Consider the following 57,671-nt stretch of genomic DNA (forward strand, 5'->3'; position numbering starts at 1 on the left):
CGTGACGTTCACCGGCTCGGCGGGCCAGTCGCTCGGCGCGTTCATCCCGCGCGGCGTCACGCTGGAGATGATCGGCGACGCCAACGACTACGTCGGCAAGGGCCTGTCCGGCGGCCGGATCGTCGTGCGACCGCACCCGGACGCGCCGTTCGCGGCCGAGCAGCAGGTCATCGCGGGCAACGTGATCGGCTACGGCGCCACGTCCGGCGAGATCTTCCTGCGCGGACGGGTCGGCGAGCGGTTCTGCGTGCGCAACTCGGGCGCGCTGGCCGTGGCCGAGGGCGTCGGCGACCACGCGTTCGAGTACATGACCGGTGGCCGGGCCGTGGTGCTCGGGCCGACCGGCCGCAACCTCGCCGCGGGCATGTCCGGCGGCATCGCGTACGTGCTGGAGCTCGACCCGGCGGCGGTCAACACCGCCATGGTCGAGTTGCAGCGGCCCGGCGCGGAAGACCTGCGCTGGCTGCGCGAAGTGGTGGAACGCCACCACCAGCTCACCGGTTCGGCGGTGGCCGCGTCGCTGCTCGGCGACTGGCCCCGGCGCTCCGCGTCGTTCACCAAGGTCATGCCCGGTGACTACCAGCGCGTGCTCGAAGCGATGAGGCTCGCCCGCGCGGAAGGCAGGGACGTCGACCAGGCGATCATGGAGGCCTCCCGTGGCTGACCCGTACGGTTTCCTCAAGCACTCCCGCTCCGAGCCCAAGAAGCGGCCCGCCGCCGAGCGGCTCAGCGACTGGGACGAGGTGTACCTCGACGTGCCCGCCGAGCAGCGGGACGCGGAAGTGCGCACGCAGGCGACGCGGTGCATGGACTGCGGCATCCCGTTCTGCCACTCCGGGTCGGCCGGGTGCCCGCTGGGCAACCTGATCCCCGAGTGGAACGACCTGGTGCGCCGGGGCGACTGGGAGTCGGCCTCGGACCGGCTGCACGCGACGAACAACTTCCCCGAGTTCACCGGCAGGCTGTGCCCCGCGCCGTGCGAGGCGGCGTGCGTGCTGTCGATCAGCCACGACGCGGGCGGCGCGGTCGCGATCAAGCGGGTCGAGCAGGCCATCGCCGACGTGTCGTGGGAGCAGGGGCTCGTGCGGCCGTCGCAGTCGCAGGTGTCGTCGGGCCGCCGGGTGGCGGTCGTCGGCTCCGGCCCGGCCGGGCTGGCGGCGGCGCAGCAGCTCACCCGGGCGGGCCACGAGGTCACCGTGTTCGAGCGGGACGACCGGCTCGGCGGGCTGCTCCGCTACGGCATCCCCGAGTTCAAGATGGAGAAGAAGGTCCTCGACCGGCGGCTCGCGCAGCTGCGCAAGGAGGGCACGAAGTTCGTCACCGGCTGCGAGGTCGGCGTCGACCTGACCGTCGAGGAGCTGCGGGCGAAGTTCGACGCGGTGGTGCTCGCGGTGGGCGCGCTGCGCGGCCGCGACGACACGACCACGCCGGGGCGTTCGTTGCAGGGCATCCACTTGGCGATGGAGCACCTCGTGCCCGCCAACCGCGCGTGCGAGGGCGACGGTCGGCCTGCGATCGACGCGGCCGGCAAGCACGTCGTGATCATCGGTGGCGGCGACACCGGCGCCGACTGCTACGGCACGGCGTCCCGGCAGGGCGCGGCTTCCGTGCTGCAGCTGGACCAGTACCCGATGCCACCGTCCACTCGGGACGATGGCAGGTCGCCGTGGCCGGTGTGGCCGTGGATCCTGCGCACCTACCCCGCGCACGAGGAGGCGGGGGAGCGGAAGTTCGCGGTCGCGGTGGAGAAGTTCGTCGGCGACTCCGACGGGCACGTGCGCCAGATCCAGCTGCGCAAGGTGCGGGTGGAGAAGGACGCCTCCGGCCGCCGCCAGGTCGTGCCGACGTCCGAGGAGGTCGAGGTGCTGCCGGCGGACCTGGTGCTGCTGGCCATCGGCTTCGAGGGCGTCGAGCACATGCCGTTGCTGGACGGGCTGGGCATCCAGCTCACCTCGCGCGGCACGATCTCGTGCGGCTCGGACTGGCAGACCCAAGCGCCCGGCGTGTTCGTCTGCGGTGACGCGCACCGGGGCGCTTCGCTGGTCGTGTGGGCGATCGCCGAGGGCCGTTCGGTGGCCAACGCGGTGGACCGCTACCTGACCGGCTCGTCCGACCTGCCGTCCCCGGTGATCCCCAACATGCTGCCGCTGGCCGTGGTGTGACCCCTTAGACCGCCGTTCGCTGGATACCCGGCCGCCCCGACAACGACGTCGGGGCGGCCTCTTGCGTCGCGGGCTCGACGGCACTACCGGGGTACCGTGACCGACGATCACTGCGGCCACTTCCTCCCCCCAGAAGCGCCCCCGCCGGTGCGGCGAGGCGCAACCTGGGCGCCATCCGGCTGTCCCGTCAGGAGGCCGTCCGGATGGCGGAGAACTGGCCCGACCGCCCGATCGAGGACATCCGGGCCCTGCGCGAGGTGCGGACCCTCGTCCGCCGGCTCGGGGACCTGGCCGACCGCATCCGCGACGATCACCTTCGGCACGAGGTGCAGGAGTGGCGGGCGATCGAGGGACAGTTGCCCTGACCCGCACGCGGCCCCGACCCGCAGATCGGGGGCCGCGTGCTGTCAGACGCCCGTCACCGCCCGCACCGAGCGGATGCGGCTGACGAGGAACTCGCGGTGCTCGCCGCGGGGCGCGCAGTTGGCCTTCAGGTTGCCCGCGGCGTGGTCGACCGGGGTGATCACGTGCTTCACCGTGCTCCGAGGGCCGTTCGCCACCGCGATCTCCACGGACGTCCGGCTCACCAGCGCGTCCGCCAGCAGCACGACCTCGGAGTCGGGCAGCACCAGCGACTGGTCGCGCAGCAGCCGCACGGTGCCGATCCGCTGCGACTCCACCGGCGGCAGCACGAACCGGTGCCTCGGCCGCTCCCGCTCCACCAGCGCCGCCGCCAGCTTCGCCACCTCGTGCCCGGTCAACGGCGCACGCCACCCGCCCGTCGCCGAACGCACGGGCGGCGGCTCGACACGACGTCGCGGCACCCGCTCCACCACCGCCATGCCGTCCACCGTGGCCGTCGTCGGCGCGTAACCGGCCGCCCGCAGCAACGCCAACGTCTCCGTCGCGGGCTTCGCCGACGCCAGCACCGTCGGCCCCAGCGGCTGCAACGACAGCTGCGCCAACGACGGGTGCGCGGCGATCTCGCTCAGCAGCACCGGGTCCTCGGTCCGCACGCAGCACGCCACCGGCGTCACCGTGATCCGTCCGTGCTGCCGCGCCACCTCACGCACCAGGTGCGCCAACGTCGGCGGCACGCCGTGCTCGGCCACCGACGCCAACCGGGCCAGCAACGCGTCCGGCTCGTGCCCCGCGTCCAACGCCCGCCGCACGCTCGCGCCGCTGAACCGCCACCCGCCCGCCGCGCCGTCCGCCGCCAGCTCCAGCACCGCGCTCAGCTCGCGCGACGGCAGCCCGGCCACCACGGCGGTCAGGTCCGGCCGCAGGTGCGCGGTGACCGCCTCGGGCGGCACGAACCGGCCCGCGACCTCGTCCACCCCGCCCGCCAGCACCGCCCGGCCCAGCGCGGTCGCCGCGCCCAACGCCACCAGCCCCACCGACTCGGCTTCCACCAACGCCGCCTCGGTCGCCGCACGCCCGTGCACGGCGGGCTTCGTCCACACCAGCTCGGCCACCACCTCGTGCCGGTGCTCGAACGCCTCGTCCTCGTCCAGCCGCGCGTACCGCTCCAGCAGGCCGTGCCTGGTCCGGTCGCCCGAGTCCGACGAGGACGACTCCGCCGACGCGGGCCGCTGCTTGCCCGGCGTCCACGTCAACCGCGGCCACGCCCGCGCCAGCGCGGTCAGCCGCTCCGCGGGCGACGCGGCACGCCACGCGTCCGCGCCGACGGTCGGCACCAGCCTGCCGTCGTCCACCGCGAGCAGCCGCGCCTCGACGGCCAGCCCCACCCACAACCTCGTCCGGCCCTCGTCCGACCGCAGCACGCCCGCGAGCCGCCGCAGCTCCCGCAACCCCAGCACCGCGCGGCACGTCACCTGCTCGACGTCGCACAGGTCGACCAGCCGCGTCACACCGTCCACAGTGGACGTCGCGGGCGTGATCGCGGCCCGGTCCGCGAAACCCCGGTTCTGCGGCGCACGGCGGGGCGTGCGCGGCGCGGGCGTGATGCGCCGCGGCGGCTCCTCCTCCAGCAGCCGCAACCCCGGCGAGCTCACCAACCGCCCGGCCGCCGGCCACACCAGCGCCCGCGCGCGCAACTGGCCCAACGCCCGCTTCAGCTCCGCCCGCGACGCCTTCCCGTTGCAGCGCAACCGTTCCGCCAGCGCCTCCACGCCCGCCTCGTCACCGAGCCGCAGCACGGTGTCCAGCACGTCCCGGCACGCCTGGTCGAGCCCGTCGACCGCCGCGCGCAGCGACGCCGTCGTGGTCAGCTCGTCCGCCAGCGCCCGCAGCGAGTGGGGCCTGCGGTCGGCGGCGTCCTTGCGCAGGGCCAAGATGTCCCGGAGCTCCACCGCGTCGAGCGCGCGCAGCCAGCCGGCCAGCGCAGTTTTCCTACCCACCCGGCGATTATGCACAGAACGTGACCGCTCGGTGATGCGTTGCGATAGAGCGTTCGAATGAGCCACGAATGGACGAACGTAAGCTGTGCGCCGTGGAATTCACCGGGTTCGGCGAACACGCCATCGACTTCTACGACGGACTCGTCGCCGACAACTCCAAGGCCTACTGGGACGACCACAAGGACGTCTACCAGCGCGATGTGCGCACGCCGATGGAGACGTTGCTCGCCGCGCTCGAGCCCGAGTTCGGCAAGGGAAAGGTCTTTCGGCCCTATCGGGACGTGCGGTTCAGCAAGGACAAGACGCCGTACAAAGACCACTGCGGCGGGGTGGTCGAACTCGGCCGCGGCGGCGGCGCGCACTACGTGCAGATCGGGACCGAAGGGCTGTTCGTGGCCGGTGGGTCGTTCGCCATGGCGTCCGACCAGCTCGCGCGCTACCGCGAGTCGGTCGCCGACGACGTGCGCGGACGTGCGCTGGAGAAGCTGCTCGCGAAGCTCGCCAAGGCAGGCTGGGAGCTGCGCGGGGACAAGCTCAAGCGCGCGCCGCGCGGCCTGGACCCGGAGCACCCCCGGGTCGAGCTGCTCAAGCACAAGCGCCTCTACGTGGCGAAGGTGTGGCCGCCCGACGACGTGCTGCACGAGCCGGGCTGCCTGGACCGGGTCCGCGAGGGCTGGCGCCAGGTCACACCGCTCGTGGACTGGTGCGCCGACCACATCGGGCTCACCGAGGTCGGCTTCCGGCGCTGACCGGGGTGTTCGCCCGGGAGGTCCACGACTTCGGCCGAGCGGTTCGGTCCGGCCGATCGACGGCCTCAGCCGGGTGCGGACGGCGGGTCGCCTCGCTGATCGACGTGGTGGCGGTCGTCGGGTCGTCGCGCACCGCTGATCCGGGGTCGGCGGTCGGCCGGCGATGCCCGCGAAGCGAGCACGTCGGCGGAGTTCTCCGGGTAGCCGAGGAGCCGGTACGCCGGGCCGCGTCCCCCGATTCCCGCCACGACGCCGGCAGCCCTTGCACGTGGACGACGTCGTCCGGCACCACGTCCGGCTCGCGGTCCACCGCGACCAGCGCGTCAACGTCACCGGCGGACGTCACCAGGCCGCGAGCTCGTCGGGTCACCTCAACCCCGGTCATCGCTGCGCAGGCGTCGCCCGCCAGGGGACCCCTGATCTTATTCTCCCAGAGGGGTACGACGTTTTCGGGCCGTCGACCGCGCGACCAGGGCGCCGAAGGCGATGCCGGCCACGTCCACAAGGGCGTCCAGGACGTCCCCGCCGCGGTTCAGCGCGGTGATGAGCCACTGCAACACTTCCGAGACCGCGGCGTAACCCAAGAGGACGATGACCAGTGGTCCGGACGGCAGCCGCGCGTACCTCCCGGCGCCCATGAGCAGGGCGAACAGCAGGAAGTGCACCACCTTGTCGGTGCCCGGGGGCGCTGTGGGCACACCTGACGCCGGGGTGAACAGCACGATGACGCTGAGCAACACCGCGACCACGAACGGAAGGATTCTGGGGCCCACGGACCAGATTCTGCCTGTTTCGCGGAGATTACTTCCCGGTACATCCTGATCGGTCCAGTGACAGGGACTACTCTGACTAGACGTGAGTCGACGCGCGAAGATCGTCTGTACGATGGGTCCTGCCACCGCGACCGAGGACAAGGTCAACGAGCTGGTGGCGGCCGGTATGGACGTTGCCCGGATGAACTTCAGCCACGGCAGCCATGCCGACCACAAGCAGGTCTACGACCTCGTCCGCAACGCGGCCGAAGCGTCGGGCCGCGCGGTCGGCATCCTGGCCGACCTCCAGGGACCGAAGATCCGCCTCGGCCGGTTCGCCCACGGTCCCGTCGAGTGGCGCACCGGTGACATCGTCCGGGTGACCGTCGAGGACGTCGAGGGCACCCACGACCGGGTCTCCACCACCTACAAGCAGCTGGCGCAGGACGCCAAGGCGGGCGACCGGCTGCTGGTGGACGACGGCAAGGTGGGCCTGACCGTCACCGAGGTCGACGGGCCGGACGTGGTCTGCGAGGTCACCGAGGGCGGCCCCGTCAGCAACAACAAGGGCCTCTCGCTGCCCGGCATGGACGTGTCCGTGCCCGCGCTGTCCGAGAAGGACATCGAGGACCTGGAGTTCGCCCTCAACCTGGGCGTGGACTTCATCGCCCTGTCGTTCGTGCGCTCGCCCGCGGACATCGACCTGGTCCACCAGGTGATGGACCGCGTGGGCCACGGCCGCAAGCCGGTGATCGCCAAGATCGAGAAGCCGGAGGCGGTCGACAACCTCGAAGCGATCGTGCTCGCCTTCGACGGCGTCATGGTCGCCCGCGGCGACCTGGGCGTCGAGCTGCCGCTGGAGCACGTGCCGCTGGTGCAGAAGCGGGCCATCCAGATCGCCCGCGAGAACGCCAAGCCGGTCATCGTGGCCACCCAGATGCTCGACTCGATGATCACGAACTCCCGGCCGACCCGCGCCGAGACCTCGGACGTCGCGAACGCCGTGCTCGACGGCGCCGACGCGCTGATGCTGTCCGGCGAGACCTCGGTCGGCCGCTACGCCATCGAGTCGGTCAAGACCATGAGCCGCATCATCGTGGCCGTCGAGACCGAGTCCACCGTGGTCCCGCCGCTGACGCACGTCCCGCGCACCAAGCGCGGCGTGATCTCGTACGCGGCGCGTGACATCGGCGAGCGGCTGAACGCGAAGGCGCTGGTCGCGTTCACCCAGTCCGGCGACACCGTGCGGCGGCTCGCCCGCCTGCACACCCCGCTGCCGCTGCTGGCGTTCACGCCGGAGCCCAGCGTGCGCAGTCAGCTTTCTCTCACCTGGGGCACCGAGACGTTCCTGGTGCCTAAGGTGGACTCGACGGACGAGATGGTCCGCCAGGTGGACCTGTCGATGATCGACATCGGTCGGTACCAGCCGGGCGACCTCGTCGTGGTCGTGGCAGGCTCGCCGCCTGGCACCATCGGCTCGACGAACCTCATCCGGGTGCACCGCCTGGGGGAGGACGACCACGCTTAGGAGATGACGTGACCGAGGCTGCCCGTGCCGCGGCGACCGCCGAGTTCTCGGACGTTCCACTGGACGCCGACGGCGTGCCCCACGGGCAGCCCGTGCTCGACCGACTCGTCGCGCTGCTCGACCTGGAGCGCGTCGAGGAGAACATCTTCCGCGGTGTGTCACCCGCCGAGTCGCCCGTCCGGGTGTTCGGCGGGCAGGTCGCGGGCCAAGCGCTGGTAGCCGCCGGCCGCACCGTGCCGCGTGAGCGCCGGGTGCACTCGCTGCACTCGTACTTCATCCGCGGTGGCGACCCGACCGTGCCGATCGTGTACGAGGTCGACCGGATCCGCGACGGGCGCTCGTTCACCACCCGGCGCGTGGTCGCGATCCAGCACGGCAAGGCGATCTTCGCCCTGTCTGCGTCGTTCCAGCTGGACGAGCCGGGTCTCGACCACCAGGAGCCCATGCCGGCGGTGCCGGCGCCGTCCTCGCTGCCCACGTACGCCGAGTCGGCGGCCGGGTACCTGGAGAAGGTCGGCATGGCGCGGCTGCCGAGGCCGATCGACATCCGGTACGTGACCGAGCCGCCGTGGCGGGCGCGGGAGGACGGGCCGGGCGAGGCGCGCAGCCAGGTGTGGATGAGGGCGGACGGCGAGCTGCCGGACGACGACCTGCTGCACGTGTGCGTGCTGGCGTACGCGTCGGACATGACGTTGCTCGACTCGGTGCTGGTCAGGCACGGCGTGTACTGGGGAACCGACAAGGTGCTGGGCGCGAGCCTGGACCACGCCATGTGGTTCCACCGCCGGTTCCGCGCCGACGAGTGGTTCCTCTACGACTGCGCTTCACCTTCCGCTTCGGGCGCTCGGGGCCTCGCGACGGGCCGTTTCTACAGCCAGGACGGCCACTTGGTGGCTACCGTGGTCCAGGAGGGTCTGCTTCGGGTCCTGTAATCGACCGGCTACGCTGCGCAGTCAACGGGAAGTCACGGGAAGTGGGTCGCGATGAGCACGATGCACTGGCCTGGCCACTGGCTCACGCTGGAGGAATGGGACGCGCTCCCCGAGGACGAGTTGCACCACGTCGAGCTGGTCGAGGGGGCCCTGCTCCTGTCGCCGAAGCCGGCACTCAAGCACCAATTGGCCGCGAAGCGGTTGGGTACGTGGCTCGATGAGCAACTGCCCCACGACGTGGTGGCGGTGCCCGAGATCGACGTCCTGATCAACCCGGTGGTCCCGATCACGGTGCGCGCACCCGACATGGTCGTCGTCCCGACCGAACGCGCATTGGAGTACCCGAAGCGCGTGGACCCCGACGACGTCCTCCTGGCCGTCGAGATCGTGTCACCGGGGACGAGGCGCATGGACCGCATGCTCAAGCCCGCCGAGTACGCCGATGCGGGTATCCCGCACTACTGGCTGCTCGAACTCGACGAGCCGATCACGCTCCTGGCGTTCGCCCTGGTCGACGGTGAGTACCGGCACGTCGCCGGAGGCACCGGGAAGGTCGAGGTCCCCGAGCCCTTCCCGGTCACCTTGGACCTCGACTCGCTGCTCAGCCGTTAGCCGCGAGAGCGTCCCAGAGCGCCCGCACGTGGTGTTCCTTGGTCGCTTCCGCGCCGATCGCCACGCGGACCGCGAAGCGGCCGTCGACCACGGTGTGGGTGATGAAAGCGTCGCCGGTGGCGTTGACGCGGTCCATCGCGGCACGGGTGGCGTCGTCGCCGGAGCGGTGCGCGAGGGTGACCAGGGACAGGGAGCGGGGGACGACGAGGTCCCAGTCGTCGGACGCGTCCACCCACGATTCGAGCAGGGCGGCCAGCTCCACGTGGCCGCGCAGGTGGTCGCGGATGCCCTCCAGGCCGTACCACCGCAGCACCGACCACAGCTTCAGGGCCCGGAAGCGGCGGCCCAGGGGGATCTGCCAGTCGCGGTAGTCCACGACGGCGCCCGACTCGGTGGCGGTGTTGCGCAGGTACTCCGGGAGGATCGTGAGGGCGTCCACCAGCACGTCCGGGTGCGCGGTCCAGAACAGGGACAGGTCGAACGCGGTCAGCATCCACTTGTGCGCGTTCGCGGTGAACGAGTCGGCGAGGTCCACACCGTCGAACAGGTGCCGGAACTCCGGGCACAACGCCGCCGGGCCCGCCCACGCCCCGTCCACGTGCAGCCAGATCCCGTGCTCGGCGCACAGGGCGGCGATATCGCGCACCGGGTCGACCGCGCCGGTGCCCGTGGTGCCGACGGTCGCGCACACCAGCACCGGGCGGCGGCCCGCGTCCACATCGGATCGGATGAGCGAGGCCAGGTCGTCCACCCGCATGGCCAGCCGGGAGTCCACCTCGACCGCCCGCACGGCCTGCTCGCCCAGTCCCGCCATCCGCGCCGCCCGCTCCAGCGACGAGTGCGTCTGCGACGACACGTACACGGTCTCGGACCCGTCCACGCCGGACTGCCGCCACTTCCCGCCCGACGCCCGGTGCAGCGCGGCGAGCATCGCGACCAGCGCCGCGGACGACGCGGTGTCCTGGATGACCCCACCGCCGACGAACGACGACGGCAGGCCGAGCGCCCCGACCAGCTCGTCCATCAGGTGCTGCTCGACCTCGGTCGCGGCGGGGGAGGTGGACCACAACATGCCCTGCACGCCCAGGCCGGACGACAGCAGGTCGCCGAGCACCGACGGCAGCGAGGCGTTCGACGGGAAGTAGGCGAAGAACCCGGGGTGCTGCCAGTGCGTCGTCGCCGGCAGCACGACCCGGTCCAGGTCCGCGAGCAGCCCGTCGAAACCCTCGCCGCGCTCGGGCAGCCCGGCCAACTGCCGCCGCACCCAGCCGGGCTCGACGGGCGAGGAGACGGGGAAGTCCTCGACGCGCGAGCGGTAGTCGGCGATCCAGTCGATCACCTCGTGGCCGATCCGGCGGAACTCGTCAGGGTCCATGCCCCGAAATCTATACGCGTCGCCTGCGGTGGGTGGGGCGTTGATCGTCAGGCGGTGTCAGGGCCCGTGTCTCGACCCGTTCCAGCACCACCGAGCTGGTCAGGTTCCGCACCTCCGTGCGCGAGGCGATCTTGTCCATCAGGAACGCCTGCAGGTGCGTGCTGTCGGCCACCGCGATGTGCACCAGGAAGTCCGCCTGGCCGCTGACGTGGAACAACGACCGCGTCTCCGGCTGCGCCATCACGAACCGCCGGAACGCCGCCACCACCGGCCTGGTGTGCGGCCGCACGTTGACCGACACGACGGCCTCCAGCGGCAGGCCGGTGGTCCGCGGGTCGACCACGGCGTGGAACCCGGTGATCACCCCGAGGTCGCGCAGCCGCCGCACGCGGTGCAGGCAGGTCGACGGCGCGATCCCGACCTGCTCGGCCAGGCTCCGGTTCGGCAGCGTCGCGTCGTTCTGCAACGCCTCCAGGATCAGCCAGTCGACCGAATCCAGTTCGGCTGTCTCGCTCACAACCGAACACTGTAACCGTCGAGTGGAATACGCCCGAACAGATCGCCCAGGATGCGGCCGTGCACATCGCCTGGACCTCCTTCCTGCTCGCCCTCGTCGTCATCACCGTCGTGCCCGGCCCGGACTTCGTGCTGGTCACCGGCAACGCCGTGCGCGGCGTGCGGTACGGCGCGCTGACGGCGGCCGGCGTGGTCACCGGGTTGCTCGTGCACGCCCTGCTGGCCACGGTGGGGCTGTCCGCGCTGGTCGCGGCGGCGCCGGCGGCGTTGCTGGCGGTCAAGGCGGTGGGCGCGCTGTACCTGGTGCACCTGGGCGTCGCCACGTTGCTGGCGGCGCGGCGCGGCGGGCCGATCAGGCGGGCGCCGAAGTCCGACCGGTCGCTGTTCCTGCGCGGCCTGCTGTGCGACCTGCTCAACCCGAAGGTGATGCTGACGTTCCTCAGCCTCGTGCCGCAGGCCATGGACCCGGCGTCGCCGCCGCTGCCGCAGGCCGCGCTGCTGTCGGCGGTCGCGGTGGGCGTGTTCGCGTGCTTCTGGGCCGTGGTGGTGCCGTTGGCGGGCCGGCTGGCGGCGCTGCTGTCGCGGCCGAAGGTGCGGCCGGTGTTCGAGCGGCTGTGCGGCACCGCCCTGATCGGCATGGCGGCTTCGGTGCTCGCCGCGTAATTCTCGTTATCGTGTCGCGGCCGAGGAGTCTCCGGTGAGGGTAAGCCCGACTCGGCCGAGAGGAACGGTATGCGCGCACCACGGGACGCCGCGGCGGTGACGGCCGCGCAGCGGGGGGAGCCGGGCGCGTTGGACGCGCTGGTGGCCGCCTACCTGCCGCTGGTCTACAACGTGGTGGGACGCGCCCTGTCGGGCCACCCGGACACCGACGACGTGGTGCAGGAGACCATGCTCCGCGCGGTCAACGGGCTGCCGAAGCTGCGCGAGCCCGAGGCGTTCCGGTCGTGGCTGCTGGCCATCGCGCTGAACCAGGTGCGCGACCACCACCGGACCGGGCCGCCGCGCGCCGACGCCGAGCCTGCCGACCTCGCCGACCCCGGCGCGGACTTCGCCGACCTGGCCATCACCCGGCTCCAGCTCACCGGCCAACGCCGCGAGGTCGTCGCGGCCACCCGGTGGATCGGCGACGACGAGCGCGAGCTGCTGTCGCTGTGGTGGATGGAGCAGGTCGGCCGGATCACCCGCGCCGAGCTCGCCGAGGCGCTCGACCTCACGCCGCAGCACGCGGCGGTGCGGGTGCAGCGGATGAAGGCGCAGCTCGACGGGGCGCGGGTGGTCGTCCGGGTGCTCGCCCTGCCGCGCTGCGGGGACCTGGCCGAGGTGATCGCGGACTGGGACGGGCAGCCGAACGCGTTGTGGCGCAAGCGGATCGTGCGGCACGCGCGGGAGTGCGGTCGCTGCGCCCGCGGGTTCGACGACCTGGCGGCGGTGGACGGCCTGCTCGCCAGGATCCCGCTCGTGCCGCTGCCCGCCGGGTTCGACCCGGCCGCCGCCGAGCCCGTGATCGCGGTGGTGAAGAAGGGCTTCTGGGCGAACGCGGCCACCAAACCGCTGATCGCGGCGGCGGCCGTCGCGGTGGTGGCGGGCGCGGTCGTGCTGCTGCCCGTCGACCGGGCGCCGACGCCCGTGGCCGCCCCGGTCGCCGTGACGACCAGCCGGGCGCCCTCGACCGTCCCGGCCACCACCACGACCACCACCACCACCACCACCACGACCACCACCACGACCACGTCGGCCGCACCGACCGAACCGGCGCCGGTCGTGCAGCCGGTCGCCAGGTCGGTCAAGAAGGGCGTCAGCACCTGGCACTTCGACGGCGTGACCGCGGCGTTGTCCGACGTCGGCGCGGGCTGGTTCTACAACTGGGCGCCGACCAGGGAGAACGTGCAGCCGCCACCGGGTGTCGAGTACGTGCCGATGATCTGGGGCGCGAAGACCGCGACGCCCGCGAACCTGGCCGCGGTGAAGGACCAGGGCACCACCCTGCTCGGCTTCAACGAGCCGGACCTCGCGGAGCAGTCGAACATGACCGTGGAGCAGGCGCTGGACCTGTGGCCGCAGCTCCAGGCGACGGGGATGCGCCTGGGCAGCCCGGCCGTCGCGCACAGCGGCGACGAAGCGGGCGGCTGGCTCGACCGGTTCCTGGCAGGCGCCCGGCAGCGCGGGCTGCGGGTCGACTTCATCACGCTGCACTGGTACGGCTCGGACTTCGGCCCGGCCGCCGTCGGCCACCTCAAGAGCTACCTGGACGCCGTGCACGCCCGTTACGGCCTGCCGGTCTGGCTCACCGAGTACTCGCTGATGGACTTCTCCGGCGGCGGCGTGCGCTACCCGGACGAGCGGGAGTTGGCCGACTTCGCCGGCGCGTCGTCCCGGATGCTCGAAGGCCTGCCCTGCTTGGAGCGCTACGCGTGGTTCGCGCTCCCCGCCGACAAACCGGGCACGGGGCTGTACGTGCCCGGAGGGACGCCGAACCGGGCCGGCGTGGCGTACCGCGCCACCGGTTAGGCGAGCGCCCGCCGCCGGTCGTGCGGCGCGGGCGCTCCGCGGTACCGGCCCGTCGCTGGTCGAGCAGCGGCGGGCCGGTACCCCTCAGTCAGTCGGCCGGCCGGTCGTCGAACAGCGGCTGCCACCGGCCGTCGAAGCCGCCGTTCGCGGCCAGGTGCCAGCCCGGCGGCAGCCACACGCCCACCTCGCGGCTCGCGCTGTCGTCGATCCCGCCCGAGTGCACGAAGTACTCGTGCTGCCGCCAGTACGCGCCGTGCGACGCCGGGTCGCCGCTCACCGCGCCACGGCTACGGCCCGAGCTGTCCAGCCCGGTGCCCGCGAACCCGCCGAAGTCGTCGGACCCGGACGGCGTGTCCTCGTCCAGCTCCGCCGAGTACGCGCCGAAGAACCACGCCTTCGACAGGTACCCCTCGCGCCCGTCGGTGAGGTCCGACGCGGCGTCGTCGCGGGACTGGTTGTAGAACCGCTGCACGCCCGTCCCGATGCCCAGCGCGGGCGTCTCGAACCGCACGTCCACCACGTCGGTGGCCAGCCAGTGCCGCTGCCACGCCGACCGCGACCAGTGCGTGGGCACGATGTCGGCCAGGTCCTGCAGCTCGTAGGTCAGCCGCTTGACCCGCGGCCACGCCACCTCGGTGCCGTTGTCCACCCGGCTGGCCTGCGTGGACGCGTTGGCCCAGGTCAGCGGCACCGCGCCGAACGCGGCCACCGCACCCGGCGCGCCCTCCGGCACGAACGCGTAGTGCACGTTGCGCCGGTCGTCGGCGCCCGAGATGCGCACCTCGGCGGTCCCGGCCGCCGCCATGCGACCCGACACGTGGGCCCACGTGTCGGTGACGAACCGCAGTTCGTGCGCGTGCGGCCCGGCGTCGGGCAGGTCGAAGTCGCTCTCGTCCGCCTGCCACAGCAACAGGTGCCTGCCGGTCGAGGTGTGCAGGAAGTTGACGTCCGGGTCGTAGGACCGCCGCATGACGTGGTCCTTGTGGTGCGTCACGGTGGCGTTGCCGAACGACTCGCCCGCGCCGCCCGGCGTGCCGGCCACCCCGCGCACCACGATCTCCACCCGTTCCCAGTCGTGGATCTCGTCGCCGTCCTTGTCGGCCGCGTTGTAGACGTGGTACAGCAGCACCAAGGACTTGCCGCCGTTCTCGGTGAACTCCAGCAGCGCGGTGTAGAGGGTGGGCCGGATCCGCCACCGCTCGTACCCCGCGGTCCCGGCGACGTACCGGGGGACGAGCTTCCAGTTCGCGCGGTTGGTGGCGAAGACGCCGTCCCGGTCGAAGTCGAAGTTCGCGAGCCAGTCCCGGCCCTGCTTGCCGTCGTTCTCGTCACCCCGCTTGAGGATGACGGGCGCGTAGTAGTTCAGGTACGCCTGCCGCTGCGCGGTGGTCAGCGTCCACGAGGCCTGGGCCGTCGGCGCGGTCAGGCAGGCCGCGACCACGGCCGCGACGAGCACGAGTAATCGGGTCATTCTCCCGACTCTCGCGCCGTCGCGGCCGGCTGTCAGCGGTGGCCCGCCCCGGTGGAGCGGGATCCCGCAGCGGTCGGAGACCGCGATCGGACGGCAGCGGTCAGGCGATGGTCCACTTCTGGTTGGCCGCGCCGGTGCAGGTCCAGATCTGGAGCCTGGTGGCGTCGGCGCTGGTGTTTCCGGTGACGTCGACGCACTTGCCGGTCGCCGGGTTCACCAGGTCGCGGCCCGAGGTGTGGGTCCACTGCTGGTTCGCGCCCCCCGCGCAGCTCCACAGCTGCAACTGCGCGCCGTCGGCCGTGCCGTGGTCCTTGATGTCCAGGCACTTGCCGAGCGCGCGCAGCGTGCCGTCACCGGGCCGCGACCACTGCTGCGCCGCCGTGCCGTTGCACGTGTAGAGCTGCACGGCCGCGCCGTCCGCGCTGCTCGCGCCCGCCACGTCGACGCACTTGCCGGCCAGGCCGGTGATCGCGCCGCCCGTGCCTCCGCCGTTGCCGGGCGTGCCCTGCCAGGTGAACGTCGCCGAGGTGCGGGCGGGCAGGGTGTAGGTGAACGACTGGTTGCCCCAGTTGACGCGGATCGACTGGGACGAGGTGCCGCCGTTGTGGGCGATCAGGGCCTTGGAGCCGTCCGGGTTGCGGTAGGCCACGTTCTGCACCGTGCCGTTCGCGGTCGAGTCGATCCGGTACGCGCCCGGCTTGACGAACTTCGTCAGGTGACCGGTCGTGTAGTACTCGACGGTGTAGTCGACCTGGCCTGCCCGCGACCCGCCCTCCTGCACGGTGATCAGGCCGGTGCACGTGCCGCAGCCGCCGTTGTGCGGTCCCATGTTCTGGTTGAGCGCGAGGCTCCACTTCACCAGGCTGGAGCTGTGGTTGCGGGCGTAGTTGACGATGTCGGCCATGTCCTCGTTGTGCTGGTTCGAGATCCACGTGCCGCCGGAGTGCTCGGTGCTGAACTGCTTGACGTTCGGGTACTGGTCGCGCACCTGCGTGCCGACCGCCGGGTCGCCGAAGTAGCCGTGCCACGCGATGCCGCCGAACAGCGGGTCGTTGCGCACGCCCGCGTCGTTCAGCACGCCGGAGCCGAAGTTGGCGTAGTCGCCGTAGTTCCAGTCGTGCACCAGCACCTTGGTGCTGATGCCCGCCGCGCGGAACGCCGGGTAGAGGTTGTTCTTGGTGAACTCGACCAGGCCCGCCGGGTTCCAGCTCATGCCGGGGTAGTTCATCGCGGTCGGGTTGGACGCCTGGCAGCAGTTCGGCTCGTTCTGCACGGACACGTAGTCGACCGGGATGCCCGCCGCCTGGTAGCTCTGGACGTACTTGACGAAGTACTGGGCGTACATGGGGGCGTACTCCCACTTGAGCCAGCCCATCTGGTCCATGCGGCCGTTGTCCTTCATCCAGCCCGGCGCGCTCCACGGCACGCCCTTGACCCGCAGTTGCGGGTTGAGCTGCTTGGCCTGCTGGGTCAGCAGCCGCACGTTCGTGTCGTAGCCGTTGGCGCCCCAGTCGTCGAGGTCGCAGCACGTGTCGTCGAGCGAGACGTGGCCCGGCCTGGACAGGTCCGACGCGCCGATCGGGTTGCGCACGAACGACAGGCCGATGCCGTCGACCGGGTGGAACAGCTTGCGCATCACCGCGTCCCGCGTCGCGGCGGAGACCGGACCGCCGCGCAGCAGGTAGGCGGTGGTGTCGGTGATCGACGCGCCGCCGCCCTCGAACTGCTGGTAGGTCGTGCCCTCGTTGACGGTGATGGTGTGGGTGGCGCTGCCGCCGTTCGAGCCGAACGCGATGGACGGCTGCTGGGCCAGGCCTCGGGCGACGACCCGGCCGCCGCTGTCGGAGGTGGTGGTCAGGTACACGTTGACGGTCTCGCCCGCTGCCGCGGCCGGCTGCGAGGCGGCGAGGGCGGCTGCGACGGTGATCACGGCTATGCCGGCGCTGACGAAAGCCCGACGGTGGGAAGAGGGCACCCCGGACTCCTTTCACGACGTTGTGGGCAGGGGTCGGCAGGCTGTAACAAAATGGAACATTTGTGGAAATTGTCCGCAGGTGAAAGGAAACAATGCTGCCGAACCCGTGTCAAGGTCGTGCGACACCCGCCGGTGGATACCGGTAAATACCGTGAAGGCGCCGGCCGTCAGGGGCGCGGCGCGGGCCCGGTGGACGCCCTGACCACGAGTTCCGTGGCCAGTTCGACGTGCAGCGCTTCCAGCTCGTGCCGGTCGAGCAACCGCATCAGCAGGGTCACGGCCAGCCGGCCCATTTCCTGCAACGGCTGCCGCACGGTGGTCAGCTCCGGACGCGTGGCACGACTGAGGTCGAGGTCGTCGAAGCCGGCGACGGACACGTCGCGCGGCACGTCGAGACCTCGCTCGCGGGCCGCCCGCAGCGCGCCGACGGCCATCTTGTCGTTGAACGCGACCAGCGCCGTCGGCCGGTCCGCGAGGCCGAGCAGGTCGCGGGCGACCAGGAAGCCGTTCTCCTCGGTCGGCTCGTCCACGTGCCGCAGCAGCTCCGCCGACGGCAGCACGCCGACGTCGGACAACGCCGCCGCGTACCCGGCGAGCCTGCCGTCGCCGGCCAGCCAGTCGCCGGGGCCGCCGATGATGCCGATCCGCCGGTGGCCCAGCTCCACCAGGTGCGCCATCAGCCGCCGCGCGCCCGAGAAGTGCGCCGCCGACACCGACGCTATGTCGCGCGGCAGCTCGGTGCGCGGGTCGACCACCACGAACGGGAACCGGCGGTCCCGCAGCCGGACCAGCTCCTCGGCCGGTTCCGGCGGCAGGATCAGGATCGCGCCGCCCACGTCCGCGCGCGCCGCCAGACCGGGCAGCGCGGTTTCCCGCTGCGCCGACACGCCCGCGCTGAGCAGGACCTGGCGGTGGTGCAGGGCCAACGTCTCGGCGACGCTGGAGACGATCAGCCCGAAGTAGTCGGTGAGCAGGTACGGGCAGCGCACGTAGACGGGGCCGGCCGGCTTCGCGCCCCGTGCCCGCGGCGCCTCCGCGCCCAACCCGGCCACGGCGCGCAGCACCAGTTCGCGGGTGTGCTCGGCGACGTTGGTCTGCCCGTTGAGCACGCGCGACACCGTGGCGATGGAGAGCCCGGTCGCCCGCGCCACATCACGCACCGTCGCCCTGGCCATCCACGTCCCCCTGTTCCACTGGCGTTTCACGATGTTACAGCGCGGTCGGCCGTGTTCGGCGCAGTGGGCATTGAGGGGTGTCACACAGGTGCGCGCGGGCGCGGATTTCGGCAGGCTGTGCAGATGACCACCTCCGAGGCACCCGCGCGGATCGCCGTCACCGGGCTCGCCGTCATGGGCAGCAACCTGGCGCGCAACCTCGCCCGGCACGGCTACCGCGTCGCCGTGCACAACCGCAGCTCCGCCCGCACCAAAGCGCTGATCGCCGACCACGGCCACGAGGGCGACTTCGTGCCCGCCGAGACGCTGGAGGAGCTCGTCGCGAGCCTCCAGACGCCCCGCCAGATCATCATCATGGTCAAGGCGGGCGGCCCCACCGACGCCGTCATCGACGAGCTCGTGCCCCTGCTGGAGCCCGGCGACATGGTGATCGACGGCGGCAACGCCCACTACGCCGACACCCGCCGCCGCGAGGCCGCGCTGAAGGAGGCAGGGCTGCACTTCGTCGGCGCGGGCATCTCCGGCGGCGAGGAAGGCGCGCTCAACGGCCCGTCGATCATGCCGGGCGGTTCGAAGGAGTCCTACCAGCACCTCGGGTCGGTGCTGGAGGACATCGCGGCCAAGGTCGACGGCGTGCCGTGCTGCGTGCACGTCGGGCCGGACGGCGCCGGGCACTTCGTGAAGATGGTGCACAACGGCATCGAGTACGCCGACATGCAGCTCATCGCCGAGGCCTACGACCTGCTGCACCGGGTCGGCGGCATGGCGCCCGGCGAGGTCGCCGAGGTGTTCCGCGGCTGGAACACCGGCGACCTGGAGTCCTACCTGGTGGAGATCACCGCCGAGGTGCTCGGCCACGTCGACGTCGAGACCGGCGCCGCCCTGGTGGACGTGATCGCGGACGAGGCCGAGCAGAAGGGCACCGGCCGCTGGACCGTGCAGGAGGCGCTGGAGCTGGGCGTGCCGGTGACCGGCATCGCGGAGGCGGTGTTCGCGCGGTCGCTGTCCGGGCGGGCGGGTCAGCGGCAGGCGGTGCGGTCGGCGTTCGGGCCCGCCGAGGTCGCGGGCGGCGCGGACGGCTCGCTGGTCGAGGACGTGCGGCAGGCGCTGTACGCGTCGAAGGTGGTGGCGTACGCGCAGGGCTTCGACCAGATGCGCGCGGCGAGCGCCGAGTACGGCTGGGACCTCGACCTGGGCGCGATGGCCACGATCTGGCGCGGCGGCTGCATCATCCGGGCCCGGTTCCTCGACCGCATCCGCGAGGCCTACGACAAGGCGCCGGAGCTGGCGTCCCTGCTCGTCGACGACTACTTCCGCGACGCGGTGAAGTCGGCCGAGGCGGCGTGGCGGCGCGTCGTGGTGAAGGCGGTGACCGCGGGCGTCCCCGCGCCCGGCTTCGTGTCCGCGCTGGCGTACTACGACGGGCTGCGGTCCGAGCGGCTGCCCGCGTCGCTGATCCAGGGCCTGCGCGACTTCTTCGGCGCGCACACCTACCGCCGCACCGACCGCGAGGGCAGCTTCCACACCCTCTGGTCGGGTGACAGGTCTCAAGTGGACGCTTGAGCCCACCGGACCGATCATGGCCGGGTGCGTGAACGCTTCCGCCGCCACCCCGTCACGGCCGGCTACCTGTCGGCCGTGGCGGTGCTCGCCCTGCTGACGCGGTTCGTGTTCGCCGACGGGATGTCGGCGCAGGTGCGGGAATCGCTGAGCACGAACGCGGCCAACCTCGACGACCACCCGGTCAACGCGTTGCTGGGCAGCGCGTTCGTGCTCGACCCCGCCGGCGACGGCCTGGTGGCCACCGGGCTGGCCCTGGTCTGCGTGGCGGTCTGCCTCGGCGTGCTGGAACGCGAGGCGGGGCCGTGGCGCGCGGCGGCGGTCGTCCTCGCGGGACACGTCGGCGCGACGCTCGTGACGGCGTTCGTCATCTCTTCGGGTGTCTACCCGACCGATCTCACCGACGTGGTCGACGTCGGTCCCGGTTACGTGGCGTGCGCCGCGGCCGGCGGCATCACCGTGTTGGGGCCGGTGGTGCTGCGCGTGCCGTGGCCGGCGCTGCTCGTCGCGTACCCGTTGGCGGGCGCGGAGTGGTCCGGAGCCGTGCCCGAGTTCGCCGCCGTGGGCCAGGTCGCGGCCGTCCTCATCGGACTGTGCGCCGGCACGGTCGCGGTCGGCCGCGCCTACGCCGCCGTCGGCCGGTAGGTCCGTCACCAGGGGTCACGCCCCGCTCGTGATCAACACGACCGGGTGGATCCGCTGTCAGACCTGGCACTTCCTCAGTCATCATGGTGTGGACGCGACCTGTGCGACGCGGGCTGTGCCGACACGTTCCCCTGTGCCGACACGGAGGTGCCACCGTGGCGAACCCTCACCACCGCGCCGGGGCCGAGTTCCGACTCGACGCCTTCTGGCCGCGCATGCTGCCGCCCTTAGCGCGGCGCTAGACCCCCTCTGCGATCGACGACACCCCGCGCACCGCGTGGGGCGACGACCCCTTGCGCTCGAAAGGACCCGACATGAACCGACCGCGCCCCAACAAGTCCCACGCGGGCGAGCACACCACGGCGGGCCCTCCGGGCGGTCTCGCCGGCGTGCTGCGGCACGACCTGCCTGCCTCCGTCGTGGTGTTCCTGGTCGCCGTGCCGCTCTCGCTCGGCGTCGCCGCCGCGATCGGCGCGCCCCTGATGGCCGGGCTGATCTCCGGCGTCGTCGGCGGCATCGTGGCCGGCTCGCTGTCCGGCGCGCCGTTGCAGATCAGCGGCGCCGCGACCGGCTTGGTGGTGATCACCGGCGGACTCGTCGCCGAGTACGGCTGGCCCGCCACCGCGGCCATCACGCTCGCCGCGGGCGCCGTGCAACTCCTGTTCGGCTTGGCCAAGCTCGGCCGGATGGCGCTGTCCCTCTCGCCCGCCGTGGTGCACGGGATGCTGGCGGGCATCGGCTTGAGCATCGCGATCGGGCAGCTGGCCGTCGTGCTCGGCGGCGCCACGGCCACCTCGGTCCTGGACAACGTCGCCAGGGTGGCCACGGTGGAGGTGCGGTGGTCGGCCGTCCTCGTCGGCGCGCTGGCGGTGGCCACGCTGGTGCTGTGGCCGCGGGTGCCGCGCGCCTCGGTCGTGCCCGCGCCGCTGGTGGCCGTGCTGGTCGCGACGCTCGCGACGGCCGGGTTCGACGTGGCCCGGGTCGACCTGCCCGGTGAGGTGCTCAGCCAGGTCGTGCTGCCGGAACTGCCGGCCGGCGGTTTCGGCGGGATCGCGTTCGCGGTGCTCACCGTGGCCGTGGTGGCCAGCATGGAGTCGCTGCTGTCCGCGGTCGCGGTCGACAAGCTGCACGCAGGTCCGCGCGCGGACCTCGACCGGGAGCTGATCGCGCAGGGCGCCGCCAACGTCGTCACGGGTGCGCTGGGCGGGCTGCCGATCGCCGGCGGCATCGCGCGCGGCTCGACCAACGTCGCCGCGGGCGCGCGGACCCGCGCGTCGACCGTGCTGCACGGTGTGTGGATCGCGTTGTTCGTGATCGCGCTGGGCTCGGTGCTGGAGCTGATCCCGCTGGCCGCGCTGGCCGGCGTGCTGCTGGTGGTGGGCCTCCGGCTGGTGAGCGTGCGCCGGATGCAGGCGTTGTGGCGGCACGGCGAGTTCTCCGCGTACGCGGTCACGGTGGTGGGCGTGCTCGTGCTCGGGCTGGTGGAGGGCGTGCTGCTGGGCGTCGCGGTGGCGGCGTTGCGGTCGCTGCACCGGCTGACCCGCGCCTCGGTGCGCGTCGAGCAGGAGCCCGACGGCTGGCGCGTGGTGATCCGCGGCTCGCTGGTGTTCCTCGGCGCCGGGCGGCTCGTGCGCGGGCTGCGCGCCATCCCACTGGGGCAACGCGTGGTGCTGGAGCTGCACATCGACTTCCTCGACCACGGCGCGTTCGAGGCGATCGACGACTGGCGCGTCGGCTACGAGCGGCTGGGCGGCCACGTCGAGGTGGACGAGGTGCACGACACGTGGTTCAGCAAGGCCGGGAAGGGCATCCCGGCGCTGCGCAAGACACCGCTGTCGCCGTTGCCGAGGTGGTTCGCGCCGTGGTCGCACTGGCAGCGCCACCGGCACGTCACCCTGCCCCGGCCGCGCGCCGACGTGGACCCGATGATCCGCGGCATGCGCGAGTTCGAGCGCACCACCGCGCCGTTGGTCCGCCCGTTCCTGGCGGAGCTGGCCGCGCGAGGCCAACGCCCGCGGCAGCTGTTCATCACGTGCGCCGACTCCCGCGTGGTGCCCAACCTGATCACCACGAGCGGGCCGGGCGACCTGTTCTGCGTGCGCAACATCGGCAACCTGGTGCCGCTGGACGGCGACGACTCCGTGGGCGCGGCGATCGAGTACGCGGTGGAGGTGCTGGCGGTCGAGACGATCGCGGTGTGCGGGCACTCGGACTGCGGCGCGATGAAGGCGGTGGTGCACGGCTCGACGCGGCCGGGCACGCAGCTGCACACGTGGCTGAAGGCGGTCGAGCCGAGCCTGATCCGGTTCCACGCGGCCGAGTCCGACCTGCCGGTGGTGGAACGGCTGTCGGTGGCGAACGTGGCGCAACAACTGGACAACCTCATGGCCTACCCGAGCGTGCGGGAAGCGGTGGCCACGCGCTCGCTGCGCCTGGTCGGCATGTACTTCGACATCTCCGCCGCCCGCGTCTACCTGGTCGACCCCGACCACGACGGCCTGGAACCGGTCTACGCCTGATCCCTCAACCCCCTCAACCCCATCCGACACAGCGATGCAACACGGGGTGGTCGGCCCCCACCGGACCGACCACCCCGCGCCGAGCCTCGACGGCGGACCGGCCTCGGTCGGGGGTGCGTGGCCGGTCCGGCGTCGGGCTCGGATCAGGTCGGGCGGCGCTGGTGGGGCTCGATTTGCGGGGGAGGCGCGTCGCCCGACCGAGCTGGGCTAGCCGACGCTGCGCAGGTGCTTGCGGTGGTTGCCGGACGGCTCGTCGCCGCCCACCGTCAGCGCCAGCTGCGCGCCGAGGTACGCCCGGCACGGCGAGGGCGGGCGGCGGCGGAAGCGGCGGGTGCGGCAGGTCGGGCAGCGGCCGTGCTCATCGGGCGTGTGCTCGTCGAGCAGCGCCTTGATCGCGGTCACCACCCTGGGCAGCTCGCAGCGGGCCAACTCGACCGCCGTCTCGTCGTCGCCGATCGCCGCGAGGCGGACCAGCGTGGCCAGGTGTTCTCGGAGGGACCGGTCGAGCTGGCTGAAGACGGTGGTGGACACCTTCAGCGCTCCTTCCCTGGGGGCGGTGTGCTGCACGCAGCCTGTTACCGCGTCCGGCCCTCTGCAAGTTGCAGTACACGAATGGATGACGTCACTTTGCTCCGTTCGCGCCCGCCCACAGACTGGACCGCGGCCCCCGGGTCGGGGCCGTCGACGAAAGGTGTCCGGATGCCACGGGGCAGCAGCCCGACGCTGCGCAAGCGACGGCTGGTCAGCGAGCTGCGGAGGCTGCGCGAGGCGGCCGACCTCACCATCGAGGACGTCGCCGAGCGGCTGGAGTGCTCGGCGTCCAAGATCAGCCGCATCGAGACCGGCCGCGTCGGCGTCACTCCGCGCGACGTCCGCGACATGCTCTCGGCCTACGGCGCCGACCGGGCCACGTCGGAAGAGCTCGTGCAGCTGGCCCGTGACGCGCGGCGCCGGGCGTGGTGGGACGAGTTCGGCGACATCGCGCCCGGCCGGTACGTCGGGTTCGAGGCCGACGCCGAGTGGGTGCGCACCTACCAGGGCCTCATGGTGCCCGGTCTGCTCCAGACCGAGGCGTACACCAGGGCGTTGATCCGGGCCGTGCTGCCGGACGCCGCGCCGGCCGAGGTGGACCGCCGGGTGGAGCTGCGCAAGGCGCGCCAGGCGCTGCTGCTGGAGGACGACCCGTTGTCCCTGCACGCGGTCGTGGACGAGGCAGCCTTGCGGAGGTTGGTAGGCGGCCCGGAGGTGATGGCCGAGCAGCTGGCGCGACTCAACGAGGTCGGAGAACTGTCGAATATCACTCTGCAGGTGGCCTCTTTCGAGGCGGGCGGTCACGCTGCGATGGACGGTCCGTTCGTCATCCTGTCGTTTCCCGAGCAGTCGGATCCGGCCGTGGTATACATCGAAAGCCCGAGGGGTGACGTCTATTGGGAACAGCCCTCGGACGTCGCCAGGTATTCCGACATGTTCGCACGGCTCAGCGCCGAATCGCTCGACCCGGCCGCCTCGTCCGCGCTGATCGGGCGGGTGGCGCGCGAGCTCGCCTGAATCCGAGGTGAACTGCCATGCAACGCCAGTGGCGCAAGAGCACGTGGTCGTCCGCGGGTGGTCCCGAGTGCGTGGAAATCGCGCTCGACCCGAACGGCGCCGGTGTGCGTGATTCGAAGAACCGAACCCGCGGCGAGTTGGGCTTCGGTTTCGCGCAGTGGTCCCGATTCGTGGGCAGCGCGAAGAACGGCGCATTCGACACCCGGTGACCCGCCGGCCCGTTCACCTCGGGGACGTGCCGTAAGGCGCGTCCCCGACTTTCGGCCACCTACCCGTACGACCTTGGTCTGGCGGCCGGTCAGACCCCGGTCCGATGCGCCCGCCGGCGTGGTTGCGGTGGACTCCCCCTAGCCTGCACGCCGAGTGCTCGTCATGATCCACAGGGGGATGAACCATGGCCTTGCTGACCGACGCCCTGGAAGGGCTCGCCGGTCTGCCGCAGCCCGCCGTGCTCGCGGTGACGGGCGCGTTGACGTTGGCGGAGTGCACGCTGGGCGTCGGCTTCATCGCGCCGGGCGAGAGCGCGCTGCTGCTGGCCGCCACGACGGTCACCAGCGTGCCCCGGTTCCTGGTCATGTGGCTGGTCGTGTCGGTGTGCGCGGTGGCGGGCGACAGCATCGGCTACTTCCTCGGCCGCCGGTACGGTGATCGGCTGCGGGACAGCAAGGTGGTGCGCAAGCTCGGCCAGGAGCACTGGGACAAGGCCGGCGCGCTGCTGCGCAGGCGTGGCGCGTGGGCGGTGTTCTTCGCCCGGTTCATGCCGGTGGTGCGGACCCTGGTGCCCGCGTCGGCGGGTGCGTCGAAGCTGGAGTACCGCCGGTTCCTGCCCGCGTCGATCGCCGGCGCGGTGAGCTGGTCGGCGCTGCACATCGGCATCGGCTCGGCCGCGGGGGCGTCGGCGAAGTACATCGAGTCGGTGTTCAACGGGGCGATGTGGGGCCTGATGGGCATCGCGGTCGTGGTCGGCGTCGTGGTGGTGCTGCGGAAGCGGCGCAAGGCGGCCAAGGCCGGCGCCGAGCCGCGTGAGCTGGAGGAGGTGGGCTGAGTCCTCACCGGGCCGGTGACCGGGCGACGCGTCCGTCGCCGGCTCGGCGGAAGCCCGCGGAGGGGTGTGCGGGCACCGCGGCGAGGAGGTGCTGGATCGTCCGGTGCCGGAAAGGCGGCGATCTCCCCGGGAGCCCCGACCACGGCGCCGCCGTCTGCCTGTGAGGGGGCGCCGGAGGTGGTGCGTCGCCAGGCAACCGAGCCGACGTCAGCGCGCAACGCCGAAGGGGCCGTGTCCGGGGGTTCGGTCCCGGGCACGGCCCCTTCGACTGGGGGGAGGGCAATGGAGATGGGCCATCCCCTACCGGATGACCCGTCTCCGGGTGGAGAAGGGGACGAGGGCGGGCCGGCGTTCCGCCGCCGCGGGCTGGATGCCCCTTGCACGCCGGCCTGCCCTCGTCGTTCAGGGAGAGCAGCGGATGTTCCGCTGTCTGGTCCAACCTCGCTCACCGGGGTTCGCCCTGTGTGGTTGATCGGACACGCTTAGCGTAAGAATGCGGCTACAGGACGACTGGAGCCGGACTGAAGTGATCTCCTAGGCTCGGTCTGGGTCTCAACGTGTCGGCGAAGGATCGGTCGGTGGCAGACGGCGGCGGCGAGCGCTTGCGGTTCGAGGTGCTCGGCCTGCTCCGGGCGGTGCGCGGTGGCGGGGAGGTCGACCTCGGCGCCGCCAAGCAGCGTGCCGTGCTGGCGGTGCTGCTGCTGGCCCGCAACGCGCCGGTCAGCCGCGACCAGATCATCGAGGCCGTCTGGGGCGACAACACGCCGACCAGCGCGGTCAACCTGGTGCAGACCTACGTGGCCGGGCTGCGCCGCGCGCTGGAGCCCAGCCGCGCCCGCCGTGCCCCGGCCGAGCTGCTGACCTCGGTCGGCGACGGCTACCTGCTCCGGGTGGACCCCCAGCAGGTCGACCTGGACGAGTTCGAGCGCGGCGTGGTGTCCGCGGCTCGGCTGCGCGCGTCCGGCGACCTGATCGCGGCGGCCACCGCCCTGGACGAGGCGCTCGGCCTGTGGCGCGGCGAGCCGCTCGGCGGTGTCGCGGGCCTGTTCGCCGAGGTCGAGCGCGGCCGGCTGGTCGAACGCCGGCTCGCGGTGCTGGAGGAGCGGGCCGAGCTGCTGCTGCAGATCGGCCGCGGCGCGGAGCTGGTGCCGTCCCTGACCACGTTGGTCGGCGAGCACCCCCTTCGGGAACGCGGGCACGGCCTGCTGATGCGCGCCCTGTGCCAGGCCGGGCGGCAGGCCGAGGCGCTGGCCGTCTACCGCGAGGCACGCCGGGTGCTGGTCGAGGAGCTCGGCGTCGAGCCGGGCCCGGAGCTGCGCAAGCTCCAGCAGACCGTGCTGGCGGGGGAGAACCCCGAGCCCGACCTCCCGACCCGGCCGATGGCGGTGCGGCCGGCCGCCGAGTCCTCGCCCGCCATCACGCCCGCGCAGCTGCCGCGCGTCTCGGCGTCCCTGATCGGCCGCGACGACGAGCTCAAGCGCCTGGACGGCCTGCTGGCCTCCTACCCGGAGGGCGGGCTGGTCCTCGTCGTCACGGGCCCCGCCGGCGTGGGCAAGACCGCGCTCGCCCTGCACTGGGCGCAACGCGTGCGCGAGGACTTCCCGGACGGCCAGCTGTACGTCGACCTGCACGGCTACGACCCGAACCAGGAGCCGCTGGGCGCGGGCGAGGTGCTGAGCCGGTTCCTGCGCACGCTGGGCGTGCCGTCGCCCGACATCCCGGTCACGGTCGAGGAGCGGTCGGCGCTGTTCCGCACGCTCATCGCGGACCGGCGCATGGTGGTGATGCTGGACAACGCGCGCGGCTCGACCGAGCTGCTGCCGCTGCTGCCAGGACCGCCGTCGTGCGTGCTGGTCACGTCCCGCCGGCGGTTGGTCGGGCTGGTCGCGCACGCCGAGGCGCGGTTGGTCGAGCTGGACATGCTGGACCCGGACGCGTCGGTGGCCGTGGTCAGCCGGGTCGCCGGCCGGGACGCCACGGAGGCAGCGGCGCTGCGCAGGTTGGCCGTGCTGTGCGACGGGCTGCCGCTGGCGCTGCGGATCGCCGCCGCCCGCCTCGCCGTCGCGCCGACGTTGCGCGTGGCCGAACTCGTCGCCGAGCTGGACGACGAGCACGGCAGGCTGGCCGCCCTCGGCCTGGAGGACGAGGACTCCACGGTGCGCGCGGCGCTGGACGCGTCACGCCGGGCGCTGCCGCCGCTGCCCGCGCGGTTGCTGGCGCTGCTCGGCCTGCACCCCGGCCCGGACGTCACGGCGTTCGTGGTGGCCGCCATGGCGCAGGTGCGGTTCGGCGACGCGCAGCGCGCGCTGGACGCGTTGACGGCGGCGAACCTGCTGTCGGTCAACGAACCCGGCCGTTACGGGGCGCACGACCTGGTGCGCGTCTACATGCGGACGCTGGCCGCCGAACTGCCCGCGCCCGTGCGGCACGAGGCGACCAGCCGGATGCTCGACTTCTACCTGCACTGCGCGGACCTGGCCGACGGGCGGCTGCCGGTGACGCGCGGCAGCAGCGTGCGGGTGGCGCCCGAGCACGTGCCGCTGGAGGTGCCGAAGCTGCACGGCTCGGCGGAGGCGAGCGCCTGGCTGGACGCCGAGCAGGGCAACATCGTCGCCGCCGCCGAGCTGGCCGCCGCGCCCGGCTCGGACCCGGGGTGGCTGGTGCACGCCTGGCAGCTGCCGTACACGCTGTCGCGGTTCCTCTGGCTGCGCGCGGACCGGACCACGTGGCTGCGCACCACGGAGGCCGCGCTGGAGGCGGCCACCACCCTCGGCGACCCCGAGGCGAGGTTCGTGATGCTGTTCAACCTGGGCATCGCGCTGGCCCAGTTCCAGCGGATGGACGAGTCGCTGGACCGGCATCGCGAGGCGTTGGAGGTGGCGCGGGCGTCCGGCGACGTGAACGCGCAGGCCAGAGCTCTGACGGCGGTCGCGGACATGCTCGCGTTCCTGGGTCGGGTCGACGAGTCGGAGGCCTCCTACCGGGAGGCGCTGGAGGTCAGCCGGGCGGCCGGGTCGCGGTGGGCGGAGGCGAACGCGCACCACAACCTCGGGCTGCTGCACCTGGCGTCACGCCGCTACGACGAGGCCAAGACGTGGCTGCGGGCGGCGGTGACGATGTACCGCGAGGTCGGCGAGCAGTGCGGTGAGTCGACCTGCCACACCGACCTCGCGACGGTGCTGCTGGAGTCGGGCGAGGGCGGCGAGGCCGTCACGTCGGCGCGCACGGCGCTGTCGGTCGCGTCGGCCGCGGCGAGCCCGTACCACCAGGCGATGGCGCACGACCGGCTGGCCACGGTGTTCGACCGGCAGGGCCTGCCCGGCGCGGTGGCGCACTGGCAGCGGGCGCTGGCGCTGTTCACCGAGCTCGGCGCCCCGGAGTCCGACCAGGTGCGGGAACGCCTGGCGCGCGCCCGCGCCACCACCTCCGTCTGACCGCGTCCGCGTCGACCGGGGCGTTCAGACCGGTTCGGCCAGGTCCTCCTCCGCGCGACGGGGCAGCGGTGCCCGCGGTCGGCTCGGGTGGTCCGTGATCGGCGCCCGGTCGGCCGGGGCGCTGTCCGGCACGGCCTGCTCGGGGAGCGGCTGGTGCTCGTACCACGTGTAGCCGAGGAGGCCGAGGGTGCTCCAGGTCCCCGGACCGGACGTGTAGAGGGCCAGGCCGTCGCCGAAACTGTAAGTGGTGAACCCCTTGGCGAGCGGTGGACCGTCCGGTCCGATGCCGAAGACGAGCGGGAGCGGGTAGATCTTCCGCGGGCCGTAGTACTCGAGGATGTCGACGAACTTCTGGACGTCCTGGGTGCAGCCGGTCTCCAGGTCGGTGCGGTCCGGGTTGCACTTCCACTCGGTCAGGATGAGCGGCGTGCCGGCGGTGACCATGTTCGGGTTGAACGCGAGGTCCACCCGCACCCGCCTTCCCCCCTTCGCGCCCGCGGGGTACTCGCGCTGGTAGTCGAACTGCCCGTGGCGGTAGCGCAGGTAGAGCAGGTAGGTGACGAGCGCCCAGTTCTCGTAGCCGCCACCCCCGGTGAGGCCGTTGGCGGTGACGAACTCCGGGTACTGGTAGTCGAACACGTCGGTGATGCTCAGCTCGAGGAGAGCCGGCGTGAGCGAGTAGGGCATCGGTGACCTCCGACGGTGACGGCGGCGAGGTGCGGCCCCGCGCGTGATCGGGTGAGGGCCAAGGTCCCACGCGCATCCGGCCCGGAGGCGGAACGCCCCTCGTCCGAGGGTGTGTCACTCGACGAGAGCGGGATCGGGGGATCGCGCCTCACGGTGGGTGGTCGGATCGGGTCACCCCCTGGTGGTCTGGACCTATTGACACAGAGGTCTAGACCTATTTACGGTTCAGTGGCTGCGTCGTGGCCGCCGCCTCGTGCAGGAGGTGCCGGTCGTGCCCAAGAGAACCAGGTTGTCGCCGCTCGTGGCGTTGTTCGCCGCGGTGGTCGGACTCGTCGTCGCCGTCGTGTCCCCGACACCGCCCAGTGCCGCCGCGGCGGGGGAGGAGTGCCGTCCCGACGGCCTCTACCAGACCCCCGGCGTCGCCGTGCCCTACTGCTCCGTCTACGACACCGAAGGTCGGGAGTCGTTGGGAGCCGCCCACTCCCGCCGCGTCATCGGCTACTTCACCAGTTGGCGCACGGGCCGCAACGGCACGCCCGCCTACCTCGCGTCCGACATCCCGTGGACCAAGGTCACGCACCTCAACTACGCGTTCGCGCACGTCGACGCGCAGAACCGGGTCTCGGTCGGCCCCGACGGCCCGGACAACGCCTCCACCGGCATGACCTGGCCGGGTGTCGAGCTCGACCCGTCCCTGCCGTACAAGGGCCACTTCAACCTGCTCGCCAAGCACAAGAAGCAGCACCCGAACGTGAAGACGCTGATCTCGGTCGGCGGCTGGGCGGAGACCGGCGGCTTCCTCGACCCGGACGGCACGCGCAACGCCTCCGGCGGGTTCTACAAGCTCGGCGCGCAGCCCCAGTCCACTGTGGACGCGTTCGCCGACTCGGCCGTCGACTTCATCCGGAAGTACGGGTTCAACGGCGTCGACATCGACTACGAGTACGCCACCTCGAACAACCACGCGGGCAACCCGGACGACTTCTGGATCTCCAACGCCAACCGGGGCACGCTGTGGGCCGGCTACGAGAAGATCATGAAGACGCTGCGGGAGAAGCTGGACCGCGCCTCGGCGCAGGACGGCAAGCACTACCTGCTCACCGCCGCCGTGCCCGCGTCCGGCTGGCTGCTGCGCGGCCAGGAGGCCTACCAGGTCACCCGCTACCTCGACTACCTGAACGTGATGAGCTACGACCTGCACGGGTCGTGGAACCACTTCGTCGGCCCGAACGCCGCGCTCTACGACGACGGCAAGGACGGCGAGCTGGCCGCCGGCGGCGTCTACACCGCGCCGCAGTACGAGGGCATGGGCTACCTGAACACCGACTGGGCCTACCACTACTACCGCGGCGCGATGCAGGCCGGTCGGATCAACATCGGCGTCCCGTTCTACAGCCGCGGCTGGCAGGGCGTCACCGGCGGCACGAACGGGCTGTGGGGCCGGGCGGCGTTGCCGGACCAGGCCAAGTGCCCACCCGGCACGGGCTCCGACGTCGGCTCGACCACGCCGTGCGGCAACGGCGCGGTCGGCATCGACAACCTGTGGCACGACTCCACCGCGGGCGGCGCGGAGGTGCCGTCCGGCGTGAACCCCATGTGGCACGCCAAGAACCTCGAGAACGAGATCACGCCGGACTACCTGGCCCAGCACGGCTTGGACCCGGCCAACGACCCGACCGACCGGATCTCCGGCTCCTACCACCGGTTCTACGACAGCACGCTCACCTCGCCGTGGCTGTGGAACGCGGACAAGAAGGTCTTCCTGTCCACTGAGGACGAGCAGTCCATCGCGGCCAAGGCGAAGTACGTGGCGGACAAGGGCATCGGCGGCATCATGATCTGGGAGCTGGCGGGCGACTACCGCTTCGACAGCGCCAAGGGGCAGTACACGGTCGGCGACACCCTGCTCACCAAGATCAACGAGGGGTTGCGCGGCGCGGCGCCGTACGGCGCGCGGAAGGCCGCCGGCGCCACGCCGGGCCAGGTGCTGGACGTGAGCGCCACCGTCTCCGGGTTCGCGCTCGGCGACAGCAACTACCCGATCACGCCCAAGCTGACGCTGTCCAACCGCTCGACCACCACCCTCCCGGGCGGCACGAAGATCGAGTTCGACTACGGCACCAGCGCGCCGGGCAGCATGGCCGACCAGTCCGGCTTCGGGCTGCGGGTCACCGCCAAGGGGCACTCCGGCAGCAACGTCGGCGGCCTGAAGGGCGACTTCCAGCACGTCGAGCTGACGTTGCCCACCTGGCAGCCGCTCGCGCCCGGCGCGTCGGTGGACGTCGCGCTGAGCTACCAGCTGCCGATCGCGTCGCCGTCGAACGTCAAGCTCACGTTCGGCGGCCGGTCCTACGCCATCGCCTCCGACCACCCGCGCGCAGGCGGCCCGGACCCGACCAGCACGACCACCACCACCACCACGACCGACCAGCCCAGCTGCACCGTGCCCGCTTGGGACCGCGCCAAGGTCTACAACGGCGGCAACGAGGTCTCCCACCGGGGCAAGCGCTGGCAGGCCAAGTGGTGGACGCAGGGCGAGGAGCCGGGCACCACCGGCGAGTGGGGCGTCTGGCGCGACCAAGGCGCCTGCTGAGGGGTGTCCGACCTGGTCTGACGCGCCGCTGAGGCATCCCTTACCCGCCGTCTGTCACCCCTTACGGCGGCGGGTAAGGGGACCAACGCCGCAACCCACGTGAACGCCCGATGCCCGCACCCGCGCCTCAGGACGACTCTTCGTGTCACCAGAGAGAAGCGAAACGACACGAGGAGCGAGTCATGGAGTGGACGCCCGAGTCCTTGAAGGCGGAGATCGACTACCGGCAGGCCGCACTGCGCGCGGACGCGGCGGACTACCGCGTCGGCCGGCAGACCCACCCGGCGAAGCGGTCGTGGTGGCGGCGGCTCGGCCACGATGCCGGCCCGGACGTGCCAGGCACCGGAAATGGCCACCGCGACGCCGCCTGAGGTGTGACAGCATGCCTGGTGTGGCACGCATCGGTTCCGGAATCCCCTTGGTGGCGCGTAGCCGGGAGATGACCAGGCTGCGCGCGGCCCTCGACGACGCCGCGCGCGGCGAGGCGGGTGCGATCCTCCTCGCCGGCGACGCGGGCGTCGGCAAGACCCGGCTGGTGGACGAGCTGGCCGCCACGGCGGGCGACGCGCTCGTGCTCAACGGCCGCTGCCTCGACGTCGGCGAGACCGGTCTGCCGTACCTCCCCTTCACCGAGGCGTTGGGGCAGGTGCGGCAGGCCGGTCTGCTCGACGTCGCGGCCCGGCCCGCGCTCGGCCTGCTGCTGCCGGAGCTCGCGCTGCCCGTCGGCCACGACGGCGGCACGTCGGTGTCCGGCCTGCCGTCGCACCTGGTCGGGCGCCGTCCCGAGCAGGACGTCGGCCAGCTCCAGCTGTTCGACGCGGTGCACGGCCTGCTCGGCGAGCTGGCCGAGGAGCGGCCCGTGCTGCTCGTGCTCGAGGACCTGCACTGGGCCGACGCCTCCACCCGCTACCTGCTGTCGTTCCTGTTCTCCCGGTTGCGCGCGCAGCGGCTGCTCATCGTCGGCACCTACCGGTCCGACGACCTGCACCGCAGCCACCCGCTCCGCCCCCTGCTCAACGAGCTGGTGCGGCTGCCCGCCGTGCAGCGGCTCGACCTGACCCCGTTGAGCGCGATCGACGCGCGCTCGTTCGTCGCCGCGCTGGCCGACGACCTGCCCGACGACGTGGTGCTCGAGGTCGCCGAGCGCTCGGACGGCAACCCGTTCTTCGCCGAGGAGCTGATCGCGGTCGCCTGCTGCGGTGACCGCGAGGTGCCGTGGACGCTGGCCGAGGTGCTCCTGGCCCGCATCGAGGGCCTGTCGCCGGACGCGCAGCGCCTGGTGCGCGTGGCGTCGGTCGGCGGCCGGTCCGTGCGCCACGACCTGCTGCGCGACGTGGCCGGGATGGACGAGGTCGGCCTGGACGGCGTGCTGCGCGAGGCCGTGCAGCACCACGTGCTGGTGGTCGACGGCGCCGAGGTGTACACGTTCCGGCACGCCCTGCTGCGCGAGGCCGTCTACCACGACCTGCTGCCCGGCGAACGCGTGCGGCTGCACTCCGCCTACGCGGACCGGCTCGCGTCGTCCGACGACCGCGGCGCCGCCGCGGCGCTGGCCCACCACAGCCTGGAGGCCCACGACCTGCCCCGCGCGCTGCGGGCGTCGGTCGACGCGGGGCAGGAGGCGCGGGCCGCCGGCGCGCCTGCCGAGTCGCTGAGGCACCTGGAGCAGGCGCTGAAGCTGTGGCACGCGGTGCCCGCCGACCAGCGGCCACCGGGCCTGACCGAGCTGTCGCTGCTGCGCAGCGCGTCGTGGGCGGCGGGCACGGCCGGCCAGCCCGAGCGGGCCATCGCGTTCGCCCGCACCGGCACCACCGTCATCGACGAGTCGGACCCCGAGGAGGCCGCCGTCATGTGGCGGCGCTTCGCGCAGGCGTTGCAGGTGCTCGACGGCACCGAGGACGAGAAGTACCACGCGGTGGAGGAGGCGTGGCGGCTGGTCCGGGACCGGCCCGCGAGCCCGGCCCGCGCGTGGGTGCTGGCGGTGTGGGCCGCGAGCCTGCGGCACGACCGCAAGTACGTCGAGGCACGTCAGCGCGCCGAGATGGCGGTGGCGGACGGCCGCACGGCGTGCGCGGAGTCGGCCGTGGCGGACGCGTTGACCACGTTGGGCCTGCTCGACGAGCCCGAGGGCCAGGTGTCGCGGGCGCACGAGCACCTGACGGCCGCGGTGGAGTGCGCGATGCGGGCGGACGCGGTCAGCACCGAGCTGCGGGCCCGGTACTTCCTCGGCCTGCACCACTACGACCTCGGCGAGCTGGACGAGGCCGGGCGGGTGTTCGACGAGGGCGTGGCGCGGGCCAAGGCGACCGGCCTCACGTGGAGCTCGTTCGGCCTGGAGCTGCGCATCCTCCAGGTGCTGACCAGGTACTACCGCGGCGAGTGGGACGGCGCGGCGACCGCGGCCGAACCACCCGGCCTGCGGGTCTCCAGCACGGTGTCGGCGCGGCTGGCCGCGGCGGGCACGCACGTGGCGGTCAGCCGGGGCGAGTTCGAGCAGGCCGAGCGGATGATCCGGGAGCTGCGCCAGGACTGGCACCGCGACCTGCAGATCGCGCTGATCACCGGTGGCACGGGTGCGGAGCTGGCGTTGTGGCGCGGCCGGCCGGAGCTGGCCGTGGACCGGGTCGCCGACGCGATCAGCTGGTCGCGCAAGGAGGGCGAGTGGATGCTGGCCGGGATCCGGCTGGCCGCCCTGGGCGTGGCGGGGCACGTGGAGATCGCCGCGCGGGCACGGCGGCGCAAGGAGCACGCGGCCGAGGAGCAGGCCGTGCTGGCCGGCCGGGAGCTGGCCGAGTACGCGCGCACGACGGCCGAGCTGGGCAGCCCCCGCTCGGGCGAGCTCGGCCCGGAGGGGCGGGCGTGGCTGGTGCGGGCCGCGGCCGAGGAGTCGCGGTTGACCGGCGCGGGCGACCCGGACCTGTGGCGCGGCGCGGTCGACGGCTTCGGCTTCGGGTCGGTGTTCGAGCAGGCCGTGTGCCGGTGGCGGTTGGCCGAGGCGCTGCTGGGCGCGGACCGGCGCGACGAGGCCGCGGCCCAGTTGCGGCTGGCCAGCGCGGTGGCCGACGAGCTGGGCGCGGCGCCGCTGCGCGAGGCGCTCGACCTGGTCGCCCGGCGGGCCCGGGTGGCGTTGCGCGACGTCGACCCGCGCGACCGGGTCGACCCGTTCACGCCGCGTGAGCGGTCCGTGCTGGAGCTGGTGGCGCTCGGCCGCACCAACCGCCAGGTCGGCGAGGAGCTCTACATCTCGGAGAAGACGGTCAGCGTGCACCTGAGCCGGATCATGTCCAAGCTCGGCGCGAGCAGGCGGGCCGAGGCGGTGGCCAACGCGTTCGACCGCGGCCTGCTCGACCTGCCCGGACCACCCGGCGGGCAGGAGCCGTCAGACCTCGGGACTAGTGCCCGTCATCCCGCCGGTTGACCTCCGGTTCCGCCGCCGAGGTGACGCCTGCCGACCCGTCCGGCCCCTAGCTTTCTCGACATCAGCCAGACCCGAGGAATTGAGGGAGCATGTCCGCACTGGTGTCCGACGTCGGAACCCGCACCGCTGTAGCCGCCGCGAACCTGGTGAAGGTGTACGGCAAGGGCGACACCGCCGTGCGGGCGCTCGACGGTGTCAGCGTCGAGTTCGCGGCGGGCAGGTTCACCGCCATCATGGGGCCGTCCGGGTCCGGCAAGTCCACGCTTATGCACTGCCTGGCAGGCCTTGACAACGTCGACGGCGGCAGCGTCGCGATCGGCGGCACGGAGATCACCTCTCTGGGCGACAAGGAGCTGACCAGGCTGCGCCGCGACCGGGTCGGGTTCGTCTTCCAGGCGTTCAACCTGCTGCCCACGCTCACCGCCGAGGCCAACATCCTGCTCGGCCTCGAACTGGCGGGCCGCAAGCCCGACCGCGAGTGGTTCGACACCATCGTGGACGTGCTCGGCCTGCGCGACCGGCTCAAGCACAAGCCGACCGAGCTGTCCGGCGGCCAGCAGCAGCGCGTGGCCTGCGCCCGTGCCCTGGTCGCCCGGCCCGACGTGGTGTTCGCCGACGAGCCGACCGGCAACCTCGACTCGCGCTCCGGCGCCGAGGTGCTCGACTTCCTGCGCATGTCCGTGCGCAAGCTCGGCCAGACCGTGATCATGGTGACGCACGACCCGGTCGCCGCGTCCTACGCCGACCGCGTGGTGCTGATGGCCGACGGCCACCTCGCCGGCGAGATCGACAACCCGACCGCAGACTCCGTGCTGTCCGCCCTCAAGCACCTGGGTGCGTGAGCAGATGCTGCGCACGATCATCGCGGGCCTCAAGGCCCGCACCGCGCGACTCGTGCTGTCCTCGGTGGCGATCGCCCTCGGCGTCGCCTTCGTGACCGGCACGCTGGTGCTCGGCGACGCCATGAACGCGAGCCTGCGCGACGAGTTCGCCAAGGACGCGCGCAACGTCGACGTCTCCGTCACCGTGGACGGCAGCGCGTCGTCCGGCGACTCGTCCACCGAGGTCCCGGGCATCACCGCGGAGACGTTGGCGAAGATCCGGCAGGCGCCGGGCGTCGCGGGCGCCGACCCGCGCGACTTCCAGCAGGTGCCGCTGGTCGCGGCCAACGGCAAGGCGAAGCCCGCGTGGGCCGTTCCGCTGGCGAGCAACGAGAAGCTGCGCGAGTTCGACCTGGTCGACGGTCGTTACCCGACCGAGGCCGACGAGATCGCGGTCGACCAGCGCACCGCCACCACCGCCAAGCTGACGATCGGGCAGCCGGTCGTGTTGCTGGGCAAGGAGGACGCGCGGCACAGCTACACGCTCGTCGGCACGTACCAGCAGGGCACGAACCAGCTGTCGCTGGCGGGCTACGACCACGTCGGGCTGACGCCGGACGCGTTCCAGGCGCTGGAGCCGGAACGTCCGCCGTACCAGGTGGTCGCCACCGCCGCGGCCGGTTTCACGCAGCAGCAGGTGGTGGACAACGTCCGCAAGGCCATCGGTGGCACCGGGTTCAAGGTCCAGAGCGGCGAGGAGCTGACGAAGGAGACGCTGGAACGGGTCGAGTCCCGGTCGGGCGAGTTCACCACGCTGCTGCTGGCGTTCGCGATCATCGCGCTCGTCGTGGCGGCCATGGTCATCTACAACACGTTCACCATCCTGGTTGCCCAGCGCACCCGCGAGCTCGCGCTGATGCGCTGCGTGGGCGCGAGTCGGGGCCAGGTGTTCCGGGGCGTGCTGGCCGAGGCGCTGGCGATGGGCCTGACGGCGTCGGTGATCGGCCTGCTCGGCGGCATCGGCGTGTCCGCCCTGCTGCAACGGGTGATGTTCTCGTTCAGCGGCGGCGAGGGCACGGTGCTGCTGCCCGTGACGCTGACGACCGTGCTCGCCGCGTTCGCGGTCGGCACGCTGGTGACCGTGCTCGCCGCGGTGCTGCCCGCCCGCAAGGCGACCAGGGTCGCGCCGGTGGCCGCGCTGCGCAGCCAGCCCGACAGCGGCGAGGAGGTCTCCCGCACCGGTGTGGTGCGCGTGCTGACCGCCGTGCTGTTCGGGGTGATCGGCGTCGGCGCGGTGGTGTTCGGCATGGGCTTGGAGGACGAGGAAGCGGCCATGCTCACCAGCGGCGCGGGCACGATGGCGTTGCTGGCCGCGGTGCTCGTGCTGGGTCCGCTGCTGGTCGGCCCGGTCAACCGGGTGCTCGGCGCGGTGCCGCGGGCGTTGCTCGGCGTGCCGGCCAAGCTCGCCTCGGCCAACGCGGGCCGCAACCCCAAGCGCACCGCCGCGACCACCGCGGCGCTGATGATCGGCGTGACGATCGTGTCGCTGGTGACCGTGGTCGCCAACAGCGCCAAGGAGACCGCGAACGCCGAGATCGACGAGCGGATGCCCGCCGACTACACGGTGACGTCCGCCGTCCACGACCGGCCGCTGCCCAGGGAGCTGGCCGAGCAGCTGGCGGCCGTGCCGGAGGTGGCGCAGGTCGCGCCGACCACCGTCGTCTACGGGGAGCGCGAGTACTTCACCGGCATCCCGCGCGACGCGCTCGGCACGCTGTTCCGGCCGACGGTGACCAGCGGGTCGCTCGACGACCTCGGTGACGGCACGGTCGCGGTGAACGCGGAGTACGCCAAGCGCCAGGGCGTGGCGGTCGGCCAGATGGTGACGGTCGAGACGGGCAGGGGCGCGTCCCAGCAGCTCGAGGTCGTCGCGGTGGTCGAGGGCCAGCGGCTGTCCGACGGGATCATGACGATCGAGACGTCGATGCGGTTCGAGCAGGCCGCCGAGGGCTACGACAGCATCCTGGTCAAGCTCGAGGACGGCGTGGCCAACGGGCGCGCGGCGGTCGAGAAGGTCACCGACCCCTCGCCGCTGGCGGTCCTGGACAGCGCGGCGGAGACCAAGGAACAGCTGAACCAGCAGCTCAACCAGGTGCTGGCGTTCATCTGGGCGTTGATCGGGTTGGCCGTGGTGATCGCGTTGTTCGGCATCGCCAACACGTTGACGCTGTCGGTGCTGGAGCGCACGCGCGAGTCGGCGTTGCTGCGGGCGTTGGGGCTGACGCGCGGCCAGCTGCGGCTGATGCTGGTGGTCGAGTCGGTGCTGATGGCGTTGATGGGCGCGGCGATCGGGTTGCTGCTCGGCATCGGCTTCGGCTGGGTGATCACCGGCGCGTTGTCCACCGACACCATCTCGGTCGACCTCGTGGTGCCGTTCGGCCAGATCGGCGTGATGCTCGCCGGCGCCGTGGTGGCCGCGATCGTGGCCGCCGCGCTGCCCGCCCGGCGTGCCGCCAGGACCTCGGTCGTCGCGGGGATGGCCGAGGCGTGAGAGGACCCGGTGGCCCGCTCTTCTTCGGGGGAGGAGCGGGCCACCGGGTCCCACGCCGCGAGCGGGAGCAGCCGCGTCGCCCGCCGGTCCACCGCGTCCGGCCGGGCGTCGCGGCTCGCGCCGTCGGTTGGCAGTAGCAGGCGGAGCCCGAACGCCGCCGGCACCCGCGCGGTGACGAGCAGCCGGTCCTTGGTGGTCCACTCGCACGAACTCCGTCGCCCACGGGAACCACCTGGTCATGCGGTGTGCGACGCCTGGCGGCACGCCCCTGCTCGATGCCCTGACCGGAGTGCGACCGAGGTCGACCCGGCAGTGCGACGCGGGTCACAGGATTTCTCGCGAGCGCGCGTCACATCCGGCCGTGAACGGCCTCTAACAGGGTGCGGGGTGGCCCGGGCGAGGGCCGGGCCACCCGGCTTCCCCACCGCTGCCGCCGGGCTCACGGAACGTGCGCGACCGTCACGATCGGCGCACGAGAGCGCTTCAGAATGTTGCGGAACGGTGTCGACCGGTACGTCCCGGGTTGACACCCCGGACCGTGACTCACGACTGTGAGAGCGCTCTCATGACGCCGGTTCCGAACCCGGCGAGCGCGTCGAGGAGGACGGATGAGCAGGACTCTGGCCGGTCGGACGACGTCGGTCACCGCGGTGGCGTTGGCCGCCACCCTGGTGGCCGCGTGCGGTGGCGGGGGAGGTGACGCGGGCGACGGCAAGATCAAGTTGTCGATCGGGGTCTTCTCCGACTTCGGCTACACCAACCTGATCGAGGAGTACCAGGCCGCGCACCCGAACATCGAGATCGAGCAGCGCACGGTCAAGATGGAGCAGCACCACACGCAGCTCGCCACGCAGCTCGCGGGTGGCCGGGGCGCCGCCGACCTCGTGGCCATCGAGGAAGGCAACATCACCCAGTTCCGCCAGTCCAAGGACAAGTTCGTCAACCTCGCGGACCACGGCGCCAAGGAGCTCGAGAGCCAGTGGGCGGCCTGGAAGTGGAACCAGGGCACCGCCGACGGCGGGAACTTCGTGCTCGGCCTCGGCACCGACATGGGCAGCCTCGCCCTGTGCTACCGGCGTGACCTGTTCGAGGCCGCCGGCCTGCCGACCGACCGCGAGCAGGTCGGCACGTTGTGGCCGACCTGGGAGGAGTACCTGGAGGTCGCGGACACCTTCTCCCAGAAGCTGCCGGACAAGAAGTTCGTCGACACGGCGCAGAACGTCTACAAGGCGATCCTCGACCAGACCGAGGAGGGGTACTTCGCCAAGGCCGACGACTCGTTCATCGGCGACAAGAACGACAAGGTGAAGCAGGCCTTCACGCTCGCCGCGAGCCTCGGCGAGAAGAAGCAGACCGGCGCGCTGGCCCCGTTCAGCCAGGACTGGAACGTCGCGCTCAAGCAGGCGTCCTTCGCCACCACCACCTGCCCCGCCTGGGCGCTCGCGCTGATCAAGGCCGGCGCCGGCGACGAGGCGTCGGGCAAGTGGGACGTGGCCGCGGCGCCCGGTGGCGGCGGCAACTGGGGCGGCTCGTTCCTGGCTGTGCCCAAGCAGACCAAGCACCCGAAGGAAGCCTACGAGCTGGCGAAGTGGCTGACCGCGCCCGAGCAGCAGAAGCGGATCTTCAAGGAGACCGGCAACCTGCCCAGCGAGCCCGCCGCGTACCAGGACCCGGAGGTCACCGCGACGACCAACGAGTACTTCAACGCCGCGCCCGTCGGCCGGATCTTCGGCAACTCGGCCGAGAGCCTCAAGCCCACCTACCGCGGCACCAAGGACTCCAAGGTGACCCCGGTCTTCGGCAACGCCCTGTCGCGCGTGGAGACCGGCAAGCAGTCCACCTCGGACGCGTTCGACCAGGCCGTCCAGGAAGCGCGGGACGCCGTCAAGTGACGGTCGCACCGGAACGGGCGACGGCGGGGCGGGGCTCGGGGCCCGTCCCGCCGTCGGCGCAGCGCCTGTCGTGGCGGGACAAGCTGGGCCGGCTCGACACGAAGTACACGCCGTACGTCATCATCGCGCCGTTCTTCGTGGTGTTCGGCGTCTTCGGCCTCTACCCGCTGCTGTACACCGCGTGGGTGTCGCTGCACGACTGGCAGCTCATCGACGGCGACCAGGGCTTCACCGGCCTGGCCAACTACACCGAACTGCTGTCCGACGAGAAGTTCTGGAACGCGCTGGGCAACACGGTCAGCCTGTTCCTGCTCTCCACGATCCCGCAGCTGTTCGCCGCGCTCGGCCTGGCCGCCCTGCTGGACCGCGGCCTGCGCGGCCGGGCGTTCTGGCGCGCGGGCGTGCTGCTGCCGAACGTGATCTCGGTGGCGGCGGTGGCGCTGGTGTTCGCGCAGCTGTTCGGCCGCGACTTCGGCATCGTCAACGCCCTGCTGGGCTTCGTCGGCATCGACCCGGTGGACTGGCGCGCCGAGACGTGGGCGTCGCACCTGGCGATCAGCTCGATGGTGATGTGGCGCTGGACGGGCTACAACGCGCTGATCTACCTGGCCGCGATGCAGTCCGTGCCCAAGGACATGTACGAGTCGGCGATGCTGGACGGCGCGTCCCGCCGGCGGGTGTTCTGGTCGATCACCGTGCCGAGCATCCGGCCGACGATCCTGTTCACCGTCATCGTCTCGACCATCGGCGGCATGCAGCTGTTCGTGGAGCCGCAGCTGTTCGACCCGGGCGGCACGGCCACCGGCACCGGCGGCGACGACCGGCAGTTCCAGACCCTGGTGATGTACCTGTACGAGAAGGGCTTCCGGTTGTTCGACGCGGGCTACTCCTCGGCCATCGCGTGGGTGCTGTTCCTGGTGATCCTCGTGGTCGCGATCGTCAACTTCGCGGTGGCGCGGCGCATCGCGTCGAAGGGGTGAGGCCGGTGAACGCGAAGCGCTTCACGCGCTCGGGCCCGATCGCGTACGCGTTGCTGGTGGTGGTCCTGCTCGCGTCGGTGTTCCCGCTGTACTACTCGTTCCTCATCGCCAGCAAGGACAACTCCGCGCTGGGCGACGCGGTGCCGTCGCTGGTGCCCGGCGGGAACCTGTTCGACAACCTGACCAGGGTGTTCGACACCGTCGACTTCTGGCTCGCCATGCAGAACTCGCTGGTGGTCGCGGGCACGGTGGCGATCAGCAACGTCGTGCTGGGCACGCTGGCCGGGTTCGCGTTCGCCCGGTTGCGGTTCCGCGGCGGCAACTCGCTGTTCCTCGTCGTGGTCGGCACGTCGATGGTGCCGACGCAGCTGGGCGTCATCCCGCTGTACATGCTGATGTCGGACCTCGACTGGTACGGCACGCTGCAAGCGGTGATCGTGCCCGCGCTGATCGGCGCGTTCTCGGTGTTCTGGATGCGGCAGGCGTGCGAGGAGTCCGTGCCGCACGAGCTGATCGAGGCGGCGCGGGTGGACGGCTGCTCGGTGCTGAAGACGTTCTGGCACGTGGCGTTCCCGGCGGTGCGCCCGCAGGCGGCCGTGATGGGCATGTTCACGTTCATGACCGCGTGGAACGACTTCTTCTGGCCGCTGATCGTGCTGGACCCCAATGACAGCCCCACGGTCCAGGTGGCATTGTCGACCCTGGCCAGCGGCTATTACACGGACTACTCGCTCATGCTCTCCGGCGCGTCGCTCGCGGTGCTGCCGGTGGTGGGGATCTTCATCCTGCTGGCGCGGCAGATCGTCGGCGGGATCATGCAGGGCGCTGTGAAGGGGTGAACTCGGAGATGACGACAACGGACCCGGACACCGGGGTCCGGCGGGACGTGCTGCGCTTCCCGCCGGATTTCCGGTGGGGAGCGGCGACGGCGTCCTTCCAGATCGAGGGTGCGACCACGGTGGACGGGCGTGGTCCGTCCATCTGGGACGCGTTCGCGGCCAAGCCGGGCGCGGTGCTCGGCGGCCACACCGGCGAACCGGCGTGCGACCACTACCACCGCTACCCGTCCGACGTGGAGCTGATGGCGGAGCTGGGTCTGGGCGCGTACCGGTTCTCGCTGGCGTGGCCGCGCATCCAGCCGGTCGGCGCGGGCCGCGTCGAGCCGCGGGGACTGGCGTTCTACGACCGGCTGGTGGACGAGCTGCTGGGCCGCGGGATCGAGCCGGTGGTCACGCTGTACCACTGGGACCTGCCGCAGGCGTTGGAGGACGACGGCGGTTGGCGCAACCGCGACACCGCCTACCGGTTCGCCGAGTACGCGGCGCTGGCGCACGGGCACCTGGGCGACCGGGTGCGGCAGTGGACCACGTTGAACGAGCCGTGGTGCTCGGCGTTCCTCGGCTACGCCAACGGCATCCACGCGCCCGGTGTGGTCGACCCGAAGGCGTCGCTGGAGGCCGCGCACCACCTCCTGCTCGGGCACGGCCTGGCCGTGCAGGTGATGCGGGACCAGGCGCCGGACGACCACGAGCTCTCCATCGTGCTGAACTTCTGCGCGCTGACGGTGGAGGACGACTCGCAGCTGGACGCGGCGCGCAAGGTCGACGGCCTGCAGAACCGCCTGTTCCTCGACCCGCTGGGCGGTCGCGGCTACCCGCGGGACGTCGTCGAGGACACCGCGTGGCTGGGCGACTGGACCGCCGTGGTGCGCGACGGCGACCTGGACGTGATCGCCTCGCCGATCGACTGGATGGGCGTGAACTACTACAGCCCGACCCGCGTCTCCGCCGCGGCAGACCCGCTCGTGGTGACCGACGGGCCGTTCCCGGGCCTGCGGGGCGTGGAGCTGCTGCCGCCGCGCGGCGAGCTGACCGGGATGGGCTGGGAGGTCGACGCCAGTGGCCTCACCGCGCTGCTGGAACGCCTCCAGCGCGACGTCGGCCTGCCGCTGTACATCACGGAGAACGGCTCGGCGTTCCCGGACGTGGTCGAGGACGGCGAGGTGGTGGACGAGGAGCGCACCCGGTACCTGGTCGACCACCTGCGCGCGATACACCGGGCCATCGAGGCGGGCGTCGACGTGCGCGGGTACTTCGCGTGGTCGCTGCTCGACAACTTCGAGTGGGCGGAGGGGTACAGCCAGCGGTTCGGCATCGTGCACGTGGACTACGACACCCAGGTGCGCACGGTGAAGCGGAGCGGCAGGACGCTGGCCGGGGTGATCGGCGCCAACGCCGTCCCGGCCGCCGGGCACGACCTGCCCTGACCTGTCGGTCGGGGGCCGCATGTCGCCGCGGCGGCCCCCGCCCGGCGCTCGGGCCGCGGATCGCCCGTATCGCGTCGACCGGGTGGACGGCGCCCACTGCGCCGACCGCGCGAACCGGGCGGACTACGCGGACTCGCGGCGGACCAGCATCGTCGGCAGGACCTCGCGCCGCGCGCGGATCGTCTCGCCGCGCAGCAGCCGCAGCAGGTGGGTCACCATGTGGCGGACCTGCGCGCTGGTGTCCTGTCGCACGCTGGTCAACGAAGGCGTGGTGTGCGGCGCGATCATCGGGTGGTCGTCGAACCCCACGATGGCGACGTCCTCCGGCACCCGCTTGCCCGCCTCGCGCAACGCGTCCAGCACGCCGGCCGCCATGTGGTCCGACGCCACGAACACCGCGTCCAGGTCCGGAACCCGCGCCAGCAACGCCTCCATCGCCTTCTTGCCGCCCTCGCGGGAGAAGCCGCCGTCCGCCGTCATCAACGCCGTGGTCTCGTCGTCCGCGCCGACCGCCGTGCGCCACCCGGCCAGCCGGTCCATCGCCGAGTGCTCGTCCAACGGCCCCGTCACCGAGACGATCTTCTTGCGCCCCAACGAGATCAGGTGCTCGGTGGCGAGCAGGCCGCCGCCCTCGTTGTCGTGGTCGACGGTGTGCAGCCCGCGCAGCGAGCCCCACGGCCGGCCCGCGTACACCACCGGCAGCGGAAGCTTGCGCGCCACCGTCGGCAGTTGGTCGCCCTTGTGCGGCGCGAACAACAACGCGCCGTCCACGTGCCCGCCCGCCAGGAACCGCTCCGCGCGGGCCTGGTCCTGCGTCGAGTGCACCAGCATGAGCACCATCTGCACGTCCGCGTCGGCCAGCGACCGCGCCGCCGAGCGGATCAGCCACGCGAAGTGGGGGTCGTCGAAGATCTTCGGCTCGGGCTCGGAGAACACCACCGCCACCGCGCCGGAACGCCTGGTCACGAGCGCCCGCGCGGCCTGGTTCGGCTGGTAGCCCAACTCCATCACCGCCGCCGTGACCGCCTCGTGCGCCTCCGGGCTCACCCTGGGCGACGCGTTGAGCACCCGCGACGCCGTCGCACGGGAGACGCCGGCCCTGGCCGCCACGTCCTCCAACGTGGGCCGCGCGGCTGAGTGCGATTGAACCGACACGAGCACCACTCCTCGACGATCGCCCTACGAATCCCAGCTTAGCCGGAGGCGACCTGGCGGGAAGCGCTCTCAAGGCGACCCGGACCGGTGACGCCCGGACCGTCGGTGGCGATCGACACCCGCAGCAACCCGTCCTCGCGGCGCACCGAGGTCGGCAGCCCGGCGCGAGCCGCCGTGCGGACCAGCCCCGTCTCGGCGGGCAGGCACCAGCCGACCAGCTCCCGGTACCCGGCCGCCCGCGCCGTGCCGGCCAGCGAGCCGAGCAGCGCGGTGCCCACGCCGCGACCCTGCCACCCGTCCTCGACCAGCAACGACACCTCGGCGCCGGCGGGGGTGGACATCGGGATGAGCTGGCCCATGGCGACCACCCGGTCCGCGCACTGCGCCACCACGGTGCTGCCGCGCGGCGGGCTGAGCAGGCGGTGCAGCCACCGCCTCGGCACGGTCCGCATGCCCGAGTGGTAGCGGTTGAACAGGGTGCCCATCGAGCAGCGGGAGTGCAGCTCCGCGACCGCCTCCTCGTCGCCCGCGCGGCCGGGCCGCAGCACGAGCGCCATGCCGTCCTCGGTCAGCAGCGCGGTCGGCCGGGGCGTCGCCGCGCCCGCGGTGGACAGCAGGTCGATCAACGCCTGCCCGCGGGCCAGTTCGACCTGCGTGAACGGCGCCCAGCCGCGTTTGATCGCCGCTGCTCCGCAGACGGCGGGCTCGGTCGCCCGGAAGTCGACCGGTCGCGCCTGATTTCCCGGCAATCGAAAAACGTGATTGCCGGAAAGTGAGTCGCGACCGGTCGACGCGACCTCGCGGTCGTGGTCGTGTTGGGCATCGTGGGCGGGGGAGGTGGCCCCGGGATCGGCGGCGGTGATGACGACCGAGTCGGCGCCCATGACGATGCGCAGGGCCTCGCCGATGGCGTCGGGGTCGTGCAGCCCGAGGGCGGCGGCGCGCAACGCGGCCGTCGGCGCGTCGACCAGGTCGCGCAGGTCGGCGGCCGTGATGCCGACGCACCGGCCGCCCTCGGCGCGCACCGCGTCCACCAGGTCCGCGGGCAGCAGGCCCGGCGCGGCCTGGACCACGAGCTCGTCCAGCACGCCGCCGGGCACCGGGATCACGGACAGCGCCAGCACGTTGCAGTCCTGGTGCGCCAGCCGGACGGTCACCCGGGCCAGGGCGCCGGGACTGTCGTCCAACTCGACGCGCAGTCGCCAGGTCTTCGGTGTGGTGTCCATGCGACCAGGCTGGACGGCCCACGTTGCGCTGGGGCGACGCGGGCGTTTCGGCGACGTGAGGGATGGCCCCTCCGCGCTCAGTCCCCGCAGTGCGGCGGCGGCAGCGGGTTGAGCGGGCTGCACGGCCACTCGGTGTTCTTCACCGTGGTGGTCGTGGTGGTGGTCGTCGGCGCCTCGGTCGAGGTGTCCGGCGGTGGCGGCGGCGCGGCCGGTGGCGTCGTCGTCGTCGTGGTCCGGACCGTGGTGGTCGAACTCGGCGGCGCCGAGATGGCGTCCGCGGTGACGGAGCTCGGTGGCGTGGTGACGCTGCTGGTCGACGGCCGACCGGTGATCCACGTCGAGGCGGGGGTGTCGGCCTGCTGTTCGTCGTTCACCCCGTCGAGGTACACCCCGATGAGGACCCCGGTCAGCGCCGACGCCGCCACGGCCAAGCCGCACGTGGCCCACAGCACCCGCACAGCAAGCCTCCTAACAGAACGCACTTGTGGCGCAACGGTGAGCGGCTGAACAGTACCGCCCACCGGGCGGGCCTCACCCGACCCAGTGCACCTCGGCCGGACCGGTCATCCGGTCCACCTCGTTGAGCACGGCTTTCCGCGCCGCAGCGGACAACGAGCGGAACGGCTCGAGGGTGACGGCCACCCGGCCGCCCTTGCGCTCCTGCGACCACACGCCGGCCAGCATCCCGTCCACCATGAGTACCGGGGACAGCCATCCCTGCGGTCGGTACACCTTTTCGGGCGTCCCACCATCGAGGAGGTGTGTGGCGTGGCGTGTCGCCGCGACGACGTACTGGTCGAACGCCGGCAGCAGCCGCACGGTCTTCACCGGCTCCGCCTCGCGCAGACTCGCGACGTCCTCCGCCCGCGCCCAATGGGCCGCGCCCTCGACGTCCACGGGCTCGATGCGGTCGCCGAGCGCCTTGAACACCCGCCCGCCGTCGGCCGGGCCGACACCCCACCAGCGCGCGAAGTCCTCCCTGGTCGCGGGCCCCTGCTGGGCCAGGAACCGCAGCGCGATCTCCTCGACCGCGCCGTCCCGCGCCGCCAGGTCGACCCCGAGCCACGTGCGCGGGGCGGTGAACCGGACGAACTGGCCCTCCACGGGCCCGAACACGAGCCGGCCCTGGAACGACGCGGGCTTGAGGTACGCGCCCCAGCTCTCCCGCAGCTTCTCGCCGATGTGCGCGGACGTGCGCGCGGCGACCTCGTCGGCCAGTTCGGCGCGGGTCAGCACGCGGTCCGCCAGCACCTCGCCGACCGCGTCCACCAGCGCGGTCAGCTCCTCGGCGGTGATGTGGAAGTTCCGCAGCCACACCGGCTTGAGGTGGTGCCGGTACGTGGCGAACCCGGCCTGCCACAGCGGGTACTCGGCGGCGGGCAGCAGGTGCAGCGTGCCGCGCATCGACCACGTCTTGACCAGCGTGCGGTCGGTCCACAGCGCCCGTTCGACGGCGTCGTCCGCGAGCCCGTCGACGCGTGCGCGCAACGTCGCCTCGGCCGAGGACATGAGCTGGGCGTGCAGCCCGCACAGCCGCGAGACCACCGCCGACGCCTCCTCGGCCGGTCGCCGGGCGTCGAGGCCGTGCCTGCGGGTGCGCCAGGCCGCGACCTGCCGCCACGTCACGCTCACCGGCGTCCGCCCCGGTCCGGCCCGGCCGCGAGCCGGCGTTCCAGCACCGCCGTGCCGAGCACGCGGGCCAGCACGAGGCCGGCGCCGGACAGCCCGGCCACGAGCACCGCGCCGGTCATGTGCCAGGTCGGTGAGTCACCCGTGCAGGTGAACACGTCCGTGAACTTCTCCGAGGAGCAGGTCACGTACGGCACGGAGGCCAGCCCGATGCTCGCCGCCGCGACCCCGCCGAGCAGCGCGGACCCGAACGTGCGCATCAACGGGAACGCGGCGTTGGCGGCCCCGACCGCGGCGATCAGGAACAGCAGCGGCACCGGGTGCGGGAACGGGCCGAACGCGGCGCAGCCCACCATGAGCGCGCACACGATCGCCAACCCGGCCCGTTCACCCACCCGGCGACCCTAACAACGCCGGCCGGGCAGACGTCAGAACTTCGTAAGCGGGTTTCGCCCGCCGACCGGCGTCCGGTTCGCCAGAGTTGTCCGGCAGGCGGGTCGACTTCGGAAGGCGTGAGATGTCCAAGCGGGTAGTGGTGATCGGGGTGGCCGGCGTGCTGGTGGTCGCCCTGGTGGTGGGGCTGTACCTGTTCCAGCCGTGGCGGCTGTTCACCGACCGGACGGCCGACGAGGCGTTGCTGCTGCCGGCCGCGACGACGACCACGACGTCCACGGTCGGGTCTACGACGACGGCTCCGGTGACCACGACGCCCGCACCGCCCGCGGGCCCGGTCGCGCTGGCCTCCGGGCCGTTCCGCTCCCTCGACTACACGACGACCGGGAGCGCGACGTTGGTCCGGTTGCCGGACGGCAAGCACGCCGTGCAGTTCGAGGCGCTCGACACCAGCGACGGCCCGGACCTCTACGTGTACCTGTCGGACAAGCCCGCGGACTCGCCCGAGGCCGCGTTCGACTCCGGTTTCACGAACCTCGGCAAACTCAAGGCCAATCGCGGCAACCAGGTCTACGAGGTGCCGGCCGAGATCGACCTGAGCACGGTCCGCAGCGTCGTGATCTGGTGCAAAAGGTTTTCGGAGGGCTTCGGAGTAGCGGCGTTGGAACAGGGCTGACACATAGGCGAAACAAATGCGCGATGGTCTGGGCCGCGTATAGCCTTTTCGCCGTATTGACGTATCTGGTCTAGACCACATACAGTGGTAGCACCACAACGTCCCTCGTTGGTGGGCGGGCGGATGCCCCATCGACGAGGAGCCGGCTCACTGGGGTGGGCCACCGTTGGCGGCGGCGCGGCGCTCTCTCTCCCCGTTCCGCGCCGCCGCACACGGCCGGTGGACGATCGTGATGCACACTGTGAGTGATGCTCACCAGGACCATCGCCATCCACTACGTCAACGCCGCGCTGCGCGGCGCCGTGCGGCGCGGTCACGACGTCGCGCGGCTCCTGGCGACCGCGGGGATCGGCGAGGCCCTGCTCTCCGACGAGCGCGCCCGCGTCACTCCCGCCCAGTACACCAGGCTCGTGCAGGCCCTGTGGGACGCGCTGGACGACGAGTTCATGGGCCTGGGGCCGCGCCCGAGCAAGCGCGGCACGTTCCCGACCATGTGCCTGCTCGCCGTGCACTGCGCGTCGCTGGAGGACGCCCTGCGGCGCGGTCTGGCGTTCTACGAGCTGTTCGACGTGCGGCCGGCGATGGCGTTGGGCGAGCACGACGGCGTGGCCGCGTTCACCCTGTCCACGGAGGGCGTGGACGACCCGGACCGGTTCCTGGTCGAGTCGCTGCTGGTGCTGTGGCACCGGTTCTCGTCGTGGTTGATCGGCCGGCGGATCCCGTTGCGCGGGGTCGACCTCGACTATCCCGAGCCGCCACACGGCGCGGAATACCACCTGATCTTCGGCGCTCCGCTGCGGTTTTCCGCACCCACCACCACGTTGACTTTCGACGCGCGGTTTCTGCGGATGCCCGTCGTGCAGGACGAAGCCGCATTAAGGCGGTTTCTGCGGAATTCACCCGCCGAGTTGCTGTCCCGGCGCGATTACGGCGCGGACGCGTCCAGCCAGGTGCGGCGGATGCTCGGCGGCGGCGTGGTGGGGTTGGAGAACGTGGCCGCCCGGCTGGGCATGAGCGCGCCGACGTTGCGGCGGAAGCTGGCGGCGGAGGGCACGTCGTTCCGCGAGGTGCGCGAGCAGCTGCTGCGCGACCAGGCCGTGGCGAGCCTGGTGCGCGGGGGTGAGTCGGTGGAGGAACTGGCTCTGCGGCTGGGTTTCTCCGAGGCGAGCGCATTTCACCGGGCGTTCAAGAGGTGGACGGGCGCCAGCCCTGGAACCTACCGGGGTGGCGGGGTTGGCTGATGTCGCCGGGCGGCCGAGCGGGTCGTCAACTACGGCCGAACGGCCGTGTCCGGCGAATCGTCAACACGGTGGACTTACATCGCGTAAGTTACTCACCCATCCCTGCGGGAGTGCCCGTGTTCCCACGCCCTCGCTCCGCCGCCCTGGCCGCGTCCCTGGTGCTCGCCCTGACGGCGGCCACGCCCGCGGCTCACGCCGATCCGCCGACCGCTCCGCCCTCGTCCGTCGTCGACCTCCCGGGCGTCGCCGTCGCGCCCGCCGTCGACCCCGCCCGCCGCGTCGAGACCGCCCGCACCACCCGGCCGGTCGCGCCGGGCGTGTCGCTGAGCTCGTTCGACTGGTACGAGCCGGGTGGTGCGGGCGGGTGGATCCGCGGCGACGCGCTCACCGTCGACCTCACCGCCGGGACGAAGGTCGACTACCTGCACCCCGGGCAGGTCGCCGCCGCCGAACCGCTGTCCGCGCAGGCCAACCGGACCCGCGCGGTCGCCGCCGTCAACGGCGACTTCTTCGACATCAACAACTCGAACGCGCCGCGCGGCGTCGGCGTCCAGGACGGCCGCACGGTCAAGTCGCCCGTCGCCGGGCACCGCCGGGCGGTCGGCCTCGACGCGGCGGGCGTCGGCCGGGTGATGGAGGTGTTCTTCGACGGGAAGATCACCCGCGAGGACGGCACGTCCATCCGGTTGGACCAGCTCAACAGCGCCGCCGTCGAGTCCGGCGGCGTCGGGCTGTTCGACCCGATCTGGGGCTCCTACAGCCGGGCGCGGGCGGTGCAGGGCGCCTCCCGCGTGACCGAGGTCGTGGTGCGCGCGGGCGTGGTCGCCGAACGGCGCGACCGGGCGGGCGACGACCCGATCCCCGCCGACGGCCAGGTGCTCGTCGGCCGGGAGGCGGGCGCCGACGCGCTCGCCGCGCTGGCCGTGGGGGAGCGGGTCGCCGTGGAGCACACGACGAAGGCCGACGACGGCAGCGCGCCGCGTGCCGCGATCGGCGGGAACCAGTTGCTGCTCAAGGACGGCGAGGTCGTCGCGCCCGCCGATCCGCTGCACCCGCGCACCGCGGTCGGGTTCTCGGCGGACGGCAAGAAGATGTTCCTGCTCACCGTGGACGGCCGCCAGGGCGCCTACCTGCTCGGGCTGAACCTCCAGGACGTGGCCGCGATCCTGAAGGAGATGGGCGCGCACAACGCGCTCAACCTCGACGGCGGTGGCTCGTCCACGCTGGTGGCCCGCACGCCCGGCGCGGAGACCGTCGCCGTGGAGAACACGCCGTCCGACGGCGGTGAGCGGCCCGTGCCGAACGGGCTCGCGCTCTACGCGCCGATCGGCAGCGGGCAGCTCACGGGCTTCTGGGTGCGGACGGCGATCGACCCGAGTGCCGCGCCGGGGTCGGACACCGTGCCGGGCGGTCACCCGGAACGCGTGTTCCCCGGCCTGACCCGGCGGCTGGTGGCCGACGGGCACGACGAGACGTACGGCCCGGCGCGGGACGACGCGCACCGGTGGCACGCGGCCCGTGCCGACGTGGGACGGGTGGACGGCGACGGCGTGTTCCACGCGCATCGGCCCGGCACGACGACGGCAGTGGCGCGACGCGGCGGCGTGACGGGCGAGGTCGAGCTGACCGTGCTGGGCGCGTTGGCCGGGCTGTCGGCGACCACGAGCCGGCTGAGCCTGCCCGAGGTGGGCGGCACGAGCGGGTTCGGCGTGGTCGGGCGGGACGGCGACGGGTTCACCGCGCCGGTCGAGCCCGCGGACGTCTCGCTGGACTACGACCGCTCGGTGATCGGCATCGCGCCGGGCGCCGACGGCTCGCTGCGGGTCACGGCGGTGAGGCCGGGCGCGACGACGGTCGTCGCGCGGGTCGGGTCGCACGTGGTGCGCGTGCCCGTGACCGTGGGGCTGGAGGAGCGGCTGATCGCCGGTTTCGACGACGGCGCGGCGTGGACGTTCGGCTCGGCGCGGGGCTCCGGCGCGGTCGCGCCGGTGGCCGAGGGGCGCACCGGGGCCGGGCTGCGGATGTCGTACGACTTCTCGAAGTCCACCGGCACGCGGACGGCCTACGCGATCCCGCCGCGGCCGATCGAGGTGGACGGGCAGCCGCTGGCGTTGGGCGCGTGGGTCTACGGGCACGGTCGCGGCGAGTGGACGGCGTTCACCGTCACCGACTCGTCGGGGCTGAGCCGTTCGCTCTACGGGCCGTACATCACCTGGACGGGGTGGCGCTACCTGGAGGTGCCGGTGCCGTCCGGGCTCGCGTTCCCCTTGCGGGTGAACAGGTTCTACACGATCGAGACCAAGGCGGACCGGCAGTACACCGGCGAGGTGGTCGTGGACGACATCGTGGCCAAGGTGCCGCCCGCGGTGGACCTGCCGGTGGCGGACGAGCCGGCCGACCGGTTCGTGGTGCAGGACGGCACGGTGGCCGACCGGCCGTGGCGGTTCGCGGTGATGTCCGACGCGCAGTTCGTGGCGCGCAACCCGGACAGCGAGCTGGTGCGCGCGGCGCGGCGGACGTTGCGGGAGATCAAGGCGCAGCGGCCGGACTTCGTGGTGGTCAACGGTGATTTCGTGGACGAGGCGTCGCCCGCGGACCTGGCGTTGGCGCGCCGGGTGCTGACCGAGGAGCTGGGCGACGAGCTGCCGTGGCACTACGTGCCGGGCAACCACGAGATCATGGGGCCGGGCACGATCGACAACTTCCGGCGCGAGTTCGGGTCCACCAACCGGGTCTTCGACCACAAGGGCACGCGGTTCGTGCTGCTGGACTCGTCGACCGGGACGTTGCGCGGCGGTGGGTTCGACCAGGCCGTGATGCTGCGTGACGCGTTGCGCGACCACGGTTCGGTGAACTCGGTCGTGGTGATGGAGCACCACCCACCGCGTGACCCGACGCCGACCAAGGGCAGCCAGCTGACCGACCGGCTGGAGGCCGACGTGGTCGAGGACTGGCTGGCGGCGTTCCGGCGCGACACCGGCAAGGGCGCGGCGTTCATCGGGGCGCACGTGGGCCTGTTCCACGCGTCGCGGGTGGACGGCGTGCCGTACCTGATCAACGGCAACTCGGGCAAGGCTCCCGCGGGCGAGGCGGGCCGGGGCGGGTTCACCGGCTGGACCATGCTGGGCGTCGACCCGCGTCGCGGCGACACGTGGCTGGCGGCCGAGATCCGCCCGCACGTGGACGGCCTGACCCTGACCGCGCCCGCCGAGGTCCGGATGGGCGCGCCGGTCCGCGTCACGGCCGCCTTGGCGCAGGGCGCGCGGCAGGTGCCGGTGGCCTACCCGGTGTCCGCGGACTGGTCGGGCTCCCCGAACCTGCACGTGGGCCCGATCTCCGGCCTGCGCCCGTGGCACGTCGCGTGGCTGGACCCGACAACGGGCGCGCTCACCGCGCTGCGCCCCGGTCGGGTGACTGTCGCCGTGACCGTGAACGGCGCAACCCAACGCACCGACGTCACCACCTCCTTCCCCTCCTGGGGCCGCGCCACCGCCTGACCCCGCGAGCGTCCTACGCTCACCCCGCGAGAGTCCTACGTTCGGAACGCGTGTGTCCTACGTCCGGAACACCCGAGTTCAACGCTCAGAAGGGGTTGTGCGTGCGATCGCTGCTCGCTGCCGTTGCCGAGAACGACGAGGTCGCCCGGTTCCTGGACTGGCCGGGCGACTTCGACCTGCGGCGACGGGATCACGTCGAAGAGGTGCACCTCGCGTCCGGTGCGGCGCTGGAAGGCTTCGCGGGTGACGGAGCCGGGGGCACGTACTTCTTCTGCGGCGACGGTGGCGAGGAACGTCCGGTCCTGTACGCGGACTCGGAAGGGCGCGCGTCCCTGGTCGCGATCGGCCTGCCGGAGCTGCTGCGGCTCCTGCTGGTCGCGCCGTGGTGGCGGGACTGCCCGGCGTTCACCGCGGAGGAGAGCACCGAGGCGTCCGCCGACTACCTGCGGGACATCCCGGACATGGTCGCCCAACGTGACCGCGCAGCCGCCGCTCTCGGCTTGGATCTCCTGACCGAAGCCGAAGTCCTGACCCGCCTCCACGAGGTGGCCACCGGCCCCGGCAAGGACTTCGTCCTCATCTTCACCCCCGAGAACGAGCCCTACGACCCCCTGATCAAGCCCTGACCACCGCGTGAGTCCTACGTTCGCGTCGCCTGAGTCCTACGTTCAGGACCCCCGAGTTCAACGCTCAGAACAAACGATCTTGTTCTGAGCGTTGAACTCACGTGTTCCGAACGTAGGACACGCGCGGTCTGAACGTAGGACCCTCGCGCGCTGAACGTAGGACTCTCGCGGGTTAGAAGGGGGTGTTGCGGGTGGCGCGGTCGCGGAGGGAGGTCGGCGGGCGGAAGCGCTCGCCGTAGGTGTCGGCCAGGTAGTCCGCGCGCTCCACGAACCCGGTGAGGCCGTAGGAGTTGACGAACTGGACCGTGCCGCCGCTCCACGGCGCGAACCCGAACCCGAACACGCTGCCCACGTTCGCGTCACCGATCGACGTCAGCACGCCCTCGTCCAGGCACCGCACCGTCTCCAACGCCTGGATGAACAGCAACCGGTCCTCGACGTCCTGCTCCGTCACGCCCGCGTCGGCCCGCGCGTACCGCGCCAACCCCGGCCACAGGAACTTCCGGCCACCCTCGGGGTACTCGTAGAACCCCGCACCACCGGACTTGCCCGTACGCCCCTCGGCGACCAGCTCCTCCAGCACGCGGAACGCCGGGTGATCGCCCAGGGCGCCCGCGGCGGTCGGGTCGTCGGCCAACGTCTGGTCGCGGATCTTCAGCTGCAACGTCAACGTCACCTCGTCCGACACCGCCAGCGGACCCACGGCCATGCCCGCACGCCGAGCGACGTTCTCGATCAACGCCGGCGACACGCCCTCCGCGACCATCGACACGGCCTCGGTGACGTAAGTGCCGAACGTCCGCGACGTGTAGAAGCCCCGGCTGTCGTTCACCACGATCGGCGTCTTCCCGATCCGCAGCACGTAGTCGAACGCCCGCGCCAACGTCTCGTCCGACGTCTTCTCCCCGCGGATGATCTCCACCAGCCGCATCTTCGGCACCGGCGAGAAGAAGTGCAGCCCGATGAACCGCGACGGGTCGCCCACCGCCGACGCCAGCCCGGTGATCGGCAACGTCGACGTGTTCGACGCGATCACCGCGTCCGGCAACGCGGCCGACTCCGCCGCCGGCAGCACCTCGTTCTTCAGCTCCCGGTTCTCGAACACCGCCTCGATCACGAGGTCGCAGCCCGCCAGGTCGGCGTCGGAGTCGGTCGGAGTGATCCCCGGCGTGTCACCCGCGCCCCGCCGGGCCGCCTCCAGCGTCACGTCCTTCAGCACGACCTCGATGCCGGCCTTGGCGGTGACCTCGGCGATGCCCGCGCCCATCATGCCCGCGCCGAGCACGCCGACCTTGGCCACCTCCGACCGCTCGACCCCGGCCGGCCGCGACTTGCCGGCGTTGATCTCGTTGAGCTGGAACCAGAACGTGTTGATCATGTTCTTCGAGACCTGACCGGCGGCCAGCTCCACGAAGTACCGCGCCTCGACCTTCAACGCGGTGTCGAAGTCCACCAGCGCGCCCTCGACCGCGGCGGCCAGCACCTTCTCCGGCGCCGGGTACACGCCGTGCGTCTTCTTCCGCAGCACGGCGGGCGCGGCGGCCAGCAGCCCGTACAGGTTCGGGTCGCCCACCCGCACGTCCGGCACCGCGTACCCCGGCCTGTCCCACGGCTGCTGCGGCGCGGGGTTCTCCTTGATCCACGCCCGCGCCTTGGCGATCAACTCCTCGCGCGAGGACGCCAGCTCGTGCACGATCCCGGCCTGCAACGCCCGCGCCGGCCGCAGCTGCTTGCCCTCCATCAACAGCGGCAACGCGGGCTGCACTCCCAGCAGCCGCACCATCCGGGTCACGCCGCCACCGCCGGGCAGCAGGCCCAGCGTCGCCTCGGGCAGGCCCAGCCTGATCTTGTCGTCGTCAAGGACCACCCGGTGGTGGCACGCCAGCGCGATCTCCAGGCCGCCGCCCAGCGCGCTGCCGTTGATCGCCGCGACGACCGGCTTGCCCAGCAGCTCCAGCCGCCGCAGCTGGCCCTTGATCTCCTCCAGGAACCCGAGGGCCTCGGCCGCGTTCTCGGGCGTGATCTGGATGAGCACGTTCAGGTCGCCACCGGCGAAGAACGTCTTCTTGGCCGACGTCAGCACGACACCGGTGATGTCGTCGCGGGAAGCCTCCAGCCGCGCGACCGCCTCGCCCATGTCCTTGTGGTACTCGGCGTTCATCACGTTCGCCGAGCCGGACATGTCCATCGTGAGGGTGACGACGCCCTCGTCGTCCCGCTCGAAGTGGATAGCCATCAGACCCTCTCGATGATCGTCGCGATGCCCATGCCGCCGCCCACGCACAGCGTGGCCAGACCCCGCCGCAGGTCCCGGCGCTCCAGCTCGTCGAGCAGGGTGCCGAGGATCATGCAGCCGGTCGCGCCGAGAGGGTGGCCCATGGCGATCGCGCCGCCGTTGACGTTGACCTTGTCGTCGGGCAGGTCCAGCTCCCGCTGGAACTTCAGCACCACCGACGAGAACGCCTCGTTGATCTCGAACAGGTCGATGTCCTCGACGGTCAGCCTGGCCTTGTCCAACGCCTTGCGCGCGGCAGGCGCCGGACCGGTCAGCATGATCGTGGGCTCGGAGCCGACGACCGCCGTCGCGATGATCCGCGCGCGGGGCGTGAGACCCAGCTCCTGGCCGATGCGGGCGTTGCCGATCAGCATCGCCGCCGCGCCGTCCACGATCTGCGACGAGTTGCCCGGCGTGTGGACGTGGTCGATGCGCTCGACCGTCGGGTAGCGGTCGATGGCGACGGCGTCGAAGCCCAGGTCGCCGTGGAACGCGAAGCTCGGCTTGAGCTTGCCGAGCCCGTCCAGCGTGGTCTCCGGGCGGATCGCCTCGTCGTGGTCGAGCACGACCGAGCCGTTCTGGTCGACCACGGCCACCAGGGACCGGTCGAAGTAGCCCTTGTCCCGCGCCAGCGTGGCCCGCTGCTGCGAGCGCAGCGCGAAGGCGTCCACGTCCTCGCGGGTGAAACCCTCCAGCGTGGCGATGAGGTCCGCGCTCACGCCCTGCGGCACGAAGTTGACCGCCATGTTGGTCTCCGGGTCGGCCATCCACGCGCCGCCGTCCGAGCCCATCGGCACCCGCGACATCGACTCGACGCCGCCGGCCACCACCAGGTCCTCGAACCCGGACGCGACCTTGGCCGCGGCCAGGTTCACC

At 72.2% G+C, this 57,671-nt stretch carries 45 protein-coding genes (2 of these 45 running past the window's edge); 29 read left to right on the forward strand and 16 right to left on the reverse strand.

Translation table 11 applies throughout. The features are described 5' to 3' along the window. From gltB to AB0H12_RS07290, 3 genes are all read left to right on the forward strand, one after another. Positions 1 to 664, forward strand: the 3' portion of a protein-coding gene (gene gltB / locus AB0H12_RS07280) for a glutamate synthase large subunit (RefSeq protein ID WP_499621478.1). 3,875 nt of this gene lie to the left of the window's left edge; the window shows 664 of its 4,539 coding nt (coding positions 3,876-4,539); its start codon lies beyond the left edge, outside the window; its stop codon occupies positions 662 to 664. Further along, a complete protein-coding gene (locus AB0H12_RS07285) occupies positions 657 to 2,162 on the forward strand; it encodes a glutamate synthase subunit beta (protein WP_499621479.1) in 1,506 nt (501 codons plus the stop codon). Before gltB ends, AB0H12_RS07285 begins: the two co-directional genes overlap by 8 nt. 203 nt (positions 2,163 to 2,365) lie before the next feature. Further along, positions 2,366 to 2,527 (forward strand): hypothetical protein, encoded by a 162-nt coding sequence (locus AB0H12_RS07290; RefSeq protein ID WP_499621481.1) that lies wholly within the window; start codon positions 2,366 to 2,368, stop codon positions 2,525 to 2,527. A 42-nt stretch (positions 2,528 to 2,569) separates the two neighbouring features. Here AB0H12_RS07290 and AB0H12_RS07295 read toward each other — a convergent pair whose 3' ends face one another. Further along, positions 2,570 to 4,522, reverse strand: a complete 1,953-nt coding sequence (locus AB0H12_RS07295; RefSeq protein WP_499621482.1) for a helicase-associated domain-containing protein — start codon at positions 4,520 to 4,522, stop codon at positions 2,570 to 2,572. A gap of 92 nt (positions 4,523 to 4,614) precedes the next feature. Here AB0H12_RS07295 and AB0H12_RS07300 point away from each other — a divergent pair, with 92 nt between their 5' ends. Continuing rightward, entirely contained in the window at positions 4,615 to 5,271 is a 657-nt protein-coding gene (locus tag AB0H12_RS07300; RefSeq protein ID WP_499621791.1) for a DUF2461 domain-containing protein, read from the forward strand. Positions 5,272 to 5,693: 422 nt separating this feature from the next. Here the strand turns inward: AB0H12_RS07300 and AB0H12_RS07305 are convergent, their stop codons facing one another. Next, positions 5,694 to 6,044: a VanZ family protein gene (locus tag AB0H12_RS07305; RefSeq protein ID WP_499621484.1), complete on the reverse strand. Its 351-nt coding sequence runs from the start codon at positions 6,042 to 6,044 to the stop codon at positions 5,694 to 5,696. An 82-nt stretch (positions 6,045 to 6,126) separates the two neighbouring features. On the opposite strand from AB0H12_RS07305, the gene pyk reads away from it, so the two are divergent. From pyk to AB0H12_RS07320, 3 genes are read left to right on the forward strand one after another with little or no spacing between them, the layout of a single operon-like run. Continuing rightward, positions 6,127 to 7,551 carry a pyruvate kinase gene (gene pyk, locus AB0H12_RS07310; protein WP_230567130.1) on the forward strand — a complete coding sequence of 475 codons (1,425 nt, stop codon included), beginning with the start codon at positions 6,127 to 6,129 and terminating at the stop codon, positions 7,549 to 7,551. An 8-nt stretch (positions 7,552 to 7,559) separates the two neighbouring features. Continuing rightward, complete coding sequence (gene tesB, locus AB0H12_RS07315; protein ID WP_499621485.1) at positions 7,560 to 8,483, forward strand: acyl-CoA thioesterase II; 924 nt, start codon at positions 7,560 to 7,562, stop codon at positions 8,481 to 8,483. A gap of 51 nt (positions 8,484 to 8,534) precedes the next feature. Further along, the gene (locus AB0H12_RS07320; RefSeq protein ID WP_499621486.1) at positions 8,535 to 9,095 is read left to right on the forward strand and encodes a Uma2 family endonuclease; all 561 of its coding nucleotides are present in this window, start codon (positions 8,535 to 8,537) and stop codon (positions 9,093 to 9,095) included. Here AB0H12_RS07320 and AB0H12_RS07325 read toward each other — a convergent pair. Further along, the gene (locus AB0H12_RS07325; RefSeq protein ID WP_499621487.1) at positions 9,085 to 10,470 is read right to left on the reverse strand and encodes a pyridoxal phosphate-dependent decarboxylase family protein; all 1,386 of its coding nucleotides are present in this window, start codon (positions 10,468 to 10,470) and stop codon (positions 9,085 to 9,087) included. The genes AB0H12_RS07320 and AB0H12_RS07325 overlap by 11 nt on opposite strands. Before the next feature lie 10 nt (positions 10,471 to 10,480). Further along, positions 10,481 to 10,987, reverse strand: coding sequence for an Lrp/AsnC family transcriptional regulator (locus AB0H12_RS07330; protein ID WP_230567127.1), 507 nt, complete (start codon positions 10,985 to 10,987; stop codon positions 10,481 to 10,483). A gap of 59 nt (positions 10,988 to 11,046) precedes the next feature. Between AB0H12_RS07330 and AB0H12_RS07335 the strand changes: the two genes are divergently transcribed. Together AB0H12_RS07335 and AB0H12_RS07340 are read left to right on the forward strand one after the other, a co-directional pair. Beyond that, positions 11,047 to 11,649 (forward strand): LysE family translocator, encoded by a 603-nt coding sequence (locus AB0H12_RS07335; protein WP_230567126.1) that lies wholly within the window; start codon positions 11,047 to 11,049, stop codon positions 11,647 to 11,649. A gap of 69 nt (positions 11,650 to 11,718) precedes the next feature. Next, positions 11,719 to 13,497: a sigma-70 family RNA polymerase sigma factor gene (locus tag AB0H12_RS07340; RefSeq protein WP_499621489.1), complete on the forward strand. Its 1,779-nt coding sequence runs from the start codon at positions 11,719 to 11,721 to the stop codon at positions 13,495 to 13,497. Between the two features lie 88 nt (positions 13,498 to 13,585). Here AB0H12_RS07340 and AB0H12_RS07345 read toward each other — a convergent pair whose 3' ends face one another. The 3 genes from AB0H12_RS07345 to AB0H12_RS07355 form a co-directional block, all read right to left on the reverse strand. Next, positions 13,586 to 14,968 carry a hypothetical protein gene (locus tag AB0H12_RS07345; protein ID WP_499621491.1) on the reverse strand — a complete coding sequence of 461 codons (1,383 nt, stop codon included), beginning with the start codon at positions 14,966 to 14,968 and terminating at the stop codon, positions 13,586 to 13,588. Positions 14,969 to 15,068: 100 nt separating this feature from the next. After that, positions 15,069 to 16,943 carry a ricin-type beta-trefoil lectin domain protein gene (locus AB0H12_RS07350; RefSeq protein WP_499621494.1) on the reverse strand — a complete coding sequence of 625 codons (1,875 nt, stop codon included), beginning with the start codon at positions 16,941 to 16,943 and terminating at the stop codon, positions 15,069 to 15,071. 167 nt (positions 16,944 to 17,110) lie between these two features. Further along, positions 17,111 to 18,118 carry a LacI family DNA-binding transcriptional regulator gene (locus AB0H12_RS07355; protein WP_499621495.1) on the reverse strand — a complete coding sequence of 336 codons (1,008 nt, stop codon included), beginning with the start codon at positions 18,116 to 18,118 and terminating at the stop codon, positions 17,111 to 17,113. A gap of 123 nt (positions 18,119 to 18,241) precedes the next feature. Between AB0H12_RS07355 and gnd the strand changes: the two genes are divergently transcribed. From gnd to AB0H12_RS07370, 3 genes are all read left to right on the forward strand, one after another. Continuing rightward, complete coding sequence (gene gnd, locus AB0H12_RS07360) at positions 18,242 to 19,681, forward strand: NADP-dependent phosphogluconate dehydrogenase (protein WP_499621497.1); 1,440 nt, start codon at positions 18,242 to 18,244, stop codon at positions 19,679 to 19,681. A 24-nt stretch (positions 19,682 to 19,705) separates the two neighbouring features. Then, positions 19,706 to 20,323: a rhomboid-like protein gene (locus tag AB0H12_RS07365; protein WP_499621499.1), complete on the forward strand. Its 618-nt coding sequence runs from the start codon at positions 19,706 to 19,708 to the stop codon at positions 20,321 to 20,323. A 314-nt stretch (positions 20,324 to 20,637) separates the two neighbouring features. Further along, positions 20,638 to 22,842 carry a SulP family inorganic anion transporter gene (locus AB0H12_RS07370; protein ID WP_499621501.1) on the forward strand — a complete coding sequence of 735 codons (2,205 nt, stop codon included), beginning with the start codon at positions 20,638 to 20,640 and terminating at the stop codon, positions 22,840 to 22,842. A 207-nt stretch (positions 22,843 to 23,049) separates the two neighbouring features. On the opposite strand, the gene AB0H12_RS07375 is transcribed toward AB0H12_RS07370, so the two are convergent. Next, complete coding sequence (locus tag AB0H12_RS07375) at positions 23,050 to 23,373, reverse strand: hypothetical protein (protein ID WP_499621502.1); 324 nt, start codon at positions 23,371 to 23,373, stop codon at positions 23,050 to 23,052. Between the two features lie 168 nt (positions 23,374 to 23,541). Here AB0H12_RS07375 and AB0H12_RS07380 point away from each other — a divergent pair, with 168 nt between their 5' ends. From AB0H12_RS07380 to AB0H12_RS07395, 4 genes are all read left to right on the forward strand, one after another. Then, positions 23,542 to 24,390, forward strand: coding sequence for a helix-turn-helix domain-containing protein (locus AB0H12_RS07380; RefSeq protein WP_499621504.1), 849 nt, complete (start codon positions 23,542 to 23,544; stop codon positions 24,388 to 24,390). A 17-nt stretch (positions 24,391 to 24,407) separates the two neighbouring features. Next, on the forward strand, positions 24,408 to 24,599 hold the full coding sequence (locus tag AB0H12_RS07385; protein ID WP_268996242.1) for a DUF397 domain-containing protein: 192 nt from the start codon (positions 24,408 to 24,410) through the stop codon (positions 24,597 to 24,599). A gap of 185 nt (positions 24,600 to 24,784) precedes the next feature. After that, on the forward strand, positions 24,785 to 25,435 hold the full coding sequence (locus AB0H12_RS07390) for a DedA family protein (protein WP_499621506.1): 651 nt from the start codon (positions 24,785 to 24,787) through the stop codon (positions 25,433 to 25,435). Between the two features lie 578 nt (positions 25,436 to 26,013). After that, positions 26,014 to 28,869: an AfsR/SARP family transcriptional regulator gene (locus AB0H12_RS07395; RefSeq protein ID WP_499621508.1), complete on the forward strand. Its 2,856-nt coding sequence runs from the start codon at positions 26,014 to 26,016 to the stop codon at positions 28,867 to 28,869. 24 nt (positions 28,870 to 28,893) lie between these two features. On the opposite strand, the gene AB0H12_RS07400 is transcribed toward AB0H12_RS07395, so the two are convergent. Beyond that, a complete protein-coding gene (locus tag AB0H12_RS07400; protein WP_499621509.1) occupies positions 28,894 to 29,556 on the reverse strand; it encodes a hypothetical protein in 663 nt (220 codons plus the stop codon). Positions 29,557 to 29,827: 271 nt separating this feature from the next. Here AB0H12_RS07400 and AB0H12_RS07405 point away from each other — a divergent pair, with 271 nt between their 5' ends. The 9 genes from AB0H12_RS07405 to AB0H12_RS07445 all read left to right on the forward strand — a co-directional run bounded on the left by AB0H12_RS07405 (position 29,828) and on the right by AB0H12_RS07445 (position 44,077). Continuing rightward, complete coding sequence (locus tag AB0H12_RS07405) at positions 29,828 to 32,149, forward strand: chitinase C-terminal domain-containing protein (protein ID WP_499621511.1); 2,322 nt, start codon at positions 29,828 to 29,830, stop codon at positions 32,147 to 32,149. Between the two features lie 182 nt (positions 32,150 to 32,331). Continuing rightward, positions 32,332 to 32,520 carry a hypothetical protein gene (locus AB0H12_RS07410; protein ID WP_499621512.1) on the forward strand — a complete coding sequence of 63 codons (189 nt, stop codon included), beginning with the start codon at positions 32,332 to 32,334 and terminating at the stop codon, positions 32,518 to 32,520. 11 nt (positions 32,521 to 32,531) lie between these two features. Beyond that, entirely contained in the window at positions 32,532 to 35,567 is a 3,036-nt protein-coding gene (locus AB0H12_RS07415) for a helix-turn-helix transcriptional regulator (protein ID WP_499621514.1), read from the forward strand. Between the two features lie 89 nt (positions 35,568 to 35,656). Next, entirely contained in the window at positions 35,657 to 36,409 is a 753-nt protein-coding gene (locus AB0H12_RS07420) for an ABC transporter ATP-binding protein (protein ID WP_499621516.1), read from the forward strand. Further along, a complete protein-coding gene (locus AB0H12_RS07425; RefSeq protein WP_499621517.1) occupies positions 36,402 to 38,939 on the forward strand; it encodes an ABC transporter permease in 2,538 nt (845 codons plus the stop codon). Before AB0H12_RS07420 ends, AB0H12_RS07425 begins: the two co-directional genes overlap by 8 nt. A gap of 608 nt (positions 38,940 to 39,547) precedes the next feature. Next, entirely contained in the window at positions 39,548 to 40,831 is a 1,284-nt protein-coding gene (locus tag AB0H12_RS07430; protein ID WP_499621519.1) for an extracellular solute-binding protein, read from the forward strand. 65 nt (positions 40,832 to 40,896) lie between these two features. After that, positions 40,897 to 41,811, forward strand: a complete 915-nt coding sequence (locus tag AB0H12_RS07435; RefSeq protein WP_499621793.1) for a carbohydrate ABC transporter permease — start codon at positions 40,897 to 40,899, stop codon at positions 41,809 to 41,811. 5 nt (positions 41,812 to 41,816) lie between these two features. Then, positions 41,817 to 42,650 carry a carbohydrate ABC transporter permease gene (locus AB0H12_RS07440; RefSeq protein ID WP_499621520.1) on the forward strand — a complete coding sequence of 278 codons (834 nt, stop codon included), beginning with the start codon at positions 41,817 to 41,819 and terminating at the stop codon, positions 42,648 to 42,650. A gap of 8 nt (positions 42,651 to 42,658) precedes the next feature. Beyond that, positions 42,659 to 44,077 (forward strand): GH1 family beta-glucosidase, encoded by a 1,419-nt coding sequence (locus tag AB0H12_RS07445; RefSeq protein WP_499621521.1) that lies wholly within the window; start codon positions 42,659 to 42,661, stop codon positions 44,075 to 44,077. Positions 44,078 to 44,200: 123 nt separating this feature from the next. Here AB0H12_RS07445 and AB0H12_RS07450 read toward each other — a convergent pair whose 3' ends face one another. The 5 genes from AB0H12_RS07450 to AB0H12_RS07470 all read right to left on the reverse strand — a co-directional run bounded on the left by AB0H12_RS07450 (position 44,201) and on the right by AB0H12_RS07470 (position 48,482). After that, a complete protein-coding gene (locus AB0H12_RS07450) occupies positions 44,201 to 45,232 on the reverse strand; it encodes a LacI family DNA-binding transcriptional regulator (RefSeq protein ID WP_499621522.1) in 1,032 nt (343 codons plus the stop codon). A 38-nt stretch (positions 45,233 to 45,270) separates the two neighbouring features. Beyond that, positions 45,271 to 46,458 (reverse strand): GNAT family N-acetyltransferase, encoded by a 1,188-nt coding sequence (locus AB0H12_RS07455; RefSeq protein WP_499621523.1) that lies wholly within the window; start codon positions 46,456 to 46,458, stop codon positions 45,271 to 45,273. 77 nt (positions 46,459 to 46,535) lie between these two features. Further along, positions 46,536 to 46,916 (reverse strand): hypothetical protein, encoded by a 381-nt coding sequence (locus tag AB0H12_RS07460; RefSeq protein ID WP_499621525.1) that lies wholly within the window; start codon positions 46,914 to 46,916, stop codon positions 46,536 to 46,538. Between the two features lie 73 nt (positions 46,917 to 46,989). Next, positions 46,990 to 48,090 (reverse strand): winged helix DNA-binding domain-containing protein, encoded by a 1,101-nt coding sequence (locus AB0H12_RS07465; protein WP_499621526.1) that lies wholly within the window; start codon positions 48,088 to 48,090, stop codon positions 46,990 to 46,992. Continuing rightward, positions 48,087 to 48,482, reverse strand: a complete 396-nt coding sequence (locus AB0H12_RS07470; protein WP_499621528.1) for a hypothetical protein — start codon at positions 48,480 to 48,482, stop codon at positions 48,087 to 48,089. The genes AB0H12_RS07465 and AB0H12_RS07470 overlap by 4 nt, the downstream gene beginning before the upstream one ends. A 122-nt stretch (positions 48,483 to 48,604) precedes the next feature. Here AB0H12_RS07470 and AB0H12_RS07475 point away from each other — a divergent pair, with 122 nt between their 5' ends. From AB0H12_RS07475 to AB0H12_RS07490, 4 genes are all read left to right on the forward strand, one after another. Further along, entirely contained in the window at positions 48,605 to 49,156 is a 552-nt protein-coding gene (locus AB0H12_RS07475; protein ID WP_499621530.1) for a DM13 domain-containing protein, read from the forward strand. Positions 49,157 to 49,404: 248 nt separating this feature from the next. After that, positions 49,405 to 50,397, forward strand: coding sequence for an AraC family transcriptional regulator (locus AB0H12_RS07480; protein WP_230567098.1), 993 nt, complete (start codon positions 49,405 to 49,407; stop codon positions 50,395 to 50,397). A 116-nt stretch (positions 50,398 to 50,513) separates the two neighbouring features. Continuing rightward, on the forward strand, positions 50,514 to 53,894 hold the full coding sequence (locus AB0H12_RS07485; RefSeq protein ID WP_499621531.1) for a phosphodiester glycosidase family protein: 3,381 nt from the start codon (positions 50,514 to 50,516) through the stop codon (positions 53,892 to 53,894). A 101-nt stretch (positions 53,895 to 53,995) separates the two neighbouring features. Beyond that, entirely contained in the window at positions 53,996 to 54,520 is a 525-nt protein-coding gene (locus AB0H12_RS07490; RefSeq protein WP_499621532.1) for a hypothetical protein, read from the forward strand. A 172-nt stretch (positions 54,521 to 54,692) separates the two neighbouring features. Here AB0H12_RS07490 and AB0H12_RS07495 read toward each other — a convergent pair whose 3' ends face one another. Further along, positions 54,693 to 56,756: a 3-hydroxyacyl-CoA dehydrogenase NAD-binding domain-containing protein gene (locus tag AB0H12_RS07495; protein ID WP_499621533.1), complete on the reverse strand. Its 2,064-nt coding sequence runs from the start codon at positions 56,754 to 56,756 to the stop codon at positions 54,693 to 54,695. Continuing rightward, positions 56,756 to 57,671, reverse strand: partial view of an acetyl-CoA C-acetyltransferase gene (locus tag AB0H12_RS07500; protein WP_499621535.1) — the 3' portion only. Its footprint extends 287 nt past the window's final position; only the last 916 of its 1,203 coding nucleotides appear in the window; its start codon lies beyond the right edge, outside the window — the gene reads right to left on this strand; it ends in the stop codon at positions 56,756 to 56,758. The genes AB0H12_RS07495 and AB0H12_RS07500 overlap by 1 nt, the downstream gene beginning before the upstream one ends.

It is taken from the genome of Actinosynnema sp. NPDC023794 (genome assembly GCF_040639675.1).
Taxonomy (GTDB): domain Bacteria; phylum Actinomycetota; class Actinomycetes; order Mycobacteriales; family Pseudonocardiaceae; genus Actinosynnema; species Actinosynnema luteola.

Excerpts from the sequence above, each read along its gene's own strand:
- AB0H12_RS07345 (WP_499621491.1), bottom strand. The coding sequence starts at position 14,968 with ATGACCCGATTACTCGTGCTCGTCGCGGCCGTGGTCGCGGCCTGCCTG.
- AB0H12_RS07400 (WP_499621509.1), bottom strand. The coding sequence starts at position 29,556 with ATGCCCTACTCGCTCACGCCGGCTCTCCTCGAGCTGAGCATCACCGAC.
- AB0H12_RS07380 (WP_499621504.1), top strand. The coding sequence starts at position 23,542 with ATGCCACGGGGCAGCAGCCCGACGCTGCGCAAGCGACGGCTGGTCAGC.
- AB0H12_RS07355 (WP_499621495.1), bottom strand. The coding sequence starts at position 18,118 with ATGGCCAGGGCGACGGTGCGTGATGTGGCGCGGGCGACCGGGCTCTCC.
- AB0H12_RS07430 (WP_499621519.1), top strand. The coding sequence starts at position 39,548 with ATGAGCAGGACTCTGGCCGGTCGGACGACGTCGGTCACCGCGGTGGCG.
- AB0H12_RS07480 (WP_230567098.1), top strand. The coding sequence starts at position 49,405 with ATGCTCACCAGGACCATCGCCATCCACTACGTCAACGCCGCGCTGCGC.
- AB0H12_RS07290 (WP_499621481.1), top strand. The coding sequence starts at position 2,366 with ATGGCGGAGAACTGGCCCGACCGCCCGATCGAGGACATCCGGGCCCTG.
- AB0H12_RS07445 (WP_499621521.1), top strand. The coding sequence starts at position 42,659 with ATGACGACAACGGACCCGGACACCGGGGTCCGGCGGGACGTGCTGCGC.
- gnd (WP_499621497.1), top strand. The coding sequence starts at position 18,242 with ATGACCACCTCCGAGGCACCCGCGCGGATCGCCGTCACCGGGCTCGCC.
- AB0H12_RS07415 (WP_499621514.1), top strand. The coding sequence starts at position 32,532 with ATGCCTGGTGTGGCACGCATCGGTTCCGGAATCCCCTTGGTGGCGCGT.
- AB0H12_RS07320 (WP_499621486.1), top strand. The coding sequence starts at position 8,535 with ATGAGCACGATGCACTGGCCTGGCCACTGGCTCACGCTGGAGGAATGG.
- AB0H12_RS07340 (WP_499621489.1), top strand. The coding sequence starts at position 11,719 with ATGCGCGCACCACGGGACGCCGCGGCGGTGACGGCCGCGCAGCGGGGG.
- AB0H12_RS07325 (WP_499621487.1), bottom strand. The coding sequence starts at position 10,470 with ATGGACCCTGACGAGTTCCGCCGGATCGGCCACGAGGTGATCGACTGG.
- AB0H12_RS07495 (WP_499621533.1), bottom strand. The coding sequence starts at position 56,756 with ATGGCTATCCACTTCGAGCGGGACGACGAGGGCGTCGTCACCCTCACG.
- AB0H12_RS07410 (WP_499621512.1), top strand. The coding sequence starts at position 32,332 with ATGGAGTGGACGCCCGAGTCCTTGAAGGCGGAGATCGACTACCGGCAG.
- AB0H12_RS07475 (WP_499621530.1), top strand. The coding sequence starts at position 48,605 with ATGTCCAAGCGGGTAGTGGTGATCGGGGTGGCCGGCGTGCTGGTGGTC.
- AB0H12_RS07390 (WP_499621506.1), top strand. The coding sequence starts at position 24,785 with ATGGCCTTGCTGACCGACGCCCTGGAAGGGCTCGCCGGTCTGCCGCAG.
- AB0H12_RS07420 (WP_499621516.1), top strand. The coding sequence starts at position 35,657 with ATGTCCGCACTGGTGTCCGACGTCGGAACCCGCACCGCTGTAGCCGCC.
- AB0H12_RS07455 (WP_499621523.1), bottom strand. The coding sequence starts at position 46,458 with ATGGACACCACACCGAAGACCTGGCGACTGCGCGTCGAGTTGGACGAC.
- AB0H12_RS07385 (WP_268996242.1), top strand. The coding sequence starts at position 24,408 with ATGCAACGCCAGTGGCGCAAGAGCACGTGGTCGTCCGCGGGTGGTCCC.
- AB0H12_RS07370 (WP_499621501.1), top strand. The coding sequence starts at position 20,638 with ATGAACCGACCGCGCCCCAACAAGTCCCACGCGGGCGAGCACACCACG.